General features: G+C 66.3%; 47 protein-coding genes (1 of these 47 running past the window's edge). 10 read left to right on the forward strand and 37 right to left on the reverse strand.

The features are described 5' to 3' along the window. Positions 1-63 precede the first annotated feature (63 nt). Positions 64-834 carry a hypothetical protein gene (locus tag ACU0DV_RS21740; RefSeq protein ID WP_446240933.1) on the reverse strand — a complete coding sequence of 257 codons (771 nt, stop codon included), beginning with the start codon at positions 832-834 and terminating at the stop codon, positions 64-66. Between the two features lie 1,269 nt (positions 835-2,103). Here ACU0DV_RS21740 and ACU0DV_RS21745 point away from each other — a divergent pair. Further along, entirely contained in the window at positions 2,104-3,192 is a 1,089-nt protein-coding gene (locus ACU0DV_RS21745; RefSeq protein WP_100929291.1) for a TRAP transporter substrate-binding protein, read from the forward strand. 80 nt (positions 3,193-3,272) lie between these two features. On the opposite strand, the gene ACU0DV_RS21750 is transcribed toward ACU0DV_RS21745, so the two are convergent. The 10 genes from ACU0DV_RS21750 to ACU0DV_RS21795 all read right to left on the reverse strand — a co-directional run bounded on the left by ACU0DV_RS21750 (position 3,273) and on the right by ACU0DV_RS21795 (position 11,578). After that, positions 3,273-4,664 carry a TRAP transporter large permease gene (locus ACU0DV_RS21750; RefSeq protein WP_100929292.1) on the reverse strand — a complete coding sequence of 464 codons (1,392 nt, stop codon included), beginning with the start codon at positions 4,662-4,664 and terminating at the stop codon, positions 3,273-3,275. Continuing rightward, positions 4,664-5,239, reverse strand: coding sequence for a TRAP transporter small permease subunit (locus ACU0DV_RS21755; RefSeq protein ID WP_100929293.1), 576 nt, complete (start codon positions 5,237-5,239; stop codon positions 4,664-4,666). Before ACU0DV_RS21755 ends, ACU0DV_RS21750 begins: the two co-directional genes overlap by 1 nt. Positions 5,240-6,081: 842 nt before the next feature. Then, positions 6,082-6,945, reverse strand: a complete 864-nt coding sequence (locus tag ACU0DV_RS21760; RefSeq protein WP_446240932.1) for a transglutaminase family protein — start codon at positions 6,943-6,945, stop codon at positions 6,082-6,084. A gap of 217 nt (positions 6,946-7,162) precedes the next feature. After that, the gene (locus tag ACU0DV_RS21765; protein WP_446240931.1) at positions 7,163-7,453 is read right to left on the reverse strand and encodes a hypothetical protein; all 291 of its coding nucleotides are present in this window, start codon (positions 7,451-7,453) and stop codon (positions 7,163-7,165) included. A gap of 52 nt (positions 7,454-7,505) precedes the next feature. Further along, positions 7,506-7,970, reverse strand: a complete 465-nt coding sequence (locus ACU0DV_RS21770; RefSeq protein ID WP_446273597.1) for a hypothetical protein — start codon at positions 7,968-7,970, stop codon at positions 7,506-7,508. 103 nt (positions 7,971-8,073) lie between these two features. Next, positions 8,074-8,877 carry a transglutaminase-like domain-containing protein gene (locus tag ACU0DV_RS21775; RefSeq protein ID WP_254698122.1) on the reverse strand — a complete coding sequence of 268 codons (804 nt, stop codon included), beginning with the start codon at positions 8,875-8,877 and terminating at the stop codon, positions 8,074-8,076. A 351-nt stretch (positions 8,878-9,228) separates the two neighbouring features. Then, positions 9,229-9,606: a hypothetical protein gene (locus ACU0DV_RS21780; RefSeq protein WP_100929299.1), complete on the reverse strand. Its 378-nt coding sequence runs from the start codon at positions 9,604-9,606 to the stop codon at positions 9,229-9,231. A 453-nt stretch (positions 9,607-10,059) separates the two neighbouring features. Then, positions 10,060-10,533 carry a YHS domain-containing (seleno)protein gene (locus ACU0DV_RS21785; protein WP_446240930.1) on the reverse strand — a complete coding sequence of 158 codons (474 nt, stop codon included), beginning with the start codon at positions 10,531-10,533 and terminating at the stop codon, positions 10,060-10,062. 12 nt (positions 10,534-10,545) lie between these two features. Next, on the reverse strand, positions 10,546-11,106 hold the full coding sequence (locus ACU0DV_RS21790) for a pyridoxamine 5'-phosphate oxidase family protein (protein ID WP_446240929.1): 561 nt from the start codon (positions 11,104-11,106) through the stop codon (positions 10,546-10,548). A gap of 7 nt (positions 11,107-11,113) precedes the next feature. Continuing rightward, on the reverse strand, positions 11,114-11,578 hold the full coding sequence (locus ACU0DV_RS21795) for a nuclear transport factor 2 family protein (protein ID WP_446240928.1): 465 nt from the start codon (positions 11,576-11,578) through the stop codon (positions 11,114-11,116). Positions 11,579-11,705: 127 nt separating this feature from the next. Here ACU0DV_RS21795 and ACU0DV_RS21800 point away from each other — a divergent pair, with 127 nt between their 5' ends. Further along, positions 11,706-11,900 (forward strand): hypothetical protein, encoded by a 195-nt coding sequence (locus tag ACU0DV_RS21800; protein WP_446240927.1) that lies wholly within the window; start codon positions 11,706-11,708, stop codon positions 11,898-11,900. 153 nt (positions 11,901-12,053) lie between these two features. On the opposite strand, the gene ACU0DV_RS21805 is transcribed toward ACU0DV_RS21800, so the two are convergent. Genes ACU0DV_RS21805 through ACU0DV_RS21825 form a run of 5 tightly spaced genes read right to left on the reverse strand, consistent with a single transcriptional unit; the run spans position 12,054 to position 16,858 of the window. Then, a complete protein-coding gene (locus tag ACU0DV_RS21805; protein ID WP_446240926.1) occupies positions 12,054-12,824 on the reverse strand; it encodes an SDR family NAD(P)-dependent oxidoreductase in 771 nt (256 codons plus the stop codon). 5 nt (positions 12,825-12,829) lie between these two features. Further along, complete coding sequence (locus ACU0DV_RS21810) at positions 12,830-13,636, reverse strand: ABC transporter permease (RefSeq protein ID WP_446240925.1); 807 nt, start codon at positions 13,634-13,636, stop codon at positions 12,830-12,832. 7 nt (positions 13,637-13,643) lie between these two features. After that, positions 13,644-14,492, reverse strand: a complete 849-nt coding sequence (locus ACU0DV_RS21815) for an ABC transporter permease (protein ID WP_370312297.1) — start codon at positions 14,490-14,492, stop codon at positions 13,644-13,646. Between the two features lie 21 nt (positions 14,493-14,513). Further along, positions 14,514-15,668, reverse strand: coding sequence for an ABC transporter substrate-binding protein (locus tag ACU0DV_RS21820; protein ID WP_100929306.1), 1,155 nt, complete (start codon positions 15,666-15,668; stop codon positions 14,514-14,516). 35 nt (positions 15,669-15,703) lie between these two features. After that, positions 15,704-16,858, reverse strand: a complete 1,155-nt coding sequence (locus tag ACU0DV_RS21825; RefSeq protein ID WP_446240924.1) for an ABC transporter ATP-binding protein — start codon at positions 16,856-16,858, stop codon at positions 15,704-15,706. A gap of 117 nt (positions 16,859-16,975) precedes the next feature. Between ACU0DV_RS21825 and ACU0DV_RS21830 the strand changes: the two genes are divergently transcribed. Then, positions 16,976-17,794 carry a helix-turn-helix transcriptional regulator gene (locus tag ACU0DV_RS21830; RefSeq protein ID WP_100929307.1) on the forward strand — a complete coding sequence of 273 codons (819 nt, stop codon included), beginning with the start codon at positions 16,976-16,978 and terminating at the stop codon, positions 17,792-17,794. 204 nt (positions 17,795-17,998) lie between these two features. Here the strand turns inward: ACU0DV_RS21830 and ACU0DV_RS21835 are convergent, their stop codons facing one another. The 6 genes from ACU0DV_RS21835 to ACU0DV_RS21860 form a co-directional block, all read right to left on the reverse strand. Continuing rightward, the gene (locus ACU0DV_RS21835; RefSeq protein WP_100929308.1) at positions 17,999-19,327 is read right to left on the reverse strand and encodes a TRAP transporter large permease; all 1,329 of its coding nucleotides are present in this window, start codon (positions 19,325-19,327) and stop codon (positions 17,999-18,001) included. Then, a complete protein-coding gene (locus ACU0DV_RS21840; RefSeq protein WP_100929309.1) occupies positions 19,324-19,887 on the reverse strand; it encodes a TRAP transporter small permease subunit in 564 nt (187 codons plus the stop codon). The genes ACU0DV_RS21835 and ACU0DV_RS21840 overlap by 4 nt, the downstream gene beginning before the upstream one ends. Before the next feature lie 82 nt (positions 19,888-19,969). After that, the gene (locus tag ACU0DV_RS21845) at positions 19,970-21,028 is read right to left on the reverse strand and encodes a C4-dicarboxylate TRAP transporter substrate-binding protein (protein ID WP_283981142.1); all 1,059 of its coding nucleotides are present in this window, start codon (positions 21,026-21,028) and stop codon (positions 19,970-19,972) included. A 51-nt stretch (positions 21,029-21,079) separates the two neighbouring features. Further along, the gene (locus tag ACU0DV_RS21850; protein WP_446240923.1) at positions 21,080-23,461 is read right to left on the reverse strand and encodes a xanthine dehydrogenase family protein molybdopterin-binding subunit; all 2,382 of its coding nucleotides are present in this window, start codon (positions 23,459-23,461) and stop codon (positions 21,080-21,082) included. Continuing rightward, positions 23,458-23,958 (reverse strand): (2Fe-2S)-binding protein, encoded by a 501-nt coding sequence (locus ACU0DV_RS21855; RefSeq protein WP_283981139.1) that lies wholly within the window; start codon positions 23,956-23,958, stop codon positions 23,458-23,460. The genes ACU0DV_RS21850 and ACU0DV_RS21855 overlap by 4 nt, the downstream gene beginning before the upstream one ends. Then, entirely contained in the window at positions 23,955-24,788 is an 834-nt protein-coding gene (locus ACU0DV_RS21860) for an FAD binding domain-containing protein (protein WP_446240922.1), read from the reverse strand. The genes ACU0DV_RS21855 and ACU0DV_RS21860 overlap by 4 nt, the downstream gene beginning before the upstream one ends. Before the next feature lie 150 nt (positions 24,789-24,938). Between ACU0DV_RS21860 and ACU0DV_RS21865 the strand changes: the two genes are divergently transcribed. Next, entirely contained in the window at positions 24,939-25,571 is a 633-nt protein-coding gene (locus ACU0DV_RS21865) for a TetR/AcrR family transcriptional regulator (protein WP_283981137.1), read from the forward strand. Between the two features lie 81 nt (positions 25,572-25,652). Here the strand turns inward: ACU0DV_RS21865 and ACU0DV_RS21870 are convergent, their stop codons facing one another. Next, positions 25,653-29,876, reverse strand: a complete 4,224-nt coding sequence (locus ACU0DV_RS21870; protein ID WP_446240921.1) for an ExeM/NucH family extracellular endonuclease — start codon at positions 29,874-29,876, stop codon at positions 25,653-25,655. Positions 29,877-30,456: 580 nt separating this feature from the next. On the opposite strand from ACU0DV_RS21870, the gene ACU0DV_RS21875 reads away from it, so the two are divergent. The 5 genes from ACU0DV_RS21875 to ACU0DV_RS21895 all read left to right on the forward strand — a co-directional run bounded on the left by ACU0DV_RS21875 (position 30,457) and on the right by ACU0DV_RS21895 (position 37,047). Continuing rightward, entirely contained in the window at positions 30,457-31,413 is a 957-nt protein-coding gene (locus tag ACU0DV_RS21875; protein WP_446240920.1) for a TAXI family TRAP transporter solute-binding subunit, read from the forward strand. Between the two features lie 70 nt (positions 31,414-31,483). Beyond that, entirely contained in the window at positions 31,484-33,559 is a 2,076-nt protein-coding gene (locus ACU0DV_RS21880) for a TRAP transporter permease (RefSeq protein WP_446240919.1), read from the forward strand. Continuing rightward, entirely contained in the window at positions 33,556-33,945 is a 390-nt protein-coding gene (locus tag ACU0DV_RS21885; protein WP_446240918.1) for a DUF1850 domain-containing protein, read from the forward strand. The genes ACU0DV_RS21880 and ACU0DV_RS21885 overlap by 4 nt, the downstream gene beginning before the upstream one ends. 4 nt (positions 33,946-33,949) lie before the next feature. Continuing rightward, positions 33,950-35,722 carry a sensor histidine kinase gene (locus ACU0DV_RS21890; protein WP_446240917.1) on the forward strand — a complete coding sequence of 591 codons (1,773 nt, stop codon included), beginning with the start codon at positions 33,950-33,952 and terminating at the stop codon, positions 35,720-35,722. After that, positions 35,719-37,047 carry a sigma-54-dependent transcriptional regulator gene (locus ACU0DV_RS21895; RefSeq protein ID WP_446240916.1) on the forward strand — a complete coding sequence of 443 codons (1,329 nt, stop codon included), beginning with the start codon at positions 35,719-35,721 and terminating at the stop codon, positions 37,045-37,047. The genes ACU0DV_RS21890 and ACU0DV_RS21895 overlap by 4 nt, the downstream gene beginning before the upstream one ends. A 137-nt stretch (positions 37,048-37,184) precedes the next feature. Here ACU0DV_RS21895 and ACU0DV_RS21900 read toward each other — a convergent pair whose 3' ends face one another. The 12 genes from ACU0DV_RS21900 to ACU0DV_RS21955 all read right to left on the reverse strand — a co-directional run bounded on the left by ACU0DV_RS21900 (position 37,185) and on the right by ACU0DV_RS21955 (position 54,088). Next, positions 37,185-38,507: an NAD(P)/FAD-dependent oxidoreductase gene (locus tag ACU0DV_RS21900; RefSeq protein ID WP_446240915.1), complete on the reverse strand. Its 1,323-nt coding sequence runs from the start codon at positions 38,505-38,507 to the stop codon at positions 37,185-37,187. Continuing rightward, on the reverse strand, positions 38,504-39,532 hold the full coding sequence (locus ACU0DV_RS21905) for an ABC transporter ATP-binding protein (RefSeq protein ID WP_446240914.1): 1,029 nt from the start codon (positions 39,530-39,532) through the stop codon (positions 38,504-38,506). Before ACU0DV_RS21905 ends, ACU0DV_RS21900 begins: the two co-directional genes overlap by 4 nt. Then, a complete protein-coding gene (locus ACU0DV_RS21910; protein ID WP_446240913.1) occupies positions 39,529-40,572 on the reverse strand; it encodes an ABC transporter ATP-binding protein in 1,044 nt (347 codons plus the stop codon). The genes ACU0DV_RS21905 and ACU0DV_RS21910 overlap by 4 nt, the downstream gene beginning before the upstream one ends. A 14-nt stretch (positions 40,573-40,586) precedes the next feature. Beyond that, entirely contained in the window at positions 40,587-41,471 is an 885-nt protein-coding gene (locus ACU0DV_RS21915; protein ID WP_100929324.1) for an ABC transporter permease, read from the reverse strand. Between the two features lie 16 nt (positions 41,472-41,487). Next, positions 41,488-42,438: an ABC transporter permease gene (locus ACU0DV_RS21920; protein ID WP_283981126.1), complete on the reverse strand. Its 951-nt coding sequence runs from the start codon at positions 42,436-42,438 to the stop codon at positions 41,488-41,490. An 89-nt stretch (positions 42,439-42,527) separates the two neighbouring features. After that, positions 42,528-44,171 carry a peptide ABC transporter substrate-binding protein gene (locus ACU0DV_RS21925; protein ID WP_446240912.1) on the reverse strand — a complete coding sequence of 548 codons (1,644 nt, stop codon included), beginning with the start codon at positions 44,169-44,171 and terminating at the stop codon, positions 42,528-42,530. A 104-nt stretch (positions 44,172-44,275) separates the two neighbouring features. Then, entirely contained in the window at positions 44,276-45,607 is a 1,332-nt protein-coding gene (locus ACU0DV_RS21930) for an NAD(P)/FAD-dependent oxidoreductase (RefSeq protein ID WP_446240911.1), read from the reverse strand. Then, a complete protein-coding gene (locus ACU0DV_RS21935) occupies positions 45,607-46,308 on the reverse strand; it encodes an SDR family NAD(P)-dependent oxidoreductase (RefSeq protein WP_446240910.1) in 702 nt (233 codons plus the stop codon). The genes ACU0DV_RS21930 and ACU0DV_RS21935 overlap by 1 nt, the downstream gene beginning before the upstream one ends. Further along, positions 46,305-46,811 (reverse strand): MarR family winged helix-turn-helix transcriptional regulator, encoded by a 507-nt coding sequence (locus ACU0DV_RS21940; protein WP_283981123.1) that lies wholly within the window; start codon positions 46,809-46,811, stop codon positions 46,305-46,307. The genes ACU0DV_RS21935 and ACU0DV_RS21940 overlap by 4 nt, the downstream gene beginning before the upstream one ends. 458 nt (positions 46,812-47,269) lie before the next feature. Next, entirely contained in the window at positions 47,270-49,522 is a 2,253-nt protein-coding gene (locus ACU0DV_RS21945) for a molybdopterin-dependent oxidoreductase (protein ID WP_446240909.1), read from the reverse strand. Between the two features lie 268 nt (positions 49,523-49,790). Next, positions 49,791-52,910: an efflux RND transporter permease subunit gene (locus tag ACU0DV_RS21950; RefSeq protein WP_100929331.1), complete on the reverse strand. Its 3,120-nt coding sequence runs from the start codon at positions 52,908-52,910 to the stop codon at positions 49,791-49,793. Between the two features lie 5 nt (positions 52,911-52,915). After that, complete coding sequence (locus ACU0DV_RS21955) at positions 52,916-54,088, reverse strand: efflux RND transporter periplasmic adaptor subunit (RefSeq protein WP_370312288.1); 1,173 nt, start codon at positions 54,086-54,088, stop codon at positions 52,916-52,918. Between the two features lie 151 nt (positions 54,089-54,239). Between ACU0DV_RS21955 and ACU0DV_RS21960 the strand changes: the two genes are divergently transcribed. Continuing rightward, positions 54,240-54,896 (forward strand): TetR/AcrR family transcriptional regulator, encoded by a 657-nt coding sequence (locus ACU0DV_RS21960; RefSeq protein ID WP_254698126.1) that lies wholly within the window; start codon positions 54,240-54,242, stop codon positions 54,894-54,896. A 15-nt stretch (positions 54,897-54,911) separates the two neighbouring features. Here ACU0DV_RS21960 and ACU0DV_RS21965 read toward each other — a convergent pair whose 3' ends face one another. Together ACU0DV_RS21965 and ACU0DV_RS21970 are read right to left on the reverse strand one after the other, a co-directional pair. Then, complete coding sequence (locus tag ACU0DV_RS21965; protein ID WP_446240907.1) at positions 54,912-56,738, reverse strand: ABC transporter ATP-binding protein; 1,827 nt, start codon at positions 56,736-56,738, stop codon at positions 54,912-54,914. 1 nt (position 56,739) lies between these two features. Further along, positions 56,740-57,671, reverse strand: partial view of an ABC transporter permease subunit gene (locus ACU0DV_RS21970; protein ID WP_198521724.1) — the 3' portion only. Its footprint extends 4 nt past the window's final position; only the last 932 of its 936 coding nucleotides appear in the window; its start codon lies beyond the right edge, outside the window; it ends in the stop codon at positions 56,740-56,742.

The following is a 57,671-nucleotide window of genomic DNA, read 5'->3' on the forward strand; positions in this document are numbered from 1 at the left end:
CAACAATCGCCGCCTTCTCGAACCCATCGGGAACATTCCGCCCGCAGAGGCCGAGGCAAACTTCTACGCTGCTCGGGAAACATCAGGCATGGCCGCGTAACTAAGACAAATCAGCCTCCGGCAAACCCGGCGCGGTTCAACCTGGCCAAGCAAGATTTGAACGAGCAGCCGATGTTCGGCGCTGCCTGCAAGGATCTCGGAGGGCTGCATTGGCGCCATCCGGTCGAGGTCGGCGAGTGTCACTGTTCCGCCTTTCACGCAGCGCAGGAATGCAGTCCCGAGCTCGCCAATCTCCACGGCGAAAGCCTCTGCTAATGGAAGTGCGCGGTTCGTGCAGACTGCAATCGGGTTCCGATCATCGCCAAGTGTGATCAGGCCCATCTCGAACATCCGGGTGGCGTAGATGCCACCGAATGCGCCGCCCTTGTTGCGCAAGTAACGCTGGTCGACGTCCGTGTCCGGATCGGCCCCGATTGAAAAATCGATGATCGTCTCCGGATCGTTCGGAACGTCGTTCAGTTGCTTCTGCGCCCAGTCTATCCCGGCAACGCCCAATTCAGTCGAGCCTCGCGCAGCAATAAGGGCAAAGAGGGTTTCACAGCGCCGCTGGAACGCCCGGAAGGAAACAGGATCGGTGTTTCCTTGATCTCTTGCGTAAACTTCGAGCATCCAAACGAAGAACGAATAGTACCTGAAGCGAAGTGTGATAGTGCTGATCCCGGGCAGCAGGGACTGATAAATCGCTTCTATAGGGCGCTGCATTCCAAGGGGATCAAGGCCGCCATCCTGTCCAAGTTCAGTCCACTCCGGGAAGCCCGGCCCAAAATCCTTCATCTTCAATCTACCATCGAGAAAACCACGGGATGATGATGGCGGGAACCGAAAACGCACGCAACTACGAGTTGCCCGCTAGTGCCAGAGACCAACAAGACCTAAGACAACTCCAATCATGCCTATGATTAACGACCAGGCGCCAACCCAAGCTGGCACATACACATACGGGTCTCTGTGCTGAAGGTACCAGCACAGGACACGCCAACCGGTCACCAGTTCGACGTCCAGTCTTACGTTCGAGTTCACTTTGCCCAAGCGCAAGTGTTCACGGACATCGTAGTCGGCTAAGACAACTCCGTTTCCTTCCTCGTGTCCCAGCCCCACAAAATAGCCGCTGCGCCCATTATGTGTGACCTTTAAGAGAGTATGCCGGTCGGCCCCGAGCCGGTCCGAGCGAGAGAAACGAATGCGCCAGCGGCCGACATCGGCGTCAGGCGGCTTACGAATGACAAAATCTCCAGAGCTTTTTCGCATACAATCGACCATCCTGTGCTTCACCGCCTTATTTGAGAATGGTTGCGATAGCTCTGCGAGGCAATGTCGATCTAGGACAGAATAAGTGTATTGAATTTTTCGAGGGTGAAGCTTGGCCAAGGTCTCCTCCTGATCGGCGCGATCAACCTTCATCGATCTGAAGCTAACTATTTGTCACACATACCTATCGTCCGCTGTCTCTCCTCTTTCGGCCTTGGCGTGCCAGAGGCATGCTGCATGAGGAGACTGATGCCCGTTCTTGTGAGGTTGGGCAGCCGAGATGACTGCCCCGGCTAACGCGGAACGCTCTGCCGCTCCTCAGCGAAGGCAGGGAGTTGCGCTCCTTAACCGCACCAAACTCTTTGGATGAAGGTCATTCATTATGAAACTTTGTGTCAATAAGCTGTGCCGGTGGGACCAAAGCGAATTGAAAAGAAAAGAGTTTTTTAGATGCTGATAGGTAATGTCAGGTGGAGCGCCACAAGTCAGTGTGGCGTGCCACGCCAAATGACCTAACCGTCTCAAAAGGCCATTTTGCCTGAGAAGATGAAGAAACGGCCCCGGGGAGTACCCGAGGCCGTTTGCATGTCGCGCAGTGGCGATGCCTGGTGGCGCGGTCCGGGATCGGCAAGAAGAGCCGGAAAGGTATTGATGCGTTCTGCATTTCCATGACTGGGTAAACAACATGCTGTCGGCACTGGACTGTCTCTGCCCGTCCTGTATTGATGGCCGCCGAAGCGGTCCGGGTTTGTCCGGAAACCGTGGAAAAGACCTATCAAATCTGTGGGAGGAAACATGGATCGTCGTTCTTTCATTCGCCGTGGTGCCCTGGCAGGCGCCGGTGCCGCAGCGCTGGCCAGCCCGGCCGTCGCGCAGGACCGTATCACCTGGCGCATGGTCACCACCTGGCCGAAGAATTTCCCCGGTCTCGGTGTCGGCGCGCAGCGCCTGGCAGACCGGATCACCGCCGCCTCGGGCGGCCGTCTGACCGTGCAGGTCTATGCCGCCGGCGAGATGGTGCCGCCGCTGCAGTCGCTGGATGCCGTGATCGACGGCACGGCCGAGATGAGCCACGGCGCCGCCTACTACTGGCAGAACAAGTCCACCGCGCTGAACTACTTCACCGGCGTGCCCTACGGCATGACCTCGCAGGAGCTGGGCGGCTGGGTGCGTCACCTGGGCGGCCAGGAGCTGTGGGACGAGGTCTATGACCAGTTCGGCGTGCAGGCCTTCCTGTCGGGCAACACCGGCACCCAGGCGGGCGGCTGGTTCCGCGACGAGCTGACCGGTCTCGACAGCCTCAAGGGCGTGCGCTTCCGCACCCCCGGCCTCGGCGGTCGTGTCTGGGAAAAGCTCGGCGCCACCGTGACCAACATGGCAGCGGGCGAAATCTTCCAGGCACTGCAGTCGGGCGCGCTGGACGCGGCCGAATTCGTCGGCCCCTACAACGACCTGGCGCTCGGCTTCCATCAGGTGGCGAAGAACTACTACTTCCCGTCCTTCGTGGAGCCGGGTCTCGCGACCGAGCTGGTGGTGGACAAGGCCAAGTACCAGGAACTGCCGGAAGACCTGCAGGCCCTCGTCCGCGATGTCTGCCAGGCCGAGTACGACATGGTCGCCTCGGACTTCGTGGCGAACGACCCGCGCGCGCTGAAGACCCTCGTCGAGGAGCACGGCGTGCAGGTGCGCCAGTTCCCCGAGGAAATCCTCGAAGCAGGTGCCAAGGCGTCGATGGAAATCATCGCGGAGCTGCGCGACAGCGGCGACGAGATGACCCGCAAGGTCACCGAGCACTTCATCGAATCGCTGAACATGATGCGCACCCGTACCGAGGGCAACGACCTGAGCTTTGTCCAGGCGCGGGCGAAGTACTTCACCCTCTGAGCGTTTTCCGCTTCGGAAAAACGAAAGGGCCCGGACGATGTCCGGGCCCTTTTGCATGTGCGGCGCTGGTCGCGCCCGGCTCAGCCCGCGATGACGCTGGGCAGCCAGGTGACCACTTCCGGGAAGACGAAGAGCAGCGCAATCGCCAGGATCTGCAGCAGCACGAAGGGCATGATGCCCTTGTAGATGGCCGAGGTCGGCACGCTGTCGGGCGCCACGCCGCGCAGGTAGAACAGCGCGAAGCCGAAGGGCGGCGTCAGGAAGGACGTCTGCAGGTTCACCCCCACCATGACGCCCAGCCAGACCGGGCTGATGTCCATCGCCAGAAGGACCGGCGCGGTGATCGGGATCACGATGAAGATGATCTCGAACGTGTCGAGGATGAAGCCCAGCACGAACATGATCGCCATGACGGCGGCGACCGCCATCAGCGGACCACCGGGCAGGCCGGTCAGGAACTCGTGCACGAGGTTGTCGCCGCCCATCATGCGGAACACGACGGAGAAGACCGCGGCGCCGAAGAGGATGATGAAGACCATGCTGGTGATGGTGGCGGTCTGGATCGCCGTCTCGTGCAGGATCTTCAGCGACAGCTTCCAGCGCAGGGCGGCCAGCAGGGTGGCGCCCACTGCGCCCACGGAGGCCGCTTCGGTCGGCGTCGCGATGCCGCCGAGGATCGAACCCAGAACCGCCAGGATCAGCAGCAGCGGCGGCAGGAGCGCGGTGAATATCTCGCGCTTCAACCCGGCCTTTTCCTCGGGCGGGACGGGGGTTGCGGGGCAGCTTTCCGGGTCGGCGATGGCCTTGAAGATCACGTAGCCGATGTAGAGCACCACCAGCAGCACGCCCGGCAGCATGGCCCCGGCAAAGAGGTCGCCGACCGAGACCGGGCTGGGGGCGAAGTTGCCCTTGGCCATCTGCACCTGCGCGTTGATCCCCGAGAGCATGTCGCCCATGAAGATCAGCACTGTCGACGGCGGGATGATCTGGCCCAGCGTGCCGGAGGCGCAGATCACGCCCGTGGCCAGCGTCGGCTTGTAGCCCGCGCGCATCATTGCGGGCAGCGAGATCAGGCCCATCGTGACCACCGTGGCGCCCACGACGCCGGTGGAGGCCGCCAGCATGGCGCCCACGATCACCACGGAAATCGCAAGGCCGCCGCGCATGTTGCCGAAGAGCTTGCCCATGGTCATGAGGAGCTGTTCGGCGATCTGCGATCGTTCGAGCATGACCCCCATGAACACGAAGAGGGGCACCGCGACCAGCACCTCGTTGGTCATGTAGCCGATGTAGCGGTTCGGCAGGGAGCCGAAGTTGGAGGGGTCGAACACCCCATAGTACATGCCCACCAAGCCGAAGATCAGCGAGGTCCCCGCGAGGGTGAAGGCCACCGGAAAGCCCATCAGCAGGAAGCCGATGATGCCTACGAACATGAGGCCGGAGAGGAGTTCTCCGATCAGGACGGGATCCATCAGACGGCCTCCGTGGGATGGGTTGGATCTTCGGTGCGGGTGTAGCGGATGCGTTCGGGAACCAGGTCCTCGCGGCCCGCAAGCATCAGGATCGAGCGCAGGATCATCGCCAGCCCCTGCAATGCGATCAGCGCGGCGAAGACAAGGATGAAGGTCTTCAGCACGTAGAGCCCGGGCATGCCGCCGACGTTGGCGGAGCCTTCGCCGTAGCTCCAGGACCGCTGCACGAAGGGCCACGCGTAGGTCCAGACAACCCACATGGAGGGGAAGAGGAAGACGAGCACGCCCACCAGGTCGATCACCGCCTTCTTCTGCGGAGAGGCCGGGCGATAGAAGATGTCGACGCGCACGTGGTTGTCGCGCAAGAGCGCGTAGCCCGCGACCGCGGTGAACATCGCGCCGTTGAGCCAGATGTAGAGATCCTGCATCCAGACGTGGCTGACGGCGAAGACATACCGCTGTACCACGACGGTGAAGCAGACGAGCACGATGCCGACCGACAGCCAGGACACGACCGTCCCGACGAAGGCGTTGATCGCGCAGATGATGGCGGCCATGCGCCCGATGAATTTCACGCTGCGTCCTCCCTCTGAGGGCCGGGAAAACCACCCGGCGGTACGGCGTTCTATCCCGACCACAAGGGGGAAGTCCAAGCGGTCTCGGCCGGGAATGTCGCATTTAGGCAGGAAAAATGCGCAACTCCGGGTCTGTTGAGGGGGCTTGGGGCCTCGGTCCCTTGGCGAACCGGTCTGCCGGGTGCTTCGGGAGACCCGCGCCTGGTCCTGAGGGCGGAGGGGCCATTCTGCCGGCCCCTTGGCTCGAGTCGCCGGAGTGGCAGTTTCGCTGTGCATCGCGGCCATCCGTTCCCGAGGAAGGGTGGTGGACAATTTGCAGGGAGCGGACTTGCGGGGCCGTCGCGAGGTTGGCGGTCAATCAACCTCCGCATTTCGCCGCGGACGGCCCGAAGCCACAGCTCATCGCGTTTGTCGAAGGCGGCTGCTTGGCCAGCCACTGCGGGCATCGGCGTCCGCGTCTGATCTGGACGCCTCGCAAATAGGCTGAAGGCGTGCCCCTGCTTTCCCCAGCGGGAACCGAACGGTGCCCGTCATTAGGCAGGGTGCGGGGCAGGAAGCGGGGCGCGTTTTCCATCGTGTCGCACAACGGCCTCCGGGAATCGGGATTGATCGCGATTGTCAGGCACATGGCAATAAGATCGCCTGTGTCGATCACCAGCCCGAACCATAGGGCATAGGCAGGAGAGCCAATACCGATCATGGGGATGATCGCGCCGTCGCGACGATCATCAGGACGTTGCACACGAAGGGTTCAGGACTGTTCGGCATGTCCGGCTTTGCGCCGGGCTCGGTGTCACGCCCCGCCGCTTTTGCGCAATGCCCCGGTACGCGGACACTGGAACTCAGGTGCGCACATCCACCGTGACGTCAAGGCCGAGAAAGTCCCCGTTCCTGCCGCTGAAGCTGCCCGACACCGGCGAAATCTGGTGGATGTTGCGGGCCACTGCGACGGGGATCAGGTTGGCAGAGCCGACGGACCTGTTGGTCGGATCGAAGGGGATCCAGCCGGCGCCGGGGATGGAGACTTCGGTCCATGCGTGGGTCGCCCCCGTGTCCGTGGACCCGGCAAGCTCGCCGCCGGGGTTGAACCGGTAGCCCGAGACGAGCCGCGCGGCGAGGCCCAGGGTCCGGACCGCTTCGGCAAAGAGCACGGCGAAGTCGCGGCAGGTGCCCCAGCCTCGGTCCAGCGTCTCGAGCGGCCCCTGCGTGCCCTCGGTCTCCCGGCTCTGGTAGCGGATGTCCCGGGTGATCGTGTTGCTGATGTCCTTGAGCAGCGCCAACGTATCCGTCGGATGCGCCGCCACGAGGGACTCGGCCCAGTCGCGCAGGCGATGCTTGGCGTCCCAGTACTGCGGCGCCGGGAGCGCACCGAGATCGGTCACCTCGTCCGGTGAATAGGTGAAGGGATAGGATGCTGCCGAGGCGGCAATGGGAAAGACCGGCCAGACCGGCGCGCGCAGGTCGACCTCCATCCGCGCGGTGATCTCGAGCATACGCGCCGGGGTGGGGAAGACCGCCGAGGCGACGGCATTGCCTGCAACATCGTGCGACCAGTCGAGGACCGGCTCGGGCCGGATGTCGAGGGCGAAGGACACGAGGCTGAGGTCGCGGGTTTCCCGCGGGCGCAGCATCAGCTGGTGTCGTCCGAGGGCGATGTCCTGCCGGAACGTATAGCGCGTCACGTGGGTGATCGTCAGCTGGGTCATGGGGGCTAGGAGGTCCGGCTGCCGCGTTGACGCCCTGTCGAGACAGCGCTGCGGACGCCGCTGCGCCATTCGGTCTTGCCCTTGCAGCGCCTGCAGATGCGTTCGCCGAACCCTTCGCTGGGAAAGGTGCCTTGGCAGCACAGGCACTTGCGGTCCGCCTGGACGTCTGCGGCCGACCGCGCTGTATGGTCGTCCGACCGAGTGTCACGCGTTACGGTCATATGGCGTCCTCGTGGCGCGTCACGCCCGGTACGTCAGCGATGGCCCGCGTGATGAGCAGACGGATGCGCAGGTCCGAGGGGTTTTCGATCAGGCCTTCACGCTCCAGGAAGGAGTGCCATTGTTCCCTGACCACGGCGCAGTCGTGCGAGGGATCGGTGAGCATCTGGTGCGCAAGATCGTCGAGGTGCCCCCAGTCGTCCGCATTGTCGGGATGCGGGTCCGCCGCGGCGACGGCGGGCGCGCTCATGAAAAATCGGGTGTCGAGTGCGATCAGATCACCGGTCATTCCGGCACCGGCCCGCGGCCTGTCGGCGCGTTCAGGCGTGCGCGGACGGGTCTCACTCGCCAATGCCCGGGCGCGGGCTTCCCGGTCGCGGGCCATCCCCCACGGACATCGGGTCCGATGCGGAAGGCTGGCGCCCGAGGTGCGATGTCCGGCTTTGCCCGGAGGCGGGCGGAGACACACTGTAGAGGGTGCGTATCTCGGCATCCGAGACCCCGTCCGCCAGCATGATGAGCTGGATCATCGGGTCTGCAAGCATCTGCTCGACGAAGCGGTTGGGCAGCATGATCGGTGCACCCCCTGTGCGCTCTCGGCTTTGCCGCTCGGGTGTGTCCTTGCGATGTGCCTCGCGTGGCCTCAGGACGGAAACGGCAGAGAGCGTACCCCATTCCGGCGTCTCGCTGTCCAGCGGACAACAGAAAGGGTGCCCTGCGGAGGGGCGGGCGAAAGGAAACCCGGTGAGGGCCGGGAACCGATTCTTGAGGCCAGGGGAAATGACCGTGTCGCGTGGAAGGTCCATCAGGGAACTCCTTGAAGCATCGGGAAAGCAAACGGAGCCCGCACGCCCGGAGGGGCGGTCAGGCACTGGCATGCAAGGCGGAGGTCCTTTGACCGGGGTTCGGTCAGGGGGCGGGCACATTGCCTCCGGGCGTGTCGTCGACCTCATGGGTCCAGACCTCGAAGTCCGACAGCGTGCCCGGTCCGAAGATCTGCGTGAGCGGCACGTCCGCCGCGTCACGGCCGCGCGCCACCAGGATGCGCCCGGTGCGCCGCGTGTTGTTGCGGGGGTCGAACACCCACCACTGGCCGTCGAGATAGACCTCCATCCACGCGGCGAAATCGTCCGACGGGTGGGGCAGGGGCTGGCCGATCTCGCTCAGGTAGCCGGTGCAATAGCGCGCCGGGATGTTCATGCAGCGACACAAGGCAATCCCGAGATGGGTGAAATCCCGGCAGACCCCGTGCCCGCCGGCCAGCGTCTGCGCAGCGGTGCGGGTGGAATCGGCCTTCATGTAGTCGAAGGTGATGCTATCGTGCACGTAGTCGCAGATCGCCTGCACGCGGGACCAGCCCGGCGCGGCCTGGCCGAACAGCGCCCAGGCCTGCTCGGACAGCAGGTCGGTGTCGCAGTAGCGGCTGCCCAGCAGGTAGACGAGCGTGTCGAACGGCAGATCCTCGACGGCGTGTTGCTGCGCGTCGGGCGCGTAGGGGTCGGGCAAGCCTGTGTCGCGGAAGATCCCGTCGGTCGTCAGCGTGAACGCGCCCGCAGGGGCGATCATCCGGGTGCACCAGTTGCCGAAACCGTCGCGGTAGCTCTCGAGCGGAACGCTCGGTTGCGTCACGAGGTAATCCGCGCGCTCCAGGTCTCCGAAGCGGGAATAGTGCACGTTCAGCACCGCGATGACCGGCGTGGGTTGCGTCAGCATGTGGGTAATACGGCACCCGATGTGCATCCGCAGCCCGGGGCCGCGGTCTGTGGGCGCACGCCAGCGGGGATCATCCCTCAAGGCTGTAACTCCGTTTGGCCTCCGGAGAGGTCATTGATAGACGCCCGCGCTTCCCGGGTCGGGGAAAATGCGTGGCGAGGGGTGAAGTGTTTTCGGCACCGCACGATGCCAGGGCAGGATATGCGTGCCAGTGGCTGAGGCCCGTACCGTTGCCGGCCATCCAGGCAGGGACGCGGCTTGCGCGACCCTGATCCCTCATGTCGCCCGCCCGCGAGGCGCGGATCGCAGCGCGGGAAAGGCTGTCGAGCAGGAAGCCCATGACGCTGAGCATCACCCCTCGTCGACCTCGCTGAAGACCGGAGCATCGAGGTCGATGGCGGCGAGACAGGCCTGCGCAAGATCGCGATCAGGGCCGTCCGAGCCGGGCACCGTGGCCCAGCCGGCCTCCATCAGCGCATCCCTTTGTTGGTAGCGCGAGACATCTCGGATCGTTTCGAGCTTGGCCCCGCGCTGCGGATCCGTCCGGGCGATGTCGAGGCAGACGGGCACCATGGCCGCGGTCACGTTGTCCTCGGACATCTCGGCAGCTTGTTCCTGCGCTGTGCCGCCGGTCACCCAGCCGCCCCAGGAAAAGCCGACGATGGCCAGGGTCACCGCGCCGATAACGGCACCGTAGATGCCGGGCTTGAGCCATTCTGGTGCATTCATGAAAAGTCCTCCAGCGGAGAAAGCGCCGCGTCGCTCTGATGTCGTGGCAGATCGTCACCGGATGGCATTGGCGCGCGTGCCCAGATCGGCCGCGCGAAACGCGTCCGATGGTAGAAGCGCGACCCAGGCCCGGGTATCTCCCGAGGCGAGTCCCATGCGTACCGATGTCGTGAAAGAAGCGCCGCTCGTTGCGGCAAAACCTTTTCGGCCTGAAGAAGATATAGCCTGTCTTGGCTCGAATTACAACTGCCACGGTCAGTTGCCGGACTCTCAGGGCCGATAAATGCGCAGGAATGGTGGCCCGATGATGACGGTTGATGCATGGGCTGTGGCCGGGGGGAATGCCCCACGGCAAAGGTCATCGTGGCCCGCCAATCCCCTCCGGTCCGTTGGTCTTCGGTGCCCGAAGGCGATCCCGGGCCACGGCTTCGCGTCGCGGCCCGGGCGCATCGGTCAGAGGTCGCCGACAGGGGTGGTTGCGATCTCGGGCCACTTGGCGAAGGCGCCGGCGATCACGGCGTCCTTGTCTTCGAGGTACTTCTCGAAAATCGCCTCGTTCACGAAGAGGTAGAGCTTGCCGTCGACGATGTCGGCACAGCGCACGTCGCCGTCGAGCTTCTTGCCGACATAGACGCCAAACGCACAGAACCCGCCGAATTGCGGCAGCATCGCCGCCGGGTCGGCCTCGAACGCGGCCTTGGCGTCTGCCGTTGCGAAGTAGTAGTCGACGCCGTCATGCGCGACGGTGAACTCTGCGTCGCCGATCAACGGCGCGTCGGACCTGAACATCGACACCGGGTCGAAGCCGTGCATGCCCATCGGGTTGCCGGTCAGGGTCAGGCCGTTGGAGACGTTTACCTCGTCGGCGGCAAAGGCGGCCGGGGCGAGGCAGATGAGGGTCGCGGTCAGGAAAGCAGTCAGTTTCATGGGATGGTCCTTTCAATGGGGTTGGGGAAGAGGGATCAGGCACCGCGGCCGATGCGGGTGACGGCGTCGTCCGTCCACCACACGCCGTTGGCGACCATGCGGAAGTTGATGATGGCGGCGAGATAGCCGTCTCCTTCGGGCACCTTCGCCCTGCAGATGGGCTATCAGGGCCGGATCCTCGCCGATCGCGGCACGGCCCAGCAGCTTCAGGCGTTTCGCCCGGGCGAAATCCATTGCGGTGATCGCGACGCGATCGTTGCCGCGCAGGTTGCCGGTGCTGATGTACTGCCGGTTTCCGGTGTAATCGGCATAGGCGACGGTCTGCGGGTCGATGACCTTCAGGAAACCCGGTGCGCCGCCGCGGAACTGGACATAGGGCCAGCCGTCCTCGCTGACCGTGGCCTGGAAGATGCCGTCGCGGGTCTGCAGGAAGGCCGTCTCGCGCGCACCGAGGAGGGCGTCAGGCACGGGCGTGTCGGAAATCGCCTGCGCGTAGAGGCTGTCCGACCCACGCCGGCGTTGTTCCGCGCGGACGGCGGAGGTGAAGGCGATGCGGGCGTATGCGCTGGACATGGTCGCCTCACAACCCGAGGTCGGTGAGACCGGGATGCTCCGCCGGGCGCGGACCCTGCGGCCAGTGCATCAGGCGCTGGTCCCCGGCGATGGCAATGTCGTTGATCGAGGCGATGCGGTGGCGCATCAGCCCGTCTGGGGCGAAGTCCCAGTTCTCGTTGCCATAGGCTCGGAACCAGTCGCCGCCCGCGTTGCGATATTCGTAGGCAAAGCGCACCGCGATCCGGGTTCCGTCAAAGGCCCAGAGTTCCTTGATCAGCCGGTAGTCCAGTTCGCGCCGCCATTTGCGGATAAGGAAATCGACGATGGCGGGGCGGCCAGAAAAGATCTCTGCGCGGTTCCGCCACTGGCTGCCGGGCGTATAGGCCAGCGCCACTGTGTCGGGCTGGCGGCTGTTCCAGGCGTCTTCGGCCATGCGCACCTTCTGCGTGGCTGTCGTGGCGTCGAAGGGCGGTATCGGCGGGCGGCTCATCATGGTGTTCCTTGAAAGGGGGGCGCTGGGGCGCCCCTGCGGAGCGCCCCTTTACTAGCGTACTCAGGCGGCGGGCGAGTTCGGGGCGCAGGATCATCCGGCGCATCGCCTGGCCGCAGAACACAAGGTGCGCATCGTCGAGTATCTCGAACGGCTCTGCGCCGACGCCGGGCTGGCTGACCCGGGCAAGGTGGCGGAGCGGCTGGCGTTGCTGAAGGAGGGGGCGATTGCCACGGCGCATGTGCGCGGCATGCCGGAGGCGGCGCAACTCGCGAAGGAGATGGCGCGCCTCCTGATCGAGGACAGCCGCGCGCAGGGCTGAGGCGGGGCCGCCATGTGGGCCACACCTGCTCAGGCCGCGCGGTCCCATGTGCCGCTGCAGGCCGCCATCGCAAAGTCGTTGAAATCGGGCGTGGTACGATCATGGGGTCGCGCTTTCCCGGAATGGCAAGAGAAGGTGGGAGTGGGGGCTGCGCTAGAGGCACTCCCCACCGTCGATCACCAATGCCAGTCCCGTCACGAAGGCGGAGCGGTCGGAGGCGAGGTAGAGGATACCCTCTGCGATCTCCTCCGTGCTGGCCCAGCGGCCCATCGGGATCGTGTCGGAGACATAGCTCTCCAGTGCCGCGCGGCCGCCCATCTGGGTCTCGAACCCGGCGTTGAACGGCGTATCGACGAACCCCGGGCACAGGGCGTTGAAGCGGATGTTCTCGCGCGCGTAGTCGGCGGCCATCTGTTTCACCATGGCGACGGCGGCGTGTTTCGTCGTGGCATATGAGATCATCCCCCGGTCGAACTGCACGCCGGAGTTCGACGCCGTGATGATGACCGAGCCGCCGCCCTGCGCGCGCATGTGGGGGATGACAGCCCGGGCCGCCACGAAATGCGCCCGCACGTTGAGCGCCCATGCGGCGTCCATCTGCGCGGGGGTCACGTCCTCGGCGCGGCCGGCGATCTGGATGCCTGCGTGGCTGTGCAGCACGTCGATACGGCCATGATCCCGGACCACCCGGGCGATCTCGGCCTCGACCGCCGCGTCGTCCCGCATGTCGAGTGCGCGCGCAGCACCCTTGCCGCCCGCCGCATGTATCATCCCGAGCGTCTCGTCGGCCAGGTCCTGTTGCAGGTCGCTGACCACAACGAAGGCGCCCTCGCGGGCCATCGCGACGGCCCCCGCGCGCCCGATCCCCGACCCTGCGGCTGTCACCAGAGTGACCCGATCCTGCAACATGGCTTTCTCCTGCATGTGGATTATCCGCGGGCCCTGGCCTGTGACCGGCGCAGCAGAAGCTGGGCCACGATCAGTAGGGTCAGCGAGGCGATCATGACCATCGTGCCGATGGCGTTGATCTCGGGCGTGACGCCCCGGCGGATCGACGAAAAGACATAGATCGGCAGGGTCGTCTCGGCCCCGGCGACGAAGAAGGCGATGACGAAGTCGTCAAAGCTGAAGGTGAAGGCCAGAAGGAACCCTGCCAGCACCGCCGGGAGGATCTGCGGCAGCGTCACCTGCCGGAAGGTGCCGAAGGGTGTGGCCCCGAGGTCGCCGGAGGCTTCGATCAGCGCACCGTCCAGCGTCTCCATCCGGCCCCGCACCAGCAGCACCACCAGCGACATGGTGAACAGCCCGTGCGCCCCGATCAGCGAGCCCGCGCCCAGCGAGAGCTGCCACCCGGTCAGGGGGTCGAGCCAGGGATTGATCAGGTCGAACACGCTCACCAGCGCGATCAGTGTGGCGATCCCGATCACGATGCCGGGGATCATGACGGCGATCTGCACCAGCAGGTCGAAGGCGGCGCGCACCCGTCCGCGCATCCCCGTCAGGGCCAGCGCAGCCGCGGTGCCCACGAGGGTTGCCAGCACCGCCGACAGGAAGGCGACGCGCACGGACGTCCAGAGCGCCTCCATCACGAAGGGGTTGTTCAGCGCGCGCCCGTACCATTGAAGCGAGAACCCATCCAGCGAGGAGGCCGACCGCCCCGCCGAGAAGGAGAACAACGCGATGATGCCGATCGGCAGGTAGAGGAAGGCGTAGACCGCCAGTGCGTAAAGTCTCATGTCCGCCTCACATCAACGCGACATCGTCGCGGCCCGCGCCGAAGCGTTTCACAAGGCGGGAATAGATCGCGACCGTGATCAGCATGATGATCACCAGGGCCACCGCCACGGCCGAGCCAAAGGCCCAGTTGCGCGATTGCAGGAACAGGTCCACCAGCGCATTGCCGACGAAGAACACCTTGCCGCCGCCGAGGATCGCGGGGATCAGGAATTCGCCCATGAGCAGGATGAAGACCAGCATCGACCCGGTCAGCACGCCGGGCATCGACAGGGGCAGGGTGATCTGAAGGAAGGACCGCCACGGCGGCGTGCCGAGGTCGGCGGCCGCTTCGAGCAGGCGCAGGTCGAGTTTTTCCAGCGCAACATAGATCGGGAAGACCATCAGCGGCAGGTAGCCGTAGACGATCCCCACCAGCACCGCGAAGGGGCCGTTCAGCATCCGGATGTCCTCGAACCCGAAGGTCGCCAGAAGCGCGGGCAGACCCTTGCCGCCAAGCAGGAAGATCCACGCGTAGGAACGGATCAGGATCGAGGTCCAGAATGGCACGATCACCAGCACCAGGAGCATCGTCTTCCACCTGGGCGACACACGGATCGCCAGGAAATAGGCCAGCGGGTAGGCGATCAGCAGGGACAGGAGAGTGCCCACCGGCGCGAGCGTCAGCGTGTTGCGGAACGCCGCGAACCGCGCCGGAAGGTTGGCATATTGTTCGAGCGTGAAGCCCGGAGCGTAACCGCCGATGGCGCTGCGCTCGCCGAAGGAAAAGATCAGGACGACGGCCAGCGGCAGCAGCAGAAGGGCTGCATACCACAGCGCCGCCGGTGTCAGCAGCAGCGCCCTTGCGCGGCTTCGGATCATGGCCATCGTCCCTTGTCCTTACGCCGACTTGAACCGCGCCATGACCTCGGCCCGGTTGGGGTCGGTCAGCGTCACCGCGGCGCCGAACTCCAGCGGGGTCAGCGCCTCGGCGGCCGGGTAGAGGATCGGATCGTTCAGCAGCTCTTCGGGCAGCAGCGCGTTGGTGCGGCTGTCCGCTACCGGATAGCCGTGGGCCAGCGCCTCGCGGGCGTTCACCTCCGGATCCAGCAGGTAGTTGATCAGCGCGTAGGCCGCGTCCTTGTGCGGCGCGTCCTTCGGGATGGCGTAGTAGTCCGACCAGATCTCTCCGCCTTCCTTGCCGAGGGCAAAGCCGATCTCGGGCATGTCGGTGTTCAGCTGCTTGCCGTCGCCGGTCCAGCACATGGTCAGCCAGGCATCGCCGTTGCGCATCGCGGGCTGGTAGTCCGACGAAATCGCGTAGAGGTGCGGCTTGACCTCGATCAGCAGCTTTTCTGCCTGCGCCAGCTCCTCCGGGTCGACCGAGTTGAAGCTGAAGCCGTGATAGACCAGCGCGTTGCCGATGGTGGTCAGCTGGTAGTCATGCACCATGACCCGGCCGTCGAACTGGTCGCGTGCGCCGTCGAAGAAGGTCTTCCAGCTGTCCACCACGCCGCCGGTCTTGTCGGTGTTGAAGGCGATGCCGGTCGTGCCCCAGTTCTTCGGCACGGCATAGACGGTGCCGTCGATCGTGCCCGCGTCGGAGAACCGCGGATCGAAGGAGGCGGGATCGAAGTTCGGGATCTTCGACAGGTCCAGCGGCTCGATCAGGTCGGCCTCGACGTATGTCGGGATGGCATAGTTCGTCGGCACGAACACGTCCCAGCCGGAACCGCCGGCCTGGATCTTGGCCAGCATCTCCTCGTTCGAGCCGAAGACGTTGACCTGCGTGTAGGCGCCGGTCTCTTCGGTGAACATGTCGAAATTCGCCGGATCGTGGTAGTTCGGCCAGGTGGCCAGCACGACCCGGTCGCCGATGTCCTGGGCGCGGGCGCGTGACGGCAGCAGCCCGGGCAGAGCGCCGCCCATCACTGCCATCGCCGTCCCGAGGCCGGTGACGTTCAGGAAGTGCCGCCGCGTGACAGAGCCTTTCTGGTAGCGGCGCAGTTCCTCCATGAAGGCGGTGCGCGAAATCGGTTTATTTTCGTTTTTCATTTTCGTTTTCCCTAGTTGGACAAAGTCAGGATCACTCAGGTGTCGGCGGCAAGAACGAGGCCCGTTCCCGCCGGCCAGAGGACATGGACCATTGCGCCCACGTCGTGTTCGCCCACGGCTCTTGCGGCCTGTCTTGGCGCGTTGACCTGCAGCGAACCGATCCCGTCGGCTTGCAGCAGATATTCGGTTCTGTCCCCCAGGAAGGTGCGGTGCGTGACTCGGGCGGGGATCGCCGTCGCGTCGCCTGCGGGCGCGTCTTCGCGGTTCAGGCTCAGCGCCTCGGGACGGACGGCGATCTCGGCGGTCGTGCGGGTGTCGTCGGGCGCGTCCCGCACGATGACCCGGGCGCCGTTGCCAAGCACGGCCTGCGCCATGCCCCCCTGCCGCCCGGTGATCTGGGCCGTCACGATGTTGGCCTTGCCGACGAAGTCCGCGACGTAGCGGTTGCGCGGTCGGTCATAGAGGTCCTGCGGCGTGCCCACCTGGGCGATGCGCCCATGCCCCATGATGCAGATGCGGTCCGACATGGACAGCGCCTCTTCCTGGTCGTGGGTCACGAGGACGAAGGTGATGTTCAGGCTGCGCTGCAGCTCCAGCAGTTCGCGCTGCATCTCGCCGCGCAGCTTGGCGTCCAGTGCGGCCATCGGCTCGTCCAGAAGCAGGATCTGCGGTTCGTTGATGACGGCGCGGGCCAGCGCCACGCGCTGCTGCTGCCCGCCCGAGAGTTCCCAGATGCGGCGCGCGCCGAAGTCCTCCAGCCGGACACGGGCGAGAGCGGTTGCGACCTTGTCGGCAATCTCGGCCTTGGACAGGCGCGGGCGCACCTGGCGCAGGCCGTAACCCACGTTCTGCGCAACGGTCATGTGCGGAAACAGCGCGTAGTGCTGGAACACCATGTTGACCGGGCGGCGGTAAGCGGGCACCGCGCTGACATCCTTGCCGTCGATCAGCACCGCGCCCGAGGTCGGCTGTTCGAATCCCGCCAGCATCCGCAGCGCCGTGGTCTTGCCGCAGCCCGACGGGCCGAGAAAGGACAGGAACTCGCCCCGCCGGATGCGCAGGTCGATGCGGTCGGCGGCCAGCACGTCGCCGAACCGCTTGGTCGTCCCGGCGAATTCCGCCACCGCGTCATGGGAAGACACCTGCGTGCCATCTGCTGTGAACGGTTCCTGGATCATCGTCTTCTTCATGCCGCCTGTCCGTTTGGCCGCTTCTCTCCGAAAGGTCTTGCGCGCCGTGGCATATGCCTTCAATTTTCAAAACGGTATGAAAACGGCCTGTGGCTGTATATATCACAAAGGGCATAGATGGTCGCGAAACTGCAGCTTTCAGATTGGGTCGCCGCCAGCGCCGAGGTTGTCCTGGCGCTCGACACGCCGCGCTTTGCCAAGGCGCTGACGGATGCCCTGCGGTGCGTGGTTCCGTTCGAATTCACCGTGATCTTCGCCTATCACCGGGACAGCCGACCGCTTGATATCTATGATAATTTTCCACCCGGGAAACGCGAGGTCATGGTCGATGCCTACCAGGAGGGGCCATACCTGCTCGATCCGTTCTACCTGCATTCCGTCGCGCCCACGGCCTCGCGGCTGGCGCGGCTGCGCGATCTTGCGCCGGACCGGTTCTACCAGGCGGAATATTTCAGGAATTACTACGTGCAAACCGGACTTGCCGAAGAAATAGGCTTTATCGTCGATGTCGGTGAGGGGGTGAGCGTCGTGATTTCCGCCATGCGGGAACACAAGGTCTTTTCGTCGCGCGAGTTCCGCGATCTGCAGGCGGTCTTTCCCTTCGTCGAGGTCTGCGCACGGCGGCACTGGCACGGGCTGGCCGCGAAATTCTCGGACCGTCCGCATTCCGAAGAGCCGCGCCTGTCCCGGCTGATCGAGGAGTCCTTCCAGCGCTTCGGGCGCAATCTGCTGACCCCGCGCGAAGCGGAGATCGTCGAATACACGCTCAAGGGTTATTCCGCCGAATCGACGGGCGCCGCCCTCGGGATTGCCACCGGCACGGTGCGGATTCACCGGCGCAATATCTACGGCAAGCTGGGTGTCAGCTCTCAGGGCGAGCTGTTCTCCAACTTCATCTCGTCGCTCGACGAATATGGATCGGTGCGCGAGACCTGAAGCGGACGGGGCCGCGCAGACCATTGCCGTCGGCGGCCTTTTCCGGTGGTAACATGACTTTCGAAGGGTCATGGGTCTGACTGCGGAGGAAGTCTTGGCCGGAAAGGCGGCCAAGGCGGGGCGACCTGACATCCTCGGAACAATGCACGCGGTCGGTGGCAGGCGGGTGCAGGTCGTGGCACTGAACGCGCAGTCCGCCCGCGGTTACAGGAAGAGCGTCACCGTCACCGGGGCGAGGGTCACGAGGACCAGAACCAGCAGCATCACGGCGATGAACGGCAGGGTGGCGGCAAAGATCTGTTCGACCGACACGTCGGGATCGTTCAGCGTGTTGTGCACCGTGAAGACGGATATGCCGAAGGGCGGTGTCAGCAGTCCGATCTCCACCGCGATGACCGTCACGATCCCGAAGTGCATCAGGTCGAGCCCCATGTTCTGCGCGATGGGGGCGGCGATGGGCACCATGATCAGCAGGATCGAGGTGCTGTCGAGGATCATCCCCATCAGCAGGATGATCGCCGCGTAGAAGAAGATGAACCCCAGAGGCCCGAACCCGGAGTCCGACACGAGCCCGGCGATGGCGTTGGGCAGACCGGCGATGGCCAGCATCCGCGAATAGAACGACGCCGCGATCAGGAGCAGCAGGATCGAGACGGAGATCACCCCGGTCTGCTTCATCACCTGCCACAGCTTGTGCCGGTCGAGGCTCCGGCGGGAAAGGGCGACCACGAGTGCACCGAAGGCGCCGACGCCACCCGCCTCGGTCGGGGTGAAGAACCCGGTGTAGAGCCCGCCCAGCACGAGGATCACAAGCAGGATGATGGGGATCATCTTGCGGATCATCTCGTCCAGCGGCATCGGCGTGATCTCGCGATCCAGCCGGCGGGCGCGGGTGCTGTCGGGATCGGTCAGCACGAACTTCGGTGCGACGATGGTCAGGCCGATCAGCATGACGACGAATCCGCCCGCCAGCAGCAGGCCGGGGATGATGCCCGCGATGAACATGCCGCCGATGGAAACCTCGGCCAGCACGCCGTAGATGATGAGCAGGAGGCTCGGGGGGATCAGCATCCCCAGAACCGACGACCCCGCGACGGTGCCGGCGGAAAAGGCCGGGCGGTAGCCGTGGCGCGTCATCTCCGGCACCGCGACGCGTGTGAAGACCGCGGCAGAGGCGATGGAGACCCCGGTGACGGCGGCGAAGACGGTGTTGGCGGCGACGGTGGCGACACCCAGCCCGCAGATCATCCGGCGAAGCAGTTCCTCCGCCACGGCGAAGGTGTCCCGCCCGACGTTCGAGACGCTGACCAGTAATCCCATCAGGACAAACAGCGGGATGGTGGCGAAGAGGTAGTCGGCGATCCCGGAGTAGGCGGTCAGCTCCAGCATCCGGAAGGCCAGTCCGATGTTGTCGCGGATGATCCAGATACCGACGAAGGCGACGGAAAACAGCGCGTAGGCGATCTGCATCCCCAGAAGGACAAGCGCGATCAGCACCGCGATAAGGATGAAGCCGATGGTCAGGGTGGTCATTGCGCGGCCTTCATCGTTTCGAATTCCCGCGTGACCCGGTAGAGGGCCGCGAGCGTTGCCGTTGCGGCGCCCAGCACGGTGATCCCGCGGAAGGGCCATGTGGGGATCGTCCATACCCCCTGGACGCCGAAGAACTCGGCCGTGGTCCAGGCGGAGGTGAACTTTGGCCACGACGCCCAGACGACCAGCGCGAAGACGACGGCGCCGGTGATGCAGAACAGGATCTCGAGGACGGAGACCGCGGCGGGCGAGGTGCGCCCGATGCGCCGGACAAGGAAATCCGCCCGGGTGAGGCGGCGTTGCAGGATGGCTGCGGGCACCTGAAGGAACACGATGGCGACGACGGTGCGGGCGGCGATCTCCGACACTCCGGTGATCGGCAGGTCGAGCAGGTTGCGCCCGATGACATCCGCCACGATCAGCAGCATCAACGCGCCGATGGCGGCAGTGCCGATTGCCGACATGGCCGCCGCAAGACTGCCGAGCGCAGCACCCAGCGGAGACTCGGCAAAGGCCGGGACGAACTGGTCTTCGGTATCGACGGGGCTGTCGTCGCTCATGAATGCCTGCCTTTGCAGTAGGGGTCAGCCCGACCTTCCGGGATCGGGCTGACAGGGATCAAGACGGTCGTATGTGACAGGCTCAGAGCCCTTCGGCCCAGTTCCGGGTCGGTGTCGCGCCCCGTTCCGCCAGCGCGTCGAAGTAGGCCTTGAGCACGGTCTTGCCCGCGTCGCCGGTCTGCTCCAGCCAGGGCTCGACGATGTTCGGCAGGCCGTTGACCCACTTCGCCTTTTCCTCTTCCGGCAGTTGGTGGACCGTCAGGCCGGCGGCCTGCATCTCGTCCATGGCCCGGGCGGCGAGGTCGGCCACGTAGTCGCCATGCGCCACCGAAGTCGCCTTGGCCGCCTCGCGGAAGGCCTCCTGCACCGGGGCGGGCAGCCCCTCGAAGAAGTCCTTGTTGGCCGCGATCCCGCCGAAATACATCGAGCCGATGCCGACGCGGGTCAGTTCGGGGGCAACCTCGTAGACGCGGGTGGGCAGGATGCCGGAGGCGAAGGAGAGGGTGCCCTCGGTCACGCCGGTCTGGATGTTGGTGTAGTAGGTGGTCAGCGCACCGTCGACCGGCGTGGCGCCGGTGTCGCGCAGCCAATTGGCCGAGGTGCCCGGCGCATTGAGCTTGCGGTTCTGCAGGTCTTCCATCGTGTTGACGGGGAAGGTGGCGTAGATGTCGTAGCTGTCAGTGATCAGCGACGACAGGTGCACCATGCCGTTCTCCGCCCACGAGTCCTTCAGCTCCGGCAGGTTCTCCGACAGGTCATCGAAGATCTCGATGATCATGCGGTGATCCTCGGTCGCGAAGGGCGTGAAGTACGTCACGTTCTGAAGCGGCATGTTGGCCCCTTCCCAGACCGTGCCGACCATGCCGACGTCGACGATGCCGTCCATGACCGCCTCGCGGGTGTCGGTGAACTTGTAGAGCGTGCCCGCGTAGCTCTCGACCCAGTCGACCTGGTACTCGTTGCCGTTCTCGGCAAGGATGCGGTTCACCTCCGGCTGGAAGGTGTTCTTCATCGCGTAGACCCAGATGTTGGCCTCCGGGTGCGACGAGCCGATGTTGACCGTGATGCTCTGCTGCGCCAGTGCGGCGCCGCCCATCAGCACGGCCATCGCGGTGGTGGTCGCAAGTTTCATGAAAGTCATGGTTGTTCCTCCCTGGTTCGGGGCGCGCTCCCGTCGCGCCCGTCGATTGGTTCAGTCCTCGAATGCCCCGAGCGCACGCAGGATGCGCTCCGGGGTGAAGGGCATCTCGGTGACCTGCGCCCCAAGCGGGCGCAGGGCGTCGTTGATCGCGTTCATGACAGCCGCCGGGGCCCCGGCCGTACCGGCCTCTCCCGCCCCCTTGGCGCCCAGTTCGCTTTCGCCGGTGGGCGTCTCGACGTGGCCGATCTGCATGTCCGGCATCTCGCCGGCCATCGGCACGAGGTAATCCGCCATCGAGCCGTTCAGCAGCTGGCCGCCGCTGTCGTAGTGGATTTCCTCGTAAAGCGCGCCGCCGAGGCCCTGCACGATGCCGCCCCGGATCTGTTCGTCGACAAGCTGCGGGTTGATGACCCGCCCGCAATCCTCCACGCACCAGTGCTTCAGCAGGGTGACGACGCCGGTTTCAATATCGACCTCGAGGTAGGACGCCTGCACGCCGTTGGTGAAGGCGAAGGGGTAGTCCATCGTGATGAAGTGCCGGGTCTGCACCAGTTCGCGGGGCAGGCCCTTGGGCAGGGTGTCACCCCGGAAATAGACGATGCGGCCCAGTTCCTCCAGCGGGAGGCGCTCTTCGCCGGTGTCGGCGTTCACCACCTGCCCGTCGCGGATGTCGAGCGCACCGGCATCCGCCTGCAACATCGACGCCGCGACTTCGAGGATCGACTGGCGCAGGGCACGTGCGGCCTGCAGCGCGGCCTCGCCGCCGATGCCTGCCCCGCGCGACGCCCATGTGCCGCCGCCGTAGGGTGTGACCTGGGTATCGCCGGTGATGACGCGCACGGAGGAGGGCGGCACGCCGACGCCTTCGGCGACGACCTGGCTCAGCATCGCTTCGGTGCCCTGTCCCTGCTCGGTCACCCCGGACAGCGCAACGATGGAACCATCGGGGTCCATGCGGACAGTGCAACCGTCCTGAGCCGAGATCCGCGCCCCGCCGATGCCGTACATGAAGGGCGAGGGGTTCGTCAGTTCGATAAAGGAGGCGATCCCGATGCCGCGGTACTTGCCCTGCTTCCGTGCCTCGGCCTGGTCGGCACGCAGCGCGTCGTAGTCCATCATCGCGATGAGCTTGTCCATCGAGGCATGGTGCGACAGCCCCTCGAACCGCATCTTGGCGGGCGAGGTCACGGGATAGGCGTCGTCGGCGTACATGTTGCGGCGCCGGATCTCGACCGGGTCCATGCCGATGGCGGCGGCGGCCATGTCCACCAGCCCCTCGGTGATCGCCACGGCGATGGGATGGCCCACCGCGCGATACTGGCAGGTCGGGGTCTTGTTCTGGAAGACGACCGTCGTCTGCGCGCGGTAGTTGGCAAAGTCGTAGGGTCCGCCGCAGAGGTTCACCACCTGGTTGCCCTCGATGGCCGAGGTGCGGGGATAGACCGAATAGGGCCCGATGCCGGTCCAGTCGTCGACGTCGATGGCGAGGATCTTTCCCTCCGCATCCACCGCGATCTTTGCCTCGATCTCGTGATCGCGGGCGTGGATGTCGGTGGAGAAGCTCTCCAGCCGGTCGGCGATGAACTTGACCGGGCGCCCCATGATCTTGGCGATGGCGGCGGTTGCGACCTCGTCCGGGTAGACGTGCACCTTGATCCCGTAGGACCCGCCCACGTCGCCGCAGATCACCCGCACCCGGCTTTCGGGAATGTCGAGGTGCTGGGCCAGAACCGTTTGGATCATGTGCGGCGCCTGAGTGGCGTGGTAAGCCGTCATCTGCCCCTCGGCCGGGTTCCAGTCGACGAGGATGGAACGGGGTTCGAGCGTGACGCCGGTGTGCCGCGCGGTGCGGAAGCTCGCAGAGATCACCCTGTGGGCCGAGGCCATCGCGGCCTCCACGTCGCCTTCTTCGTGCAGCCGCCGGAAGGCGAGGTTGTCGCCGAGGTCGGGATGGATCACCGGCGTGCCGGCATCGAGCGCGGTCATCGTGTCGGTGACGACCGGAAGCGGCTCGTAGTCCACGTCGATCCGTGCGGCGCCGTCCTCTGCCGCGGCGCGGGTCGTGGCGACGACGGCCACCACCGGCTCGCCCACCCATGTCGCGCGGTCGACCGCCAGCGCGTGCTGCGGCGGGGACTTCAGACCCTTCAGGTGCGCCAGAACGGCCACCCATGGCGTGCATACCTCGGCCAGATCCGCGCCGGTAAAGACCCGCAGCACGCCCTTCACGTCCTTCGCATCGGCAAGGTCGATCCGCTTGATCCGGGCATGGGCAAAGGGCGACCGGACAAAGGCCACATGCACCATGCGGGGCAGGGTGATGTCGTCCACGTAACGCCCGCGCCCCTGCACCAGCTTGGCGGCGTTGGGGCGGGGGACCGTCTTGCCGATGTAGGAATTGGGACGGTCGGGGTTTCCGAATGCGATGGTCATGCGCGGTCCTCCTCGGCGCGCGCGTGCGCGACACTTTCGACCGCGTCCACGATAGCCTCGTAGCCTGTGCAGCGGCAGTAGTTGCCGGACAGGTGTTCCCGGATCGCCGCCCGCGAGGGGACGGTGCCACCCTTCAGCAGTTCCTCTGCAGCGACCAGCATACCCGGCGTACAGAACCCGCATTGCAGCGCGTTGCGCGCGACGAAGGCGTCCTGCAGATCGGTGATCGTGCCGGTGTCGGTCAGCCCCTCGATTGTCCAGACCTCTGCCCCGTCGGCCTGCGCGGCCAGCATCAGGCAGCCCCGGACCGCCTGACCGTCCACCCGGACCGTGCAGGCCCCGCAGACGCCGTGCTCACAGCTCGCGTGGGCGCCGGTCAGGCCCAGTTCGGTGCGCAGGAAATCGACGAGGTGCTGACCGGCGGGCACGCGTGCCTCGACCGGTTCGCCGTTCACGGTCAGCGATACGTCCACCTTGTCGCGGAAGGCCTGTGTCATGCGTTGTCTCCTTCGATGCGCGCCACGGCCCGCCGCAGGAGCACGCCTGCCAGATGCCGCCGGTAGCTGCCGCTTGCCTGTGTGTCGGAGGGGGGATCGATCTCGGAGCGCAGGGCCTCGACCGCCGCATCTATGTCGCCCGCATCGAGCGCCTGCATCGCACCGCGCGCCAGCGTCGGCACCGGTCCGGCAGAGAACACCGAGAGCCTGTGCCCCACCTTGCGCCGGACGAGGCAAAGGCCGGTCAGGGCATAGTCGCCTGAGCGGCGCGCGACCTCCTCGATGATCTGGACTTCGCCTGCCTCGGCCTTCGGCACGGAAATCGCCGTCAGGATCTCGTCTTCCTCGAGCGCCGTGGCAAAGACGTCCTCGAAGAAGTCCTCCACGGGAATGTCGCGGGTGCCGTTGGCGCCGCTTGCGTGCAGCGTCCCACCAAGCGCGAGGGCGCAGGCCGGGAACTCCGCCGCCGGATCGGCATGGGCCAGCGCGCCGCCGATGGTGCCGCGGTTGCGGATCGCGGCATGGGCGATGTAGCGAACGGCCTCGGCCAGAAGCGGTGCGTGGGCGCGGATCATCGGGGCGCTGCCGACCTGTGCATGCCGGGTCAGCGCGCCGATGCGCAGGAGGTCGCCGTCCTCGGCCACGCCGGACAGCTCCGAAATCCGGGAGATGTCGATCAGCATGTCGCCTTCGGACAGACGCATGTTCATCGCTGCGACAAGGCTCTGGCCACCTGCCAGGAAACGACCCGCGCCGTCCGACTGGGCCATCAGCTCCAGCGCGTGCGCCACGTCGACAGCCCGGGCATATCCGCCCGCCGATGCCTTCATGTTGGTATCCTCCCTACATGAGCGCGACCCGTCCTTTGACGATTATTGATCGTCTGCTCACTCTTGTTGAGCGGATGATCTATAAAAATGTGAGCATTACAAGAAAAATTTGCTAAACGGGTTCCGGGACAACGAGCCAGGGACACCGTCGTGGACAACCAGACCGAACAGGACAGGGACACGGCCGCACGCCGGAGATTGCCTCCGCAGGAGCGGCGCGAGCAGATCGTGAACGAGGCGGTGCGCTTCTTCGCCGAGGTCGGGCTGGAGGGGAACACCCGCCAGTTGGCGAAGCGGCTGGGGGTCACGCAATCCCTTCTTTTCAAGTACTTCGCCACCAAGGAAGAGCTGCTGGAAGCGGTCTACGAGAAGGTCTATCTGGGTCGCCTGTCCAACGACTGGCCCGACCGGCTGACCGATCGTTCGGTGCCCCTGAGGACGCGGCTTCTGGCGTTCTACACGGAGTACAGCGGGCTGATCTTCGAACATGACTGGATGCGGATCTTCATGTTCTCGGGTCTTGCCGGGGCGGCCCTGAACAACCGTTACCTCAAACACCTGGGCGACGTGATTCTCCGTCCCGTGCTGGCGGAAACGGCGGCTTTGACCTCCGGTCCGACGCAGCCGACCATGGAGGACCTGTGGAACCTGCACGGCGGGATCGTCTACATCGGCATCCGCACGCACATCTACAGCCTGCCCGCGCCAGACAATCCGGAAGAGGTCATCGCGCGGGCCATCGACAAGTATCTGCGGTTCTTCGGCATCCCCGACGACGCGTGACTGGCCTCGCGGGGGCACACCGCAAAGAGAAAGCGCGGCCCGATGAAGGCCGCGCTTTGATGTCGTTCGGATGGTGCCGGATCAGACGTAGTTGAAATCCAGCCCGAAGATCAGCGGATCGTGGTCCGACGAGGCGTAGATGCCATCATTGTAGAACGCCGGATCGTTGAAGCTGGTGTCGTAGCCGATCAGGCCGGGTTCGTCGGCGTTTATGTGCCACTCCGCCGCGCCGGTGACATGCGCCGCCAGCGCCGTGTCGGCCAGACCCTGGTCCAGCGTGCCCCGCTGGCCGTCGAAGACGTAGGAGTAGGCCTCGTCCTGACCGCCCGGCACGAAGGTGTCGATCAGGTCGACCAGCCCCGCGTCGTCATCGAGATACTGGACCGCGTCCTCCTCGGCATAGGAGTTCATGTCGCCGAGCAGGGCGTAGTTGGTCGTGCCGCCGCCGTTGTAGGTGTTGGCGATCCAGTCGGCGAGTTCCACCGCCGCGTCGAGGCGGACACCGTTCCAGAAGCCCTGACCGTCGCCCTGATCGAAGTTCGGGTCGGCGTAAAGATCGGCCAGCAGACCCTCGACCGTCGCGTAGTTGGCGTTGCCCGCGTTGTTCGTCAGCCACGTCTCGGCGTCGCCCGCGAGGTCGTCCAGCCCGCTCGCCCCCTTGGACTTGAAGTGCGAGGAGACGACGGTAAACGTGTTGCCGCTGGCATCCTCGAAGGTCGCGGCGACCGAAGGCCGGTTGCGCTGGTAGTCGTCGAAACTGCTGCCGATGTAGCTGGCCAGATCGGAGGCGATGGCCGCCGTCGCGTCCGCCGAAGGTTCCGCGTAGGCGAGATACTCGGAGTGCAGCAGCGTCACCGAGGAGGAGTCGTAGATGATCCCCGTGGTGATCGCATCCTCGCCGATGAAGTCCCCGGTGCCGGTCGGATCGACGTAGGCATAGGTGGCGGATGTGCCCTCGGCGTTCAGCAGGTCGACCAGTGTGCCGATGGCCGTGGTGCCGTTGTTCTCGATCTCCTGCAGGGCAAGGACCTCGGCGCCGGTGCCGATGATGCCGTCCACGATCTTGGCGGACTGACGGGCGAATTCCTCCGCGGTGTCGGCGCCGCGCGGATCGAGATCGCCGTTCGGTCCGGTCGCGTTGGAGCCCTGGTCGATCGTGGTGAAGAAGTTCAGCACGTTGTAGGAGGCCACCTGCAGGCTGCCGCCCACGTCGGGCGCGGTGGTCGGACGCGGGTTCGCGCTTTCGTCGAAGACCAGCGTGTCCGTCACCTGCAGCGTCCACTCGTCGAAGGAGTAGCCCAGCACGCCCTCGATCGGCTGCGCGATCTCGGTGCCGAGACGCACGGTGGTGCCGCTGTCGCCGAAGTCGTCGTCCTTGTCGAGATAGTCGTTGCTGTCCAGCGGGTTGCTGTCGGGGATGTACTGGAACTCGTCGGGGTTCTGGCTGGTCAGCCCATCATCCAGGAGGAGCGAGGCGTTGGCGTTCTTCTCGGCCAGCGCCGCGATTTCCGCCTGTTCGGTCTGCGCGTCGTAGATCTGCGTCGGCTGCACCTGCGTGCCCGCCGAGACCGAGATCTGGCCGTAACGGGCGAGGTTGTAGTTCTCGTTGATCGTCAGCGCATCCGTGGTGCCGGAGATGACCTCCAGTCGCATGCCCTCGAGGCTCTCCCAGTCCGGCGCGGTGTCCGGCGACAGGGCCACCACCGTTGCGGCGGGCAGAGGGTTGCCGGAGGACTGGACCACCACGCCCGAGACAGAGGTGATTTCCGTCAGGCCGAAGTACTCCGTGACCGACCCGGTGACCTCGACCAGATCGCCGAGCGTGACGGCATAGCCGCCGCCGGTGTAGACGTAGATGCCTTCGGAGGTGGCGGTGTCGCCGTCGCTGTCGGCGTCCTCTTCCTGCAGCCAGAAACCCTCGTCCGTCAGCGCGGTGACGATGGCCGATGCGGTGACCTGCTGGCCGACCATTCCGGAGGCATCGCCCGATCCCTGAATCTCCGAGATCAGGGTGATGTCCTCGACCGGCGGTTCGACCACGGCATCCGGGTCGGCTGTGACGATGACGTTGTCGAGGTAGACCGCCTCGCTGCCGGAGTTGCTGTCGAACTCCACGATCAGCTGCGCGCTGTTCACGGAGGCGTCGACCGTGGCCGACAGGGTGTTCCACGCGCCCTCGATGCCCAGATCGTCGATGTCCTGCCCGGTCGAGTCGAGCAGGATGACCTCACCCGCGTCGGTGGCGACGTAGACCTTCAGCAGGTCGTCGGACTCGTAGCCGGTCGACTGCAGGAAATAGTCGATGGAGAAAGTCAGTTCGCCCACGTCGGTCAGGTCGAGCGTGTCGAAGGACATCCGCAGCAGGCCGTCGCTGTCCGACAGTTCGTACCCCTGAAGGCCATCGGTGTAGGCGCCGACGACACCGGCGTAATCCTGCACGCCGACAAAATCGCCGTCCGACAGGCCCACGTCGCCGCGCGTGTTCACCCATGTCAGGTCAAAGCCGAGCTGCCCGGCAGAGGCGGCGGTGCTGTCCACGGTCGCAAGGCCCGGACGGTTCGGCACCTCGGCCTCCTCGCCAAGCGCGGTCGGACCGTCGGCGGCATCGTCGAGCTGGTACTGCGCCCCGGTGGCTTCGGTCTCGAAGCTCTGGGTCACCTGGAAGATCTCCTCCAGCCGCACGTTGTCGACGTACACAGCCTCCGCTGCGGCATTGGAATCGACCTCCACCACCAGCGACGCCTCGGTCACGCCATCGGGCAGCTTGGTGGACAGGTTCTGCCATGCGCCCTCGATGTCGAGGTCGTCGATGTCCTGCCCGGTGGTGTCGATCAGGGTGAAGGTGCCGAGGTTGGTTTCGACGACGATCCGCAGCAGGTCGTCCGTTTCCCAGCCGGTCTCCACGAGGAAGGTGTCGAGAGAGACCTTCACAACGTGGTTCTCGGTACGGTTGGACAGGTCGATGGTGTCGAAGGTCAGGCGCAGCAGCCCGTCCGAATCCGACAGCTCGTAGCCCTGCTGCCCTTCGGTGAAGGCGCCCACGTCGCCCGCAAAGGACTGCACGCCAATCCAGTCGCCGTCCGAGATGCCCACGTCGTTGCGGGTGTTCTCCCACTCCAGGTCATAGCCCCAGAGCCCGGTGGAGGCCTCGGTGCTGTCGACGCTCGCAAGGCCGCCCACGTTGGGCAGGTCAATGACCTCGCCCAGTTCGGTCAGGCTGCCTGCTGCCGGATCGTATTCGTACCGGCTGCCGGTTGCCTCGGTCTCGAACCCCTGCGTGACAAGGATCTTCTCCGGAACATCGCTTACGGTGACGGTGATCGCCCGCTCGTCGCGCGCGCCGTATTCGTCGGTGACCACGACGGTCAGTTCGTAGGTGTTGTCGGTGTCCGCATCGGCGGGCGCCTCGTAGTCCGGCGCGCCAACGAAGGTGATGGTGCCGTCCTCGGCGATCTGGAACAGGGCCGCGTCGTCACCTTCGAGCGAGTAGGTCAGCACCGCGCCGTTGTCGACGTCCGTGGCCGAGACGGCCGTGACCGCGGTGGTGTTCTCATCAATCGTGATCGCCGGGTCGGAGACGGTCAGCACCGGTGCGTCGTTGGTGCCGGTGACGGTCACGGTGACGGTTGCGGTGTCGGTTCCACCGTAGCCGTCATCGACCGTGTAGGTGAAGGTGTCCTCCACCGTCTCGCCCTCGGCCAGTTCGTCGAAGGCCGGGGTGTAGGTGATCTGCCCGTCTGCCATGGTGACCGTCGCCCCCAGCGCAGAGGTGCCGTCGACGGCAATGATCGTCAGCGTGTCGCCGTCGAACTCGGTGTCGTTTGCCAGCAGGTCGGCTGCGTCGAGGGTGACGGCCTCGGTCTCGGTGGTGGCGGCGGTGTCGTCGCCTGCCAGCACGGCATTGTTGGTCCCGTCGAGGTAGAGCGTATAGTCGTCCGCTTCGAAATAGAGCGCCTCGACCTGTTTCAGCACGTCGATTGAGGTCACGGCGCCCTGCGCATCGGTGGTGGTCACGATGGCGGTGGATGCGTTCAGGGCGTGGTGCTTGCCCTTCTTCAGACCCGAGAGGGCAATGTCCGCGTCGAGGATCGAGCCGGAATAGACCACGGTGTCGAAGCCACGGTCGCCCATGATGAAGTCGAGACCGTCAGAGGCGATCACCGTGTCGTCGCCGCTCCGGCCGAAGATGAAGTCCGTGCCCTCGGTGCCGGTCAGCTCGTCGCCGCGGCGGGTCCCGAACTCGAAATTGAACGGATTGGTGAAGGCACGGCCAAAGGCCCGGCCGTTAAGCGGATTGTGAAACATGGAATGGCCCCGTTGATGTCTTTCGTTGTTTCCTGACAGCCTTTGGTAACAGAGCCTTGACGTCCAGTTTTTTGAGCTCCGCGTACAACGTCAGCGCGAGTTTTTGCCGATTGGTCAAAAATCTGCAGGGAATATTGGCGCCTGCCGTAAAGGCACTTTTGGGTGACGTTAGGACGCTTTTGGCTGCATGGCCGCGTCTGGCTGCGTCCCGGCGCGGGCAAAGCGCGTGACGCATGGCGGTGATTCGGGGCTGGGTCTGGCGCAATGGGGCAGATGAACGCGCATGGCATCGTCGGGCCTACCCGGTCCGGCGGGTATGGTCGTGGGAACGACCAGCCAAGGCCCCGGAATGCAGGGAAACGCTGACCGCTCGATGCATCTGCCGTTGCGAAAAGCCCGCCCGCCCGCGAACCGGCGGTAATCAAGGCCATGCAGTCCCCCGGGCAATTCTTTGCCACGGACCGGGCAACGGATTGCCCGCCATTTCCGGCCGGCACACGCCTATTCTTTGAGATTTTCCGGTCGCCACTGTTCCTTGATGCCGATCGTCCCACGGGCGATCAGCACAAGGGAGGATACCATGAACTATCTCACAGCCGCACTGCGCGGCACCGTCGCCGCATCCATCATCCTGGTCGGCGCAACCGGCGCCCATGCCCAGAACTTCGTGAACGTACTCACCGGGGGCACCTCGGGCGTCTACTATCCGCTCGGCGTCGGCCTGTCGAACATCTACGCCGAGAACATCGACAAGGTGCGCACGCAGGTGCAGTCCACCAAGGCGTCCGTCGAGAACCTGAACCTGCTGCAGGACGGCCGGGGCGAGATCGCCTTTGCGCTTGGGGACAGCGTCGCGGCGGCATGGGCCGGGGATACGGAGGCCGGTTTCCCGCAGAAGCTGGACAAGTTGCGCGGCATCGCGGGCATCTATCCGAACTACGTCCAGCTCGTCGCGCTTCAGGAAAGCGGCGCGACCACGCTGGCGGATCTCGCGGGCAAGGGTGTCTCGGTTGGCGCGCCTGCGTCCGGCACGGAACTGAACGCGCGCGCGATCATGGCGGCGGCGGGCATGTCCTACGACGACCTCGGCAAGACCGAATACCTGCCGTTCGCGGAGTCGGTCGAACTGATGAAGAACCGCCAGCTCGACGCGACACTGCAGTCGGCGGGCCTTGGCGTGGCGTCGATCCGCGACCTGTCGACCTCGGTCCCGATCACCGTGGTGGAGATCCCCGCATCCATCGCCGAAACCCTCGGCGCGCCTTACCAGGCGGCGACGATCCCCGCTGGCACCTACGAGGGGCAGGAAAGCGATGTCCCGACCGTGTCCATCGCCAACTACCTCGTGACGCATTCCGACGTGTCGGACGAACTCGCCTACCAGATGACCAAACTGCTGTTCGATAACATCGAGACGCTGACCTCGTCGCATCAGGCGGCGGCGCAGATCAAGCTCGAGAGCGCGCTCGAAGGCATGCCGATCCCGCTGCACCCCGGCGCGGAACGCTTCTACCGGGAACAGGGCCTGATCAACTGATCGGAGGCTGACCCACGGCGCCGCGTGCCCCCCGCGCGCGGCGCGCGTTCCGTTTGCAAGGAAGACCGACATGACTGACCAAGCCGCCCCGCCTGTCCCGGCGGAGACCCATGGCGTGACCTTTCCGGCCGGACGGGTCGGACGTGTCCTGTTCTGGATCGCCGTGATCTTTTCGCTGTTCCAGATCGCCACCGCCGCCCACCTTCTGGACATGCCCAGCCAGATCGTGCGGGCCATCCACGTGGGCTTCCTGATGGCGCTGACCTTTCCGCTGGTGGCCTACGCCCGCGACGCGTGGCCTGTCCTGCGCGCCCTTGGCTGGGTGCTGGCCGCCGCGGGCATCCTCGTGGCCTGCTACCAGTGGGTCGAATACCAGGACCTGATCCTGCGCGCGGGCCGGCCAACCAGTGCCGACATCGCTATCGGAGTCATAGCTCTCGTCACCGTCTTCGTCGCTGCCTACTGGATGATGGGCATTGCGCTGCCGATCATCGCGGGCCTGTTCCTGCTGTACTGCCTTTTCGGCGAGTATCTGCCCTATCCGCTGGACCACCGCGGCTACGCCTTCGAGCAGGTGATCGACCACATGGCCTTCGGAACCGAAGGCATCTACGGCATCCCGATCTACGTCTCCTCGACCTACATCTTCCTGTTCATCCTGTTCGGCTCGTTCCTGGAACGGGCGGGGATGATCCAGTTGTTTACAGACGTGTCCATGGGGCTCTTCGGGCATCGGCAGGGCGGTGCGGCGAAGGTGTCGGTCGTGTCGTCGGGCCTGATGGGGACGATCTCCGGCTCCGGCGTCGCCAACGTCGTGACGACCGGGCAATTCACCATTCCGCTGATGAAGCGCTTCGGCTACCGGGCAGAGTTCGCGGGCGGCGTCGAATCCACCGCCTCCATGGGCGGGCAGATCATGCCGCCGGTCATGGGCGCCGTGGCCTTCATCATGGCCGAGACGCTGGACGTGCCTTACGTCGAGGTCGTCAAGGCGGCACTGGTCCCGGCGATCCTGTACTTTGCCTCGGCCTTCTGGATCGTGCACCTCGAAGCGGGCAAACATGCGCTGCGCGGCCTGCCGAAGGAGGACCTGCCGTCCCCCATTCAGGCGGTGCGCGAAGGCTGGATGCTGCTGGTGCCGCTGGGCGTGCTCGTCTACCTGCTGTTCGGGGGCTACACGCCGTTGTTTGCGGGCACGGTCGGCCTTGGCCTGACGGTCCTGCTGATCCTCGGCGGCTCCATTGTGCTGGGCCTGCCGTCACCGGCGCTCAGGACGCTGTTCTGGATCGGGCTCGGCCTTGTCACCGCGGCCTTCCTGCAGTTCGGCACCAATATCCTCTTCATCGCCATCGCGGCCCTCCTGGCCTGGTGCGCGCTGACGAAAGGCGGGCGCGAGACGCTGGCCCTGATCCGCGACAGCCTGGCCGAGGGCGCCCGCACGGCGCTGCCGGTGGGGGTGGCCTGCGCATTGGTCGGCGTGATCATCGGCACCATGACCCTGACCGGGGCGGCCAACACATTCGGCCAGTTCATTGTCGCCATCGGGCAGGAGAACCTGTTCCTGTCGCTGGTGCTGACGATGGTCACCTGCATCTTCCTCGGGATGGGGATCCCCACGATCCCCAACTACATCATCACCTCGTCCATCGCGGGACCGGCGCTTCTGGACCTGGGCGTGCCGCTGATCGTCAGCCACATGTTCGTCTTCTACTTCGGCATCCTCGCGGACCTCACACCCCCCGTGGCGCTGGCCTGTTTCGCGGCGGCCCCGATTGCGAAGGCGAACGGCCTCAGGATCTCGATGGAGGCGATCAAGGTCGCGGCGGCGGGTTTCGTCATCCCCTTCATGGCGGTCTACACGCCGGTCCTGATGCTGCAGCCGGGCGGTCCCCTGGCGGAGGCAATCGGCTTCTGGCCGGCCGTGGCCTACGTGGTGTTCAAGACCGCCGTGTCGATCATGCTCTGGGGCATCGCGGTGATCGGCTGGTTCGGCCACAGGCTCGGCTGGCCGGTGCGGGCCCTTGCCATGGTCGCGGCCTTCACGCTGATCGCCTCTGTGCCGATGACGGACGAGATCGGCTTTGCACTGGTGTTGCTCACCGCCGGGCTGATCTGGTTCGGCGGGCGCAAGGCGGCGCAGGCATGAGCGCGCTGTGCATCGGTGCCGCCGTGGCCGCGCTGGCGGCGCCGCAGTTCACCCTGTCATGGACGCATTCGGTGGAACGCACCGGCTGGAAGGAGACATGGGTGGTGGAAGAGGACGCGCTGCGGCTTGTCCGGAGCGCGGTTCAGGGGTCTGGCGCCGGGATGGACCCCGGCCCGGACGCCCGGCTGCAGGACGGCTGGTGGGTCTGGGACAGCGACTTGCGGGTGCCGGAACTGATGCTCGCCGCCTCCGGCGCGACGGTGGGCGGATGGGAGCTGTGCACGGGGGCGGTCTGCCGCGAAATCGGCGCCACCCCCGGGGCGCCGGTGCGCATCGCCCCCTGCGACGAAGACAGTTCCGCCGCCGTGGCTCTCGTGTCAGAGTGACGCCATGAAACCGCTCCGTCACAGGGCCTTCTGGCCGCTGGTTGTGTTCTGTGCCGCGCTTGCGGCCGGCGTGGCGGGCATTGCCGCGTGGCATGTGGCGAAGGGCGCGCTGGCGCAGAGGGTGGACCGGTCTCTGGTCCTGACGGCCCGCACCATCGAGGCAGAGATCGAGCGGTTCCGCTACCTGCCCTCCATCGCGCTGGAGGACCCGCGCATCCGTGCCGCCGTCGCGACCCCGGACGATAATGCAAGGACGGAGGCCGCCAGCCGGGCGCTTGAGGTTGTCGCCCGTCAGTCGGGGGCCAGCGAGCTTTTCCTGCTGAACGACACCGGCACCGCCATCGCGTCGAGCAACTGGCTGGACGACAAGAGCTTCGTCGGCGAGAACTACGCCTTCCGCCCCTATTTCAAGGACGCTATGAGCGGTGGGGCAGGGCGGTTCTACGCGGTGGGCGTCACCACCGGGGAGCCGGGCTATTTCCTGTCCTCGCGCGCCGACATCGACGGGCGGCCTGCGGTGATCGTCGTGAAGGTCGACCTGCGCCCGCTGCAGGACACCTGGGCCGACGCCGGGGACACGCTTGCGGTGGCCGACAGTTTCGGCGTCATCATCCTGTCGGGGCTGGAGGACTGGCTCTACCGCCCCCTGCTGCCGCTGTCGCCAGAGCACCGTGCCGCCATCGTGGAGGAGCGCGTCTTTGCCAACATCCCGGTGGCGGATCGGCTGCCGCTGCTTGACGGGGCGGGGCAGGAGCTTGTGCCGGTCGGCGGCGGCACGCGGCTTTTGCGGCGGCAGGCTCTTCCCGTGGACGACTGGGTCCTTCTGGGCAGCACGTCGCTGGCACCCGCGCTGCGTGGCGCCTCGATCACGGCGGGTGTCGTGCTGCTGACGGCGCTGGCGCTCGGGGCGCTCTTGCAGACGTGGTGGCAGAGACGGCGGCTGATCGACATGCGGCTGCGGCAGGGCGCCCTGCTGGAGGCGCGCGTGGCCGAACGGACCGCCGCGCTTGCCCGCGAGATCGAGGAGCGGCGCAGGACCGAGGACGACCTGCGCGCGGCGCAGGATGCGCTCATCCATTCGGAGAAGATGGCGGCGCTGGGGCGCATGTCGGCGGCCATCGTGCACGAGATCAGCCAGCCTCTTGCCGCGATGGAGGCCACGCTTGCCGCCACGCTCTTGTCGGGCACCGTCACGGACGCCTACGCCACCTCGCGGATCGAGAAGGCGCGCAGCCACATCCGGCGGATGCTGCGGACGATCCGGCACCTGAAGAGCTTCTCGCGCAAGGAAGCCGGAGAGCGGTCGCCGGTTGCGGTCGACCCGGCCATCCGCAATGCCATGGAACTGGTCGCGCCGCGGGCGACGGACGAAGGCGTCCCTATCGGCTTCGATCCCGAAGGGCCGGTGCCGGTGATCCTCGCCGGGCAGGTCCGGCTGGAACAGGTGCTGGTCAACCTGCTGATGAATGCGCTCGACGCCGTGGCAGGGCGGGACGAGCCGCGCATCCGGGTGGAGCGGCGGCAGTCCGGAACGGCCGTCGAGATCGCTGTCATCGACAATGGCCCGGGCATACCCTCGTCGATGCTGACCAAAGTGGTGGAGCCGTTCTTCAGCACCAAGAAGACCGGCGAGAGCCTTGGGCTCGGGCTATCCATTTCGCGCAACATCGTGGAGGAGTTCGGCGGCCAGCTGACGCTGTCGAACGCGGCGGGGGGCGGCACTTGCGCGCTTTTGACCTTCGAGGCACTGGCCTCCGACAGGATCGCCGCGGAATGACCGGCGCCCGCGTGTTCGTCGTCGACGACGACCCGGACCACCTTGAAGGGCTGTGCGACCTGATCTCGGCCGTGGGGCACGAGACCGTCGCCTTCGACGCGGCCGCAGCGGCGCTGACCGCCGCCATCGCGACGCCGCCCGACCTCGTGCTGACCGACCTCAGGATGTCGGGGATGGATGGCATCGGGCTGCTCGACGGGCTGGTCGATGCGGGCTGCGACGTGCCCGTGGTACTGCTGACCGGCCATGGCGACGTCGCCCACGCCGTCCGGGCGATGCAGCGCGGGGCGGAGGATTTCCTCGAGAAACCCTATGACGCCGGGCACCTGATGTCGGTGATCGAGCGCGCGCTGAAGACCGGGCGCCTGAAGGCTGAGGTCGCGCGCCTGCAGACGCGGCTTGAGGAGCAGGCGGATTTCATCGGCGAGAGCCGCACGATGGCCGCCCTGCGCGACACGCTGGCGGAGATCGCGCCGCTGGCCATCGACGTGGTCCTGACCGGAGAGACGGGCACGGGCAAGGAGCTGGCCGCGCGCCTGCTGCACCACCGCGGGTCGCACGCGCAAGGCCCGTTCGTCGTGGTCAACTGCGCCACCCTGCCGGAGGCCGGGGCCGAACCGATCCTGTTCGGCGACACGCGCGCCCCGGCAGAGGGGGCGCCGAACCCCGGCCTGATCGCCTCTGCCGACGGGGGGACGCTGTTCCTCGACCAGATCGACACCCTGTCCATGGCGCTGCAACCGAAGCTGCTGCGCATCCTGCAGACCCGCGAGACGGACGGGCCTGCGGGGCCGCGCAAGCTGGACTTCAGGGTGATTTCCTCGGCCTCCGGCCCGCTGCGCGACGCAATCCGGCAGGGCACCTTCCGCGAGGACCTCTATTACCGGATCGCGGGTTACGAGGTGGCGCTTCCCGCGCTGCGGCAGGTGCCGTCGGACGTGCCGCTCATCTTCGCGCATTTCCTCGCCGGCGCCGCCGCGCGGCACGGGCGGCAGACACCGGAGATCACCTTCGACGACCGCAAGGCGCTGCAGGGACATCATTGGCCGGGCAATGCGCACGAGTTGCGCATCATGGCGGACCGGCACGTCCTTGGCCTGAGGCGCCCGCGCACCGTGGCGCGGGAGGGCGGCGCGGGCGGTGTGGTGGGCACGGGCCAGACGCTGCGGGATCTTGTGGCCGACTTCGAAGCCAAGGAAATCAGCCGCGTGCTCGACCAGTGCAACGGCAACACGGAGGCCGCTGCCCGCATTCTCGGCCTGCCGCGCCGGACGCTCAACGACAAGATTGCGAAACTGTCGCTTGCCGCGGGTCGAAAGAAGTGAGCCCGGGGCGGCGCAGTCCCTGAGCGAGACTGAGGTTTGTCCGACACCGCGCTCAGGCACTGACCACAGGCCAATGCCGGTCCGGAGGATGCTCGCGGCGGTCTACATCCCAAGGACCGGTGACTCTCCAAGGCGGGTCAGGCGTGCGGCGGGAGCTCCACGCCGTCGCGGCGGGCGGCGAGGTTGTCCTGCATGCCGTACCAGCGCAGCATCAGGGCGGGCGCGAAGGACATGTAGGGCGGCGCCGACTTCAGCCGTTCGACCGGCAGGGCAAGGTCCTTCTCCGCCGTGCCCTCCGCCCAGTCGGCGAGGATGCCGCCCAGCATGGTACCGGTGGGAACGCCGCGCCCCGAGAGCCCGGTGCAGGCCAGCGCGCCCGGCCCAAGGTCGTAGAGGCGGGGAATGGTGTGGCGCTGCATGTCCAGCTCACCCATCCAGTAGTAATCCCAGGTCGTGCTTTCCGGCACTTGCGGGTGCAGCCAGCGCAGCCGGTCCATGAACATCCGGCGCGTGTACTCCAGGTCGCGGCCGCGTTTGCCCATCGGGAACATCGACGCCACGATCCGGCCCTCGCGGTTGTACTTGTAGACGAAGATGTCGCCGCGCCCGTCGTGCATCGTCCCGTCGAAGGGCAGCACCTGGGCCCGGACATCGTCGGGAAGGGGGTTGGTGGCGGCGAGGATGACCTTCTTGATGCGGAAGGTCTTGTCGAGGCCCTTCCAGCCGCCGTCGGTATAGGCGCCGGTGGCCATGATGACCTTGTCGGCCACGACCTCGCCCGCATCGGTGCGGACGTGCCACCTGTCGCCCTGCCGCTCGACCTTCGACACCTTCGAACGGGTGAACAGGCGGGCGCCTTCCTGCAGCACGGCGCGGGCAAGCCCGCGAGAGTAGCTCAGCGGGTTCAGGTGGCCGCCCGACTCCAGCATCCAGCCGCCGTGAAAACGGTCGGACCCGGTCAGGCGCTTCGCCTCGGCGGCATCGACAACGCGCGAAGGGCAGCCGACAGAGGCATAGCTGTCGGCTTTCTTGTGGATGCGGTCCATGCGCGAAGGCGTCAGTGCCCCGTGGAAATAGCCGTTCTGTTTCCATTCGCAGGAGATCTGGAAATCGCGGATGAACTCGGCGGCCATGTCGGCCCCCTTTGTCTGGCGGGCGATCAGGCGTGCGGCCCGTTCGTGGCCCAGCAGGCTGCGCAGCTCGTCCAGCGAGTAGTAGGAGAACGTCGGCGTGCAGTGCCCGGCATTGCGGCCCGACCCGCCGAAGCCGGCCTCCTGCGCTTCCAGCAGCACGACCTCGTGACCGCGGCGTCGCAGCTCGATGGCTGTTGTCATGCCGGTGTAGCCGCCGCCCACCACGCAGACATCGGTGCGCACGGTGCCTTCCAGCGGGCCGGTGTCCGGCGCGGGGGTGGCCGTTGCATGCCAGAGCGTCGTGTCGAAGGGGGAAAACTGGGTCATGCCATGTGCTTTCGTCTGGAAGAGGAGGTGCTGTCGCCTATCGCCGGCACGAGGGTCAGGTCGTCGCGGATGCAGGCGCTCAGGTGTCCGGGGCCGCGCGGCCGCAGTTCCGGCCGGGCGCGGGCGCAGTCTGGGGTGGCGTGCGCGCAGCGGGTGCGGAAGACGCAGCCCGAGGGCGGCGACAGCGGGCTGGGTGGTTCGCCCTTCATCGGGATACGGGTCCGGCGTGCGCCCACGGTGGGTTGCGGGGCGGCGGAAAGCAGCGTCTCGGTATAGGGGTGTCTGGGCGAGGCAAAGAGCGCACGGGTGGGTGCAATCTCCATGATCTGGCCGAGGTACATCACCGCCACCCGATCCGCGATGTGCCCCACCACGGCAAGGTCGTGGGTGACGAACAGCAGCGTCAGGCCCATCGTGTCGCGGATGTCGGAGAAGAGGTTGAGGACCTGCGCCTGCACCGACACGTCGAGCGCCGAGACCGGTTCGTCCGCGACCATGAAGTCCGGCCGCACGATCAGCGCGCGGGCGATCCCGATGCGCTGCCGCTGCCCGCCCGAGAATTCGTGCGGATAGCGGGTGATCATGCTGCGCGGCAGGCCCACGCGCTCCAGCGTGTCGGCAGCCACGTTGCGGCGGTCGCTGGCGTTCAGCTCCGGCTGGTGGAAGCGCAGGGGCATGGTCAGGCTGTCCTCGACCGTCATGCGCGGGTTGAGCGAGGAAAACGGGTCCTGGAACACCATCTGCATCTTGCGCCGGTAGGGGTGCAAAGCGGCGTGGGACCGGATGGCAAGGTCGGTGCCCTCGTAGAGGACCGATCCGGACGTCGGACGCTCCATCATCATCAGGGTGCGGCCCAGAGAGGACTTGCCCGACCCGGATTCCCCCACCAGCCCCAGCACCTCGCCGCGCTGGATGCGCAGGTTCACACCGTCCACCGCCTTCACCGCGGCGGTCTGCCGGCCCAGCACGCCCTGTCGGACGGGATAGTGCTGTTTCAGGTCGACGGCTTCGATCAGCGTAGTCATGCGGAGATGTCCTCCATGCAGGTCGGGTTCAGCGCGGCGTCCTCTGCCCGGGCGCAGCGCACCGGATGACCGGGTTTGCCATGCGGCAGCAGGTCCGGCATCATCGTGTCGCAGGTCCCGGCCTGCGCGTAAGGGCAACGGGGATGGAAGCTGCAGCCGTGGGGCAGGTCGCCGGGCGTGGGGACAAATCCCTCGATCGTGCCGAGCGCGCCCTTCTTCAGCCCCGCATCCTCCAGCCGTGGCACGGAGGCCAGGAGGCCCCGCGTGTAAGGCATGCGCGGGCGCGTCAGCACGTCTTCGAGCGTGCCTTCCTCGACGATCCGGCCGGAGTACATCACCATGACCCGGTCGGCGATCTCGGCCACGACGCCGAAGTCATGGGTGATGAACAGCATCGCCATGCCGGTCCGCTTCTGGATGTCGCGCAGGAGTTCGAGGATCTGCGCCTGCACCGTCACGTCGAGCGCGGTCGTCGGTTCGTCTGCGATCAGCAGGTCCGGTTCCAGAGCAAGCGCCATGGCGATCACCACGCGCTGGCGCATGCCCCCAGACATCTCTCCCGGGTAGGCAGTCATGCGGCTTTCCGGGTCGGGGATGCCCACGAGGGTCAGAAGTTCCAGCACGCGGGTGCGGATCTGCGCCCGGGTCATCTTGCGGTGATAGCGCAGCGCTTCGGCGATCTGGTCGCCCACGCGGTGCACCGGGTTGAGCGAGGTCAGCGGCTCCTGGAAGATCATGGCTATCTTCGGTCCGCGCACCGCGGTCATGCGGCGTTCGGACAGTTCCAGCAGGTTGACCCCGCCAATGGTGACGCTGCCCCGGATGACGCAGTGCCGGGCATCGGGCAAGAGCCGCATCAGCGCGAAGGAGGTCACCGATTTGCCCGACCCGGATTCGCCCACCAGCGCCAGCGTCTCGCCGCCGTGGATGTCGAAGTCGATGCCATGCACCACCGGCAGTTCGCGGCGGCCGCCCTTGAAGCTGATCGACAGGTTGCGGACCGACAGGACGGGGTCGTTCGAGGGGGATGCGGTCGTCATGGATCTCGCCTCGCCTATTTGACTGAGCGGGCATCCAGCGCGTCGCGCAGCCCGTCACCGATGAAGTTGAAGGAGGTCACCGCGAGGGTGATGGCGACGCCGGGCACGATGGCGAGCCACGGCGCGCTGTCGAGGTACTGCTGCGCATTGTTCAGCATGTTGCCCCAGCTCGGCAGCGGCGGCTGGATGCCGTACCCGAGGAAGGAGATGTAGGCCTCAAGCAGGATGGCGCGGGCGACGGTCAGCGTGGCGGCCACGATGATCGATCCCATCACGTTGGGCAGGATCTCGCGCAGCATGATCCACCAGTGCGGCGCGCCGATCATGCGTGCGGCGGCGGTGAAGTCGCGGGAGGCCTGCCCGCGTACCTCGGCCTCGACGATACGCGCCACTTCCATCCACGAGGTCACCGCGATGATGAGCGTGATCATCGCCGGGGACGGTTGCAGGAAGGCGGCCAGCGTCAGCATCAGGAAGATCGACGGGAAGGACAGGAAGGCGTCGACGACGCGCATCAGTCCGGTGCGGGTCCAGCCGCCGAAGTACCCCGCGACCAGCCCGATCACGGTGCCGATCAGGGTCGACAGCACCATGGCGGTGAAGCCCACGGTCAGCGAGATCTGCCCGGCTGAGAACAGGCGCGCGGCGATGTCCCGGCCCAGCGGATCGGTCCCGAGGATGTGGTTCTCGGTCAGGGGCGGGGAAAAGCGCGCGCGCAGGTCGATATACAGCTCGTCGAAGGGCAGGAAGTAGGGCCCGAGGAAACACGCCAGCGTCAGGGCGACGATCATGAACAGGCCGACCATCGCAAGGCGATGGCGCATGAACTTGCGCATGCGCGGCCCGGTGAACAGCGAGAGGGGCGTGCGGCGGACGGCGGGGTCGGGAAGGGCGGTCATCTGTGCGGTCCTTTCGTCAGCCGAGGCGGATGCGCGGGTCGGCCAGCGCCACCCCCACGTCCGCGAGGAAGTTGCCGATCACGGTGAGGATGGCCGAGAACATCAGGAGCCCCATGATGACCGGGTAATCGTTGTAGCCGAGGCTATCGATGAACAGCCGCCCGAGGCCGGGCCAGGTAAAGACGGTCTCGGTCACCAGCGCGCCGCCGATGATGGTGGGCAGCTGCAGCCCGGCGAGGGTGATCATCGGGATCAGCGCGTTGCGCACGATGTGGGCGCTGATGATGCGGTAGCGTGGCAGGCCCTTGGCCCTGGCGGTGCGGACGAAATCCTGGTCCATCACGTCGAGGGTGGAGGCCCGCATGTAGCGGCTCCAGATCGCGACGTTGACCAGCGCCAGCACCAGAGAGGGCATGATCAGGTGGATGAGGTAGTCGCCAAGGCTCTGGTCGCCCACGGTGTACATGCTGCCCGCAGGCAGCCAGCCCAGTTCCAGCGAGAAGAAGAAGATGGCGACGAGCCCGAACCAGAACGTCGGAATCGAGAGCGCGATCATCGCCCCCACAGTGGCCATGTAGTCGAAGATCGAATAGCGCCTCAGCGCGCCCAGCACGCCGATCAGCGTGCCGAGGCTGACGGCGATGGCGGTGGAGGTGCCCATCAGCAGAAGCGTCGCCCACATGTGCCGCCAGATCACGTCGGTGACCGGCGAGAGGTCTCGGTAGCTGTTGCCCCAATCTCCGCGCACCATGTGAACCAGCCAGTCGAGGTACTGGATCGGAATGGGCCGGTCGAGACCCATCTGCGCCGCGATCCGGTCGAGGTCGGCCTGGCTCATGCCCGGGGTCATCGCGTATTGCGACAGCGGCCCGCCCGGGGCGAGGTTGATGACGGTGAACCCGATCATGGACACGATCAGGATCAGCACGGTGCCCTGCAGGACCCTGTTGATGAGGAAACGTAGCATGGTGCGGCCTCCGGATGGGAAAGGGGCGGCCGTCCCCGGCGCACGCGTGGCGCGCCGGGCTGGCCTGTTCGGTCAGGACTGGGTGCGGGTCAGGACCAGCTCCAGTCCTGCATGTTCCAGAAGGTGATCCGCACGTTGATGTTCGGCTGGTAGCCGTTCATCGTCTCGGCGTGGCCGCGGACCTCGTTGCGCTGGAACAGCGGGAGGAAGGGCAGTTCCTCGCGGACGAGCGACTGGATCTCCTCGTAGATCGGCTTGCGCGCCTCCGGCGAGACGGTGGTTGCGCCCTCGGTCAGCAGGGTGTCGATCCGCTCGTTGGCGTACTGGAAGGTGTTCTGTCCGGCGCCGCCCTGCGCGTTGATTGCCTCGCTGTGGAAGTAGTCGCGGGTGTCCGGGTCGGGACCGGTCAGGAAGATGATCCCGGCCACGGCCATGTCGAACTGCGACTGCATCCAGTGATCCGCCCACATCACCGCCGGCGGCAGGTTCGAGATCGACATCTCGATGCCCATGTCCTTCCAGGTCTGCTGCAGGAACTGCTGAAGCTGCTCGCGCGTGTGGTTGCCCGCGGTGGTCGAGCAGACGAAGCTCAGGCGCTGGCCGTCCTTCTCGCGGATGCCGTCGGAGCCCACGACCCAGCCCGCCTCTTCCAGGATCGCCTTGCCCGCCTCGGGGTCGTAGACGTGCTGCGGCAGGTCCGCGTTGTAGTAGAAGCTCTGCTGCGGCATGTAGGTTTCGGTGGGTGTCGGCAGCCCGTAGTAGAGCGCGTCGATCACCGTCTGCTTGTCGACGCCGAGGTAGAGCGCCTCGCGCACGGCCTTGTCGGCCAGCACCGGGTTGCCGAGGTTCAGCGACAGCGTTTCGACCGTGCCCACCGGGACCAGTTCGACAGTCTTGCCCGGCAGGGTGGAGGCTTCGGCATAATGGTCGGGCGAGATGCCCTGAAGCGCGATCACGTCGATCTCGCCGGTCTTGAACTGGGTATAGAGCACCGTCAGGTCAGGCACGTACTTGACCACCACCCGTTCGATCTGCGCCTTGTTGCCGTGGTAGTCGGGGTTGGCCAGAAGCTGGATGTTGTCGCCCGGCGCGCGGCTGTCCCACTTGAAGGGGCCGGTGCCGATGGGTGTCTGGTTGAACGGCGCCTCGTTCGGATCGACGCCGTCGAAGGCGTGCTTGGGGATGATCATCGTCCAGCTCAGGATCGCCATGTAGGGCGCGAAGGGCGACGACATCTTCCACGTCAGCTCGGTGTCGGAGACGACGGTGATCTCCTCGATCAACTCGTGACCGGTGCGGCGGGCAGCGCGGAAGTTGTCGTCCTTCTGCAGCTCCAGCGTGAACTTGACGTCCTCCGCCGTCATCGGCGTGCCGTCATGCCAGGTGACGCCCTCCTTGAGGGTGATCTTCCATTCGGTGCCGTCTTCCGAGATGCCGCCGTTCTCGACCGTCGGAACCTCGGTCACGAGGCGCGGCGCAAAGGTGCCGTCCGGCTCCACCGAGAAGAGCGGATCGAAGAGCGCCCAGTGAATACCCTCGTCGACCTCGATGTGCAGCATGTGCGGGTTGAAGACGGTCGGCTCCTGGCTGATGCCGACGATCACCTGGCCGGAGGCCTGGGCGCGGGCAGTGCCCGGGAAGGAGGCGAGCCCCAGCCCGGCAGCGCCCAGAAGGGTCATCCCGAGGAAACCTCGGCGGGACGGATGCGAAAGGTCGTTTCCAGTGTTGGTCATGGGTACGTTCCCCTGTTCGGTGAATGGAAGGTCAGTTTCGATCTTGGTCCGGCGCTTCTGGCGGCGCCGCTTGCGTCGCCCGGGTCTTGCACCGGGCGGGCGTTTCAGAACCCGTCGTCGGGTTTCAGGCGGGTGCCGTCCGAGAACCGCGAAAACCGGAAGTGATGCGGGTCGACGCAGGTCTGGCGGCCGGTGACGATCTCGGACATCAGGCGGCCGGCGGCGGGGCCGATCCCGAAGCCGTGCCCGGAGAAACCGGACGCCATGAAGAAACCGGGCAGCGAGTCCACGGCGGAGATCACCGGCACCGCATCGGGCGTGACGTCGATGTAACCCGCCCAGCTTTGCCGCGGCCTGGCGTTGGCGAAGATCGGAAAGGCCTTTGCCGCGGCCTCCAGCGTGTTGCGGACCACCTTGGCGTGCGGTTTCGGATCGAGCACGCGGGTGTACTCGAAGGGAGTGGTCTCGTCGTTCCGCCACTTGCGCGCGTAGGAGGCCTCCTGCGCGAAACGCGGGCCGAAGCGCAGGCGCAGGTCGCGCCACTGGTGTTGCAGGGCGGGCAGGTACTTCAGCGCCAGCCGGAAGCTGTCGGGCACGATGTCGACCACGTTCACGGACCCGGACGCCAGCGTGTAACCGCCATCCTTGCGCTTGCGGAACGAGAAGTCGCTGGTCCAGTAGGCCGCCTCCGGACCGCCCTCGATCGGCTCTGTCCGCACCACGGTGTTCATCACCTTCAGTTGCGGGAACTCGATGCCGAGATTGCCCGAGAACAGCCGCGACCATGCCCCGCCCGCCAGCACCACGGCGTCGCAGGCGATGGGGCCGCGCTCTGTCACCACGCCGCTGATCGCGCCGCCGCTGGTCTCGACCCCGCGCACCGCGCATTCGATCAGTATGACGGCGCCCTTGTCTCGGGCCGCCTCGGCGATGGCGGGGGCGGCCAGCTGCGGTTCGGCGCGCCCGTCGGCGGCGGTGAAGAGACCGCCCTTCACGGGTTCATTGCAACCGGGCATGACCGAGTCGAACTCCGCACCCGAGACCATGCGGCTGTCGAGCTGGTAGGGCTTCAGGTGGTCCGACCAAGATTCGTACTGCGCCATCTGCTTGTCGCTGCGGCAGGCAAACAGGATGCCGGATTGCTTGTAGCCGAGTTCCCGACCGGTCCGTTCCTTCAGCCCCGGCCAGATGCGCAGGGCTTCGGCCATCAGGGGGATCTCGCGCGGGTCGCGGCGGGAAATGCGTACCCAGCCCCAGTTGCGCGAGCTTTGTTCCTGACCGATGCCTCCCTTTTCACACAGCGCGACGCGCAGGCCCTTCTCGGTCAGTTCGAGGGCGGTGGAGGTGCCTATGATGCCTCCGCCGATCACGACGACATCGACCTTGCCGGGCAGGTCTTCGTCTCCGTGGACAGGGGTTACACGTGGTCCGGGCATCAGAATATTCCGTCAAGTTGGCAGTTGAAGGTGATCTCCGCCTGGCAAAGCGTGCCGGGCGTTTCGATGGTGTTGAGCGTCAGGGCGGCGAGGTCCCCCACCTGGGTCATCGCCTCGACCGGAAGCGACCCGTTCGCGGCGGAGAGGCCCATGTCGGTGGCGACAATGCCCGGGCAGATCGCGGTGGCGCGGATGCCGTGGTCCCAGCCTTCGTGGCGCAGCGCGTGCGCCAGCCCCACTGCGGCGAACTTCGAAAAGGCATAGAGGCCGGAGCGCTGCGATTTCACCCGCTTGCCCGAGAGCGAGGCCATGACGACGATGCGTCCCGATCCGCTGTCGATGAGCGGCTGCCACGCCGCGGCAGCCAGGCGGCGCGGGGCGTGGGCGTTGACCTCGAAAAGCCGCAGCACCTTTGCATCATCGCCGGTCACGATGCTGTCGTGTTCCAGCAGTCCCGCGCAGGCCACGACGGCGTCGATGCGGCCATGGCGTTGCATGACGCCCGCGACCCAGTCCTGTTCTCCGCCCGCGGTGGCATCGTAGCCGACCACTTCGGCCGCGTCGGGTGTCAGGCCCTCGGGCAGGGTGTCGGCGTTGCGCAGGCCCAGCGAAACGAACCATCCACGCCGTACCGCTTCGCACGCGATACCCAGGCCGATCCCGCGGGATCCGCCGGTCAACAACATGATTTTTCGGGTCATGACCTGTTTCGCTTCCAATCCAGTCCGTTGTGGCGCTCGACGTATGCGGCGGCGATCTTGCGCAGCAGGGCCACGGTTTGTGCGTGTTCCTCGGCGGTCAGCATCCAGAAGGCCTCTTCGGGTTCGCGGCCGACGATGCCGCGCACCTCGTCCAGCGCGGTCCGGCCTTTGTCGGTGATGAAAAGCTGCTGGCGGCGCTTTGTCTCCGGGTCGGGGCGGCGGTCCAGCAGGCCGTCGGTGATCAGCTTGTCCACGAGCCGGGTCATCGCGGGCGCGTCCTTGCCGGCGAACTGCCGGATCTCGGAGGCGGTGATGCCGGGCTGATGCTCCACGATGAACAGGGTCGAGACCTTCCCGGTCCCGCCCGCCAGCGGCGAGCCGGAGAGCTTCTTCTCCAGGTCGCGCGACACCCAGAGGTTCAGGACCCGGATGTAGTAGCTGATCGCCGTGCTGAGGCAGTCGATCTCGATTTCGTCGAAGCAGTCCTTCGGAGTGTCGGTCATCGTTACGCGTTCTTCTGATCGTTTAAGTGCGGCGTGACTTGTCCTTGCGTCACTCCGAATAGGTTGCGCAGGACAATTGTCGATGACAACTGTCATCGACAACTTTTTGCTGAAATCGGGGGTTTTGGCGCCGTCAGACGTCGATTGATGTCATTTTGGGCTGATTTCAGAGCGGGGCGGTCGTTGGCGCGCCTGGATGTGAGGCCGATTGAGGCCATCCCATGGAATCGCGCGACTCACCTGCGGACGGTTCCGGTCATTCGCAGTGAGGGGAAGGGTTACTCTGAAAGTGCCGGGTAAGGGGCACCCCTGCGGAGCAAGCGCGGAAACACACGACCGCCGGGGACGGCGTCGTGGAATGGGCCCGTGACCCCTCCGGTGCTGGGAGCGTGCCTGTGGAGGCGGCTCCGCGCGGGGACGGTGTCACCCGCACGGAGGAAGGCGGCCGGCGAAGTGCCTCAGGTGTCGAGGCGTGCGACGTCCACCAGCGCCGTGTGTGCGCTGCAGCCCTGACCGAGTTTCGAGGTGCCCACGTCCTTCGTCAGGACGTTGGGGTTGCCGTCCAGGTCGATGTTCCCGCCCGGGTCGCTGAACCACGCGCCGGTCGGCAGGGCGACGACACCGGGGCGGATGTCATCGGACACCTGCGCCCGGGCGCGACAGGCGCCGCGCGTATTGAAGACCCGCAGAAGGTCGCCCGTGCTGATTGCCCGAGTGGCCGCGTCGTCGGGATGGATGACGAGCGTCGCGGGCCGTGCACCCGGTACATCCGCCAACGCGCTTTCGAGCTGGCTGTGCAGCTTGTCGCCGGGCTGGGGCGAGACGAGGTGCAGCGGTGCCTCGGGGGCGGCGGACCCCAGCCACTCCGACGGCGGCAGCCAGATCGGATGACCGGGACAATCGTCATACCCGAACCCGTCGATGGTCGTGGAGAAGATCTCGATCCGGCCCGAAGGCGTCCCGAGCGGAGCCTGTTCCGGGTCCTCCCGGAAGGGGCCGAAATACGAATGACCGACGCGGTCCGAGCGAATGGGCAGCTTGATCCAGTTCTCCTGCCGCAACCCGTCGAGGTCGGGGATCTCGATCCCCTGCGCCGCGGCCCGTTCCCGGTAGTCGGCATAGAGGATCTCGATCCAGTCGTCGGCGCTGCGGCCCTCGGAAAAGACCTCGCCAACACCGATCCGTTCGGCCAGACCGGCGAAGATCGCGTAGTCGTCGCGCGCCTCGCCCACGGGCGACACCAGCCGCGGCATGTGGAACAGGTGGTCGTCAAGGCTGGACCGGCCGATGTCCTCGCGCTCATAGGGGGTGGTCGCGGGGAAGACGATGTCCGCGCGCTTGGCCGTGGCGGTCCACCACGGTTCGTTGACGATGATCGTCTCGGGCTGCTGCCAGGCCTTGTGCAGGGCGTTGAGGTCCTGGTGATGGTGATACGGGTTGCCGCCCGCCCAGTAGATCAGGCGGATGTCGGGGTAGGGCGCGCGCTGGCCGTTGAAGTCGTAGGGCTGCCCGGGGTTGCGCAGCATGTCGGCAATGCGCGCCACGGGGATCCGCGTCTGTACCGGGTTCGTCAGTTGCGAGAAGGTCATCCCCGACATGGCGTCGAGCGTCTTGCCCACGCCGCCGATTGCGCCGTAGCCGTAACCCACGCCGCCGCCGGGCAGACCGATCTGACCGAGCATCGCAGCCAGCACGGCGGACATCCAGTAGGGCTGTTCCCCGTGTTCGCCGCGCTGAAGGGACCAGGCCACGGTGATCAGCGTGCGGGTCGACGCCATCCGTCGCGCGAGGTCGCGGATCGCGTCAGGCGCCGCGCCGCAGAGCTCTGCCGCCCATTCCGGGGTCTTCGGCGTGCCGTCGCGCTCGCCCATGAGATAGGGGCGGAAGCGGGCGAACCCCTCGGTGTAGCGGTCGAGGAAGGCGTGGTCCGTCAGGCCCTCGCTCTCCAGCACATAAGCCAGCGCCAGCATCAGCGCGGTGTCGGACCCCGGCCGGACCGGCAGCCACGCGCAGCCCGCGGGCGCGTCCGTCCGCTGCGGTCCGACGTTCAGGCAATACATCCCCTTGCCGAGAAAACGCTGCATCCAGCCCGCGGTGTCGTGATCGGTCACGCCGCCCATGCTGACCTGCGCGTTCTTCGGGTTGATCCCGCCAAACATCACCAGCGTTTCGGTGTGGTCGTGGATCGAATGCCAGCCCTCCTGATGCTCGTAGAGCAGCGACAGGAAGTTGAGGCCGAAGACATGGGGCATGATCGATTGCGCGCAGCCGGTGGAATAGCTGCCGAAGGAGGCGACGTACCCGCCGATGCTGTTCAGGAACCGGTGCACCTGGCTTTGCGCGTGGTGGAACCGTCCGGCCGAACTCCAGCCGTAGGAGCCGCCGAAGATCGCCTCGTTGCCGTGGGTCTTGCGGATGCGGTCGATCTCTGCCGCGGCGATGTCGAGGGCCTCGTCCCAGGGCAGTTCGACAAAGTCGTCGGTGCCGCGCCCGCTGCGCTGGCGGGTGTCCAGCCAGCCGCGCCGGATGGACGGCCGCGCCACGCGGGAACGGTGATGCACCGCCTGCGGGAGGATGTCGGGAATGTGCGAGGGATGCGTGTCGGCCGCGAACGGGCGCGTGGCGACGATGCGGTCGTTCTCCACGTCCACCTCGAAGGCGCCCCAGTGGCTCGACGTGACCCTGGTGAAGCGTGCGGCGGTGTCGTCCATGTTGCGTCCCTGTCTGCGGCTCGATTGCGTGCCAATCCCTAGCCAACATGGATCGGTCCGCCAAGGGAGCGCGTGCAGGTTCGTGCGCGGATGCGCCGTCTGAAGGAACAGCCGGAGAACCGGGACGCGGACTGCCCGTGGGCCATCAGGGCCGTCTAAGTAGGCGGTCGCGCGGTGGTCGGGAAAGGCTATGGGGAAGGGGGCGCTCCGTTGCCCATGGTCCGGACCGGGGCGCAGGGGGGCGGGGCATCGCTGCCCCGCCCGGTGGTCATTCGGCCGGTTGCGCTTCGGCTGCCGGGCGCTTGCGGGTGAACAGGCGCACCACGATCACGAAGAACAGCGGCACCAGCAGCACCCCGAAGATGGTGGAGGACAGCGTGCCCCCCAGCACCCCGGCGCCGATGGCGTTCCGCCCGCCGGAGCCCGCGCCGGTGGAGATCACCAGCGGCACCACGCCGAGCGAGAAGGCCATGGAGGTCATGATGATCGGACGGAAGCGCTGCTTGGCAGCCTCGATTGTCGCGCTCAGCACATCCTCGCCCGCCTCCATCCTGTCGCGGGCGAATTCCACGATCAGGATGGCGTTCTTGCCGGTCAGACCGATCACCGTCAGCAGACCCACCTGGAAGAACACGCCGTTCTCGTAGCTGCCTGCCCAGGCACCCAGCAGCGCGCCGAGCACGCCGATGGGCATGGCCAGCATCACCGCGAAGGGGATCGACCAGCTTTCGTAAAGCGCGGCCAGCGACAGGAACACGGCGGCCAGGGACAGCGCATAGAGCAGCGGCGCCTGGTTGCCGGATTCCCGTTCCTCCAGCGACAGGCCGGTCCAAGACAGGCCGAAGCCCTCGGGAAGTTGGGACACGAGGCGCTCCATCTCTGCCATGGCTTCACCCGTGGTGACGCCCGGCGCGGGGCTGCCCTGGATCTGGAGGGCCGGCACGCCGTTGTAGCGGTAGACGCCCTGTGCGCCCATCTTCCACGATCCCTCGGCAAAGTTGGCGAAGGGCACGAGGCCGCCGGATGCGTTGCGCACACGCCACTTGGTCAGGTCCGAAGGTGTGGACCGGCTGTCCGCCTGTCCCTGCACGTAGACCCGCTTGATCCGGCCCCGGTCGATGAAATCGTTCACGTAGGCCCCGGCCCATGCGATCCTCAGCAGGTTGGACACGTCGGAGGCCGTCACCCCCATCGCGCCCGCCTTGCGCCAGTCGATGGCGAGGTTGAACTGCGAGGCATCCTCGAGACCGTTCGGACGCACACCCGTCAGCAGCGGGCTTTGCGCCGTCATGCCCAGAAGCTGGTTGCGGGCGGCGACGAGTTCCTCGTGGGTCTGGCCGCCACGCGCCTGCAGGTACATGTCGAAGCCCGAGACGTTGCCAAGCTCGGTAACCGCAGGTGGCACGACCGGGAAGACGAAGGCATCCTGGATCTGCGACAGCGCGCCGAAGGCCCTACCGGCGACGGCCCGGGCCGACAGCGCCGGGTTCTCCCGTTCGGACCAGTCCTTCAGACGGACGAAGGCCAGCGCCATGTTTTGCCCCTGACCGGCAAAGCCGAAGCCCGCCACGCCGAAGACCGCCTCAACCGCGTCCGCTTCCTGTTCGAGGAAGTAGGTCTGCACCTGTTCGACGACCTCCTCCGTCCGCTCCAGCGTCGCGCCGGTGGGGGCCTGGATCATCACGAACATGATGCCCTGGTCCTCGTCCGGCAGGAAGCCGGTGGGCGTGCGCATGAACAGCGCGACCATGCCGCCGACGATCAGCAGGTAGATCAGCGTCATGCGGAACGGCCGCCGCACGATGCCGCCGACCGCCTTGCCGTAGCCGCGCGTCGTCGCGCCGAACCCCCGGTTGAAGAGGCCGAAGAAGCCGCGCTTTTCGCCGTGGGACTGCTTGAGCATCGTGGCGCAGAGCGCCGGGGTAAGGGTCAGCGCCACTAGGACCGACAGCGCCATGGCCGAGACGATGGTGACTGAGAACTGCTGATAGATAACGCCAGTCGACCCGCCGAAGAAGGCCATGGGCACGAACACCGCCGACAGCACCATCGCGATGCCGATCAGGGCGCCGGTGATCTGGTCCATGGATTTGCGGGTGGCTTCGCGCGGGGAAAGGCCCTCTTCTTCCATCAGGCGTTCGACGTTCTCGACGACCACGATGGCGTCGTCCACGAGCAGACCGATGGCCAGAACCATGGCGAGCATGGTCAGCGTGTTGATCGTGTAGCCCATCACCGCGAGAACCCCGAAGGTCCCCAGGATGACGACCGGCACGGCAAGCGTCGGGATCAGCGTGGCGCGCAGGTTCTGCAGGAACAGCAGCATCACGAGGAAGACGAGGATGATCGCCTCGACCAGCGTGCGCAGCACCTCCTCGATGGAGATCTCCACGAAGGGGGTGGTGTCGTAGGGGATGGTATAGGCGATGCCGGCGGGGAAGAACTGCGCGAACTCCTCCATCCGGGCGTGCACCAGCTCAGACGTGTCCAGCGCGTTGGCGCCGGGGGCGAGGCTGATCGCCATGCCGCTGGCGGGCTGGCCGTCATAGGTCGGGGTGAAGTTGTACCCTTCGGAGCCGATCTCGACCGTGGCCACGTCGTCCAGCAGCACGAGGCCGCCGTTCTCCTGCGCGCGCAGGACGATCTGGCGGAAGTCCTCCGGCGTCTGGAGCAGCGACTGCGCGGTGATCGTGGCGTTCAGCATCTGCCCGTCGGCGGTGGGACGGTCGCCGAATGCCCCGGCCGAGATCTGGGCGTTCTCGGCACTGACCGCCGCCACCACGTCCGAAGGCGTCAGTTCATAGGCGGTCAGTTTCGACGGGTCGAGCCAGATGCGCATGGCATACTGGCCGCCGAAGACCTGCACGGAGCCGACGCCCTCGATCCGGGACATCTCGTCCACGAGGTTGGATTTCAGGTAGTCCGACAGGTCCGTCTGGTCGAGGCTGCCATCCGGCGAGATCAGCGCGATCACCATCAGGAAGCCCGCCGAGGACTTCTGCACCGTCACGCCCTGCCGCTGCACGCTGTCGGGCAGCAGCGGTGTGGCCTGCGCCAGCTTGTTCTGCACCTGCACTTGCGCGATGTCCGGATCGGTGCCGGTCTCGAAGGTCAGCGTGATGCTGGCCGTCCCCGCCGAGGTGGAGTTCGACGACACGTAGCGCATCCCGTCGAGGCCGGTCATCTGCTGTTCGATGATCTGCGTGACGGTATTGGCCACGGTCTGCGCCGAGGCACCGGGATAGGTCGCCCGGATGGAGATCGAGGGCGGCGCGATCTGCGGATACTGCGCGATGGGGAGCGTCAGCACGGACAGGATGCCGATCCCCATGACGATGATGGATATGACCCACGCAAAGATGGGCCGTTCGATGAAGAAACGGGCCATTGCGCTTACTCCGTTGCCGTGGTGGCGTCGCCGGGGGTCTCGGCTGCGGCCTCGGCGGTGCGTTCCGCCGGGGCGACGGTGGCGCCCGGTCCGGTCTTCTGCACGCCTTCGACCACGACGCGGTCGCCGGGGTTCAGGCCTTCGCTGACCACCCAGTCGGAGCCGCGGTCCTGCAGGATCGTCAGCGGACGGACCTCGACCACGTTGTCGGCGTTCACCACCCATGTCTGCGGGTTGCCGCGGCGGTCGCGGGTGACGGCCTCCTGCGGGACGAGGTAGACGTTGTCGAGTTGCGCGGTCGGCATCTCGACCTGCACGTACATGCCCGGCAGCAGAAGCATGTCGGGGTTCGGGAACTCGATCCGAAGGACGATCACGCCCGTCTGTTCATCGACGTGCGGTTCGGCGGCAGTCAGCTGGCCGGGCTCCGAATAGGACTCGCCGTCTGCCAGGGTCAGCTTGACCTCGCCCGGGGTTTCATCGTCCAGCGCCGTGCCACGACGCCAGGCCAGCAGCTCGGCGGCGGATTGGGTTACGTCGACATAGACCGTGTCCAGCTTGCGGATGGTGGTCAGCGGTGTCGACTGGCTGGCGGTCACGAGCGCACCGCGCGAGATGTCCGAAAGGCCGATCCGCCCTGACAGGCGGGCGCGGATCTCGGTATGGTCGAGGTCGATCTGGGCCGACCTGAGCGCCGCTTCGGACATCACCACCTGTGCATCGGCGGTGTCGCGGGCAGAGGTCGCCTCGTCCACCGCCTGCTGGCTGGTGACACCGCGCGTCGACAGGCTGCTGACCCGCTCGAAGTCACGCTCTGCCGCCCGTTGCTGGGCCTGCGACGCGCTGAGCTGCGCCTCCGCCTGCGCGACTGCGGCCTCGTAGGTTGTCGGGTCGATGGTGTAGAGCAGGTCGCCCTCCTCGACCATCGTGCCTTCCTTGAAGTGACGCTCGGTGATGATGCCGTTGACCTGCGGCCGCACCTCCGCCACCGCCGACGCGCGCACGCGGCCGGGCAGGGTGGAGGTCAGCGTCAGCTCCTGCGGCTGCATCGTTGCCACTGTGACTGCCGCCGGAGGACGTTCGCCCCCCTGTTGCTGCGCAAGCGCCGGGTTGAAAGACAGCGGCAGGACAGCCGCCAGAAGAAGCGCCCGAAGCGGCGCGGTCGTGACCGAACGCATTGTCGGCTCCTTTTCGCGAATCCGGCGAAATCGCTTGGCGCAATCCGGCGGAGTATTTAAAAGACTCGCGAGTCTCATAAGTACCGCAATGTGGATTCCGCAAGATGCTTTTTGTCGCGAGGGGCAAAGCACGGCGATTTGGAGGGCTGGCGTGGCACGCATCGCACAAGCAGTCGGCGAGAACGACGATCCTGTTCCCGTCCGCAAGGGGCGCCCCGTGGTCATGGACGCGGAGGAACGGCGCGACGTGATCCTCGGCGCGCTCGACGACCACTTCCACGAGGTGGGACTGGCGGGGATGACAATGGCGGCCATTGCGCGCCGCGCGGGCATGTCGAAGCAGACGCTTTACGGCCTGTTCCAGGACCGCGACACGCTGTTCGACGCCTATATCGAGAGACGCTTTGCGAAGTGCGCCCCCATGCCGGACCTGCCGGAAGACGCCTCCTTTGCGGTCCGGCTGCGCAAGCTCTTCATGATCGACGAACCCGGCGACCGCTGGGACCTGCCCATTGCGCTCTTCCGCCTGGCCATCGCGGAGGCGGCGCAGCACCCGCGGCTCAGCCGGCGCTGCCTGGAGGAAGGTCCGCGCAACAAGCAGGCCATCGTCCGGGCCGAGATCGAGCGGGCCTGCGCGCGCGGCGAGCTTCGGGTCGGCGACCCGGCCGCCGCGGCGACCCTACTGCTCGACATGCTGAACCTGCCGGTGATCGAGGCGCTGATCATGACCGACGAACATCCCTGCCAGACAGCGCGCAAAGCCCGGTTTGAGCTGGGCCTCAGGGTCTTCCTGAACGGCATCTCCTGAGGCGGTCCCGGCGGCTCAGGCCGCGGGGACAGCGCCCCCGGCCCGGGGGTGTTTCAGCAGGCTGTCCAGCGGATCGTGTTCCGCCACGAGGTGACCGCCGCCCATGTCGCGCAGTTGCGGAACATACACCTCGCCCTGATCGGCCAGACGAGAGGGCAGGAACCGCAGCGAAGCGCGCGGGTCCATGGGCGAGGGCAGCTCGCCCGGGATGCGGATGCGGGTCCGTGCGCGCTCGGCCTCCGGATCGGGGATCGGCACGGCGGAAATCAGCGCCTGCGTGTAGGGATGCTGCGGTCGGGCACAGATGGTATCAGCATCGCCCATTTCCACGATCCGCCCGAGGTAGAGCACCATGATGCGGTTGGAGATGGCGCGGACCACGGACAGGTCGTGGCTGATGAACAGCATCGACATGCCGAATTCGTCCTGCAGGTCCTTCAACAGCTTCACGATCTGCGCCTGGATCGAGACGTCGAGCGCGCTGACCGCCTCGTCGCAGACGATAAGCTTGGGCCGGGTGATCATCGCGCGGGCGATGCCGACGCGCTGGTTCTGACCGCCGGACAACTCGTGCGGGTAGCGGTTGTACATCGACGGGTCTAGGCCGACGCGGGTCATCATCGCCGCCACTTCCTCGCGCCGCTCGCGGGCGGTCATCTCGGGGCGGTGGGTCTGCAACGGCTCCACAATCGAGGCGGAGATGGTCAGCCGGGGGTCGAGGCTCGCCAGCGGGTCCTGGAAGACGATCTGCAGGTCGCGGCGTTCCCGCTTCAGCGCCTTGCGGTCCAGTTCGGTCAGCGGCTTGCCCAGCCATGACACGGTGCCCGACTGCGACGCGATCAGCTGCAGCACCGCGCGGGCTAGGGTGGACTTGCCGCAGCCGGATTCACCGACGATGCCCAGCGTCTCGCCTTCCTTCAGGTCGAAGCTGACGCCGTTGACCGCCTTCAGCGGCACAGTGCGTCCGAAGAGCCCGCCCTTGACGGTGATCGGGAAGTGCACCTTCAGGTCGTCCACGTCGAGGATGGTCCTGCCGGTGACGTCGCCCGGTGCATCGCCCTTGTCGATCCGCGGCATCGCTTCCAGCAGCTTGCGCGTGTATGCGTGTTCGGGCCGGGCGAAGATGTGCTCTACCGGGCCGTCCTCCACGAACTCGCCCAAGCGCATGACCTTCACGTGGTCGCACATGCGGGCGACGACGCCCATGTCGTGGGTGATGAGTGCAATGGCGGTGCCCATCTCCTTTTGGAGGGTGGCCATCAGGTCCAGAACCTCTGCCTGCACGGTCACGTCGAGTGCGGTGGTCGGTTCGTCCGCGATCAGCAGCTTCGGGTCGCAGAGCATGGCCTGGGCGATCATCACGCGCTGGCGCATCCCGCCCGACAGTTCGTGGGGGTACTGGTCGAGGCGGCGCTCGGCCTCCGGGATCTGGACGCGGTTCAGCCAGTCGAGGCAGTGGGCGCGCGCCGCACGGCCGCGCAGACCCCTGTGGACCCGCAGCACCTCGGCCATCTGCGCGCCGATCTTCAGGTGCGGGGTAAGCGCGGTCAGCGGGTCCTGGAAGATCATGCCCACGTCCGCGCCCCGGATCGCGTTCAGCCGTTTCAGGGGCACGTTCAGGATCTCCTGCCCGGACAAGGTCACCGACCCGGTGGCGCGCCCGTTCGGCGGCAGAAGGCCCATCGCGGCCATGAAGCTCTGCGACTTGCCGGAACCGCTTTCGCCCACGATGCCAAGACACTGGCCTGCGGCGATGTCGAAGGACACGCCCTTGACGGCCTGCACTTCGCCATCGGGCGTGTCGAAGGAGACGTTCAGGTCCTTGACGGAAAACACGGTCATGTCAGCGGTCCTTCGGGTCGAGCGCGTCGCGCAGGCCGTCGCCGATGAAGAACATCGCGATGATCAGCGTGACGTAGAAGAAAAGCGGAAACAGCAACTGCCAGAGGGTGCCGTAGGCCATGGTGCCCGCGCCCTCGGCGATCAGGCGGCCGAGGGAGGTGTTGGGCTCCGATATGCCGAGGCCGAGGAAAGAGATGAAACTTTCGGCGAGGATCATCTCGGGCACCAATAGCGAGGCATAGACGATCACCACACCCGCGAGGTTGGGCAGGATGTGGCGGCGGATGATGGTGGCCTCCGACACGCCGGTGGCGCGGGCGGCCTCGATGAACTCCCGGCCCTTGAGCGTCAGGGTCTGGCCACGGACGATGCGGCTCATGGTCAGCCACGACACCGCGCCGAGACCCAGGAAAAGCGCGACGAAGCTGCGTCCGGCGACGACGAGGATGAGGATCAGGATCAGTGTCAGCGGGATGGCCAGCATGATGTCCACGAAGCGCATCATGACGCTGTCGAGGCGTCCGCCGAAGTAGCCCGCGACGACGCCCCAGAGCGTGCCCACGACCAGCGCCATGGCGGCGCCGATCAGTCCGACCAGCAGCGAGGTGCGCGTCGCCTGGATCGTCCGGGCGTAGAGGTCGCGGCCAAGGTCGTCGACGCCGAAGTAGTGCCCCGTTTCCAGCGACGGCATGCCCATGCCCTTCACGTCGCCCATCACGACCCAGTCGATTTCCTCGTTCGACCATTGCGATAGGAGGGGGCCGAACAGCACGAACAGCACGATCAGCGCGAGGATGACGACGCTGGCCATGGCGGCCTTGTTGCGCAGGAAGCGGTTGAAGGCGTCCCTCAGCAGCGACCGGCCGCGCACCGCGGTGAAGTCGGTGATCTCGCCGGCCAGCGCGGCGGCCTTGGGGGATGTTCCGAAAAAGC

It is taken from the genome of Sagittula sp. (assembly GCF_052825245.1).

Coding starts and splice junctions, on each gene's coding strand:
- ACU0DV_RS21905 (WP_446240914.1), bottom strand. CDS start 39,532: ATGACTACGCTGATCGAAGCCGTCGACCTGAAACAGCACTATCCCGTC.
- ACU0DV_RS21820 (WP_100929306.1), bottom strand. CDS start 15,668: ATGAAAAACGAAAATAAACCGATTTCGCGCACCGCCTTCATGGAGGAA.
- ACU0DV_RS21910 (WP_446240913.1), bottom strand. CDS start 40,572: ATGACGACCGCATCCCCCTCGAACGACCCCGTCCTGTCGGTCCGCAAC.
- ACU0DV_RS21875 (WP_446240920.1), top strand. CDS start 30,457: ATGAACTATCTCACAGCCGCACTGCGCGGCACCGTCGCCGCATCCATC.
- ACU0DV_RS21835 (WP_100929308.1), bottom strand. CDS start 19,327: ATGACCACCCTGACCATCGGCTTCATCCTTATCGCGGTGCTGATCGCG.
- ACU0DV_RS21795 (WP_446240928.1), bottom strand. CDS start 11,578: ATGAGCCGCCCGCCGATACCGCCCTTCGACGCCACGACAGCCACGCAG.
- ACU0DV_RS21770 (WP_446273597.1), bottom strand. CDS start 7,970: ATGGACCTTCCACGCGACACGGTCATTTCCCCTGGCCTCAAGAATCGG.
- ACU0DV_RS21740 (WP_446240933.1), bottom strand. CDS start 834: ATGAAGGATTTTGGGCCGGGCTTCCCGGAGTGGACTGAACTTGGACAG.
- ACU0DV_RS21895 (WP_446240916.1), top strand. CDS start 35,719: ATGACCGGCGCCCGCGTGTTCGTCGTCGACGACGACCCGGACCACCTT.
- ACU0DV_RS21805 (WP_446240926.1), bottom strand. CDS start 12,824: ATGCAGGAGAAAGCCATGTTGCAGGATCGGGTCACTCTGGTGACAGCC.
- ACU0DV_RS21925 (WP_446240912.1), bottom strand. CDS start 44,171: ATGACCAACACTGGAAACGACCTTTCGCATCCGTCCCGCCGAGGTTTC.
- ACU0DV_RS21880 (WP_446240919.1), top strand. CDS start 31,484: ATGACTGACCAAGCCGCCCCGCCTGTCCCGGCGGAGACCCATGGCGTG.
- ACU0DV_RS21750 (WP_100929292.1), bottom strand. CDS start 4,664: ATGGATCCCGTCCTGATCGGAGAACTCCTCTCCGGCCTCATGTTCGTA.
- ACU0DV_RS21870 (WP_446240921.1), bottom strand. CDS start 29,876: ATGTTTCACAATCCGCTTAACGGCCGGGCCTTTGGCCGTGCCTTCACC.
- ACU0DV_RS21810 (WP_446240925.1), bottom strand. CDS start 13,636: ATGAGACTTTACGCACTGGCGGTCTACGCCTTCCTCTACCTGCCGATC.
- ACU0DV_RS21840 (WP_100929309.1), bottom strand. CDS start 19,887: ATGAGCGACGACAGCCCCGTCGATACCGAAGACCAGTTCGTCCCGGCC.
- ACU0DV_RS21955 (WP_370312288.1), bottom strand. CDS start 54,088: ATGCGTTCGGTCACGACCGCGCCGCTTCGGGCGCTTCTTCTGGCGGCT.
- ACU0DV_RS21825 (WP_446240924.1), bottom strand. CDS start 16,858: ATGAAGAAGACGATGATCCAGGAACCGTTCACAGCAGATGGCACGCAG.
- ACU0DV_RS21845 (WP_283981142.1), bottom strand. CDS start 21,028: ATGACTTTCATGAAACTTGCGACCACCACCGCGATGGCCGTGCTGATG.
- ACU0DV_RS21785 (WP_446240930.1), bottom strand. CDS start 10,533: ATGAAACTGACTGCTTTCCTGACCGCGACCCTCATCTGCCTCGCCCCG.
- ACU0DV_RS21890 (WP_446240917.1), top strand. CDS start 33,950: ATGAAACCGCTCCGTCACAGGGCCTTCTGGCCGCTGGTTGTGTTCTGT.
- ACU0DV_RS21935 (WP_446240910.1), bottom strand. CDS start 46,308: ATGACCCGAAAAATCATGTTGTTGACCGGCGGATCCCGCGGGATCGGC.
- ACU0DV_RS21920 (WP_283981126.1), bottom strand. CDS start 42,438: ATGCTACGTTTCCTCATCAACAGGGTCCTGCAGGGCACCGTGCTGATC.
- ACU0DV_RS21745 (WP_100929291.1), top strand. CDS start 2,104: ATGGATCGTCGTTCTTTCATTCGCCGTGGTGCCCTGGCAGGCGCCGGT.
- ACU0DV_RS21900 (WP_446240915.1), bottom strand. CDS start 38,507: ATGACCCAGTTTTCCCCCTTCGACACGACGCTCTGGCATGCAACGGCC.
- ACU0DV_RS21855 (WP_283981139.1), bottom strand. CDS start 23,958: ATGACACAGGCCTTCCGCGACAAGGTGGACGTATCGCTGACCGTGAAC.
- ACU0DV_RS21765 (WP_446240931.1), bottom strand. CDS start 7,453: ATGACCGGTGATCTGATCGCACTCGACACCCGATTTTTCATGAGCGCG.
- ACU0DV_RS21775 (WP_254698122.1), bottom strand. CDS start 8,877: ATGCTGACGCAACCCACGCCGGTCATCGCGGTGCTGAACGTGCACTAT.
- ACU0DV_RS21940 (WP_283981123.1), bottom strand. CDS start 46,811: ATGACCGACACTCCGAAGGACTGCTTCGACGAAATCGAGATCGACTGC.
- ACU0DV_RS21790 (WP_446240929.1), bottom strand. CDS start 11,106: ATGTCCAGCGCATACGCCCGCATCGCCTTCACCTCCGCCGTCCGCGCG.
- ACU0DV_RS21830 (WP_100929307.1), top strand. CDS start 16,976: ATGGTCGCGAAACTGCAGCTTTCAGATTGGGTCGCCGCCAGCGCCGAG.
- ACU0DV_RS21760 (WP_446240932.1), bottom strand. CDS start 6,945: ATGACCCAGCTGACGATCACCCACGTGACGCGCTATACGTTCCGGCAG.
- ACU0DV_RS21945 (WP_446240909.1), bottom strand. CDS start 49,522: ATGGACGACACCGCCGCACGCTTCACCAGGGTCACGTCGAGCCACTGG.
- ACU0DV_RS21915 (WP_100929324.1), bottom strand. CDS start 41,471: ATGACCGCCCTTCCCGACCCCGCCGTCCGCCGCACGCCCCTCTCGCTG.
- ACU0DV_RS21885 (WP_446240918.1), top strand. CDS start 33,556: ATGAGCGCGCTGTGCATCGGTGCCGCCGTGGCCGCGCTGGCGGCGCCG.
- ACU0DV_RS21950 (WP_100929331.1), bottom strand. CDS start 52,910: ATGGCCCGTTTCTTCATCGAACGGCCCATCTTTGCGTGGGTCATATCC.
- ACU0DV_RS21860 (WP_446240922.1), bottom strand. CDS start 24,788: ATGAAGGCATCGGCGGGCGGATATGCCCGGGCTGTCGACGTGGCGCAC.
- ACU0DV_RS21780 (WP_100929299.1), bottom strand. CDS start 9,606: ATGAATGCACCAGAATGGCTCAAGCCCGGCATCTACGGTGCCGTTATC.
- ACU0DV_RS21930 (WP_446240911.1), bottom strand. CDS start 45,607: ATGCCCGGACCACGTGTAACCCCTGTCCACGGAGACGAAGACCTGCCC.
- ACU0DV_RS21850 (WP_446240923.1), bottom strand. CDS start 23,461: ATGACCATCGCATTCGGAAACCCCGACCGTCCCAATTCCTACATCGGC.
- ACU0DV_RS21965 (WP_446240907.1), bottom strand. CDS start 56,738: ATGACCGTGTTTTCCGTCAAGGACCTGAACGTCTCCTTCGACACGCCC.